Raw genomic sequence first — 57,671 nt, 5'->3', positions numbered from 1 at the left:
CCGTGGCGAACGAAGTGCGAAGAGAGCAGATTCGTGTCGATGCGGACCGGATCGATGAATTGGTCAACCAGGTTGGCGAGAACGTCCTGTTGCAGGCCCGTGTGGATCGACAGGTCAATGGTTTCGAACGGCAGTTGTTCGAGTTGCAGCAGACATTGACTCGTTTGCGCGGTCAGTTACGGCGTCTTGAAATTCAAACCGAGTCGCAGATGAAAGCCGAGTTGATGGCTGAAACGGGCTTGAGTGCCGAGGAATTCGATCCACTCGAATTCGACCGGTTTACGCAGGTTCAGGAGTTGAGCCGCGGCATCATGGAAAGCTTGGGCGATATTTCGAGTATCGAAGAAGCCATGAGCGATATTACCGAGCAGTCTCAATTGCTCTTGCTGCAACAATCCCGTTTGGGGCGCAAACTGCAGGATGGCATGTTGGCTCTGCGGATGGTTCGCTTCAATGACGTCGTTGGGCGTTTGCGCCGGATCGTCCGTCAGGTCGGCGATGAAATGGGGCGCAATGCCGAGTTGATCATCCACAATGGCGAGACCGAGCTTGACCGGGTCACGATCGTAGGGTTGCTGCCTTCGCTGGAACACATGATCCGCAACAGTCTGGCCCATGGTATCGAGTCGCCCGAGGAACGGCGTGTTCTGGGTAAACCGGAAGTCGGGCAAATCGAAATCACCATTGAAAGTGCGGGCGGTAACGTCACGCTGGAGATGAAAGACGACGGTCGCGGGCTCGATCTTGATGCCATCCGTCGCAAGGCGATTGAGCGCAAGCTGATACCGGCGGATATCGATCTTTCCGATGATGAAGCGCGCGCCCTGATTTTCCTGCCGGGCTTCTCGACTGCGGGCAACGTATCCCAGGTGGCAGGCCGCGGCGTGGGCATGGATGTGGTTGCAGGCGCTGTCCGGGAGATGGGCGGTTTTGTCGATTTGCAGTCCGAGTTCGGCAAGTTCACACGGATTCAGCTCAACCTGCCGCTGACTCAGGCCATGACACGCGGGATCCTGGTTTCGGTTGGCGACGACCAGTTCGCCATTCCTTACAAGGGTGTCGTGTCCGTAACCCGGATGACTTCCATTCAGCTGGCCGAACAGTATGCGAGCCCGAAACCGGCAGTAACGCTCAATGGCGAGCAATACCCTCTGTTCTATCTGGGCGAGTTGCTTCGCCATGAACCGTTCAATGCCACTGCACAGGAAGTGGGTGTCCGTCCTGTCTTCCTGTTCAAGCTGGGTGAGCGCCGTTTTGCAATTCAGGTTGATCATCAACTGGGTGGAATCCAGTTGTTCGTGAAATCCCTGGGGCCGCAGCTTGGTCGTATCCCGGGCCTGTCCGGGGCCACGATTTCCGATGATGGCAATGTGATCCTGGTGCTTGAGCTGTTCGAACTGGTGCGTCAGTTCCAGCGTCGGGATGATCGTCATCTTGATCTCACCGCCCAGGTTGGCGCGCGTCGTCGTCCTGTGGTGCTCGTGGTTGATGATTCCCTTACTGTGCGGAAGGTTACCGCGCGCACGCTGGAGCGGAATAATCTGGATGTGATCCTCGCTCGGGATGGCGTCGAGGCGCTGGGCTTCCTGCATGAACAAAAGCCGGATGTGGTTCTGACCGATATCGAAATGCCGCGGATGGATGGTTTCGAACTGTTGGGGGCCATCCGGAACGACGAGCAGACACGTAATGTGCCGGTCATCATGATTTCGTCACGCACCGGGCAGAAGCACCGCAGCCGGGCCGAAGCGCTGGGTGTGAGTGCGTATCTTGGCAAACCTTATAGCGAAGCGGACCTGATCGAACGAATCGAGAGCTTTATTTCGGGGGTTCGTGGTCGGACGGGAATGTTTGGGGCTGCCATGGCAGAAGATCACATGATCCTGAACAATGAGGAGCAGGGATGAGTAATTCAGACGAATCCACGATCGTTGCCGGAGCGGCGGCTACCAACGAGAGTCACGCCAGTGAAGGGGTGGGATCGGTGGCATCAAAAACTGTGCGGATCGTGCGCCTGCCGACACAGGTCAGCGAGATGGAAGTGATTGTGCCCTATGCTTTGGTTGCAGAGATCACCGAGGTCATGCTGCCGGAAGGCGGTACGCATCTGAGTCGACTGGATGCGGCCATGGTCGATTGGCGGGCTCAACGGATACCGCTGGTCAGTCTGGAGGCTATGCTGAACGAACCATTGCCGACGATTGGTCAGCGCGTGCGTTGTGTTGTCCTGTATGGCACGAATCCTGACATTGCCTTGCCTTATTACGCCGTGCTGCTCTCCGGGGTTCCCCGCTCCGAGGAAGTAAACGCACAAAGCTTTTCCGAAGATGTTTCAAGTGAGGGCGGGTTCTGGCATTCGAGTGCGGATCTGGGCGGGCGGCGTGTCGGGATACCCGATATTCGCCTGCTTGAATCGCAGATTGACGAGATGCGTCTGCGGTTCGATCGGGATACGACTTCTGCCTGAGGCGCAGTCCTTTAATCGGCTTTAGCACCCATGAACGACAAGCCCCTATTTCTGGGGGTTTTTCATGAATACCTTTTTAATCTCATTCTGCTTGCGCATTTCGGCGCAAACGATCCTCCATCAATGGGCAGTGTGGAGATTGCTCGACCTGATTGTTAGGGTTTGAGCAACCATCATCACACTCAGACCCAAGCTGACGTAGAGACTGGTGGCTGCCATGTAGTGACCCAGATAGCCCATCACGCGCTGAAGATAGTCGCCAAGCGACAAATCGGCAAAATGCCCGGACCATGCCCAGAAGCTGAGGTTGGAGAGGGCGAAAGCGGCGATAACACCCAAAGTCAGCCAGCCGGTGACAGCCAGAATCGTCGTGAAGGCTGATTCATTCGGGCGCATTGAATGTCGGCTCAGTCGACCGGCACCCCAAAGGGCACCGTAGGCCAGCAGCAACCCCGGATAGGCGGGCGAGAAGCATCCGGTCATGCCCAGACCGTCTGTCCACACGGCAGCGAGATCGATGACGACGGCCAACCCCATCAACGCAACAAGCATCCAGCGGGCGCGCAGATACAAACCTGCGAGGAAGAAGGCCGCCCAGGAAGTGTCGGCGATATGCAGCACCGCGCTGAAGTGGTGGTAGCGCGTGGCAGCCATCGACAAAACAAGAATGACGAACAGAATCAACTGGGCGCTGGGTGTCGGTTTGTCCAGAAAAGTGGCGTGCGACGATGCCTTGAGTTTGCTGTGATGGGGAATGGTTTTCATAATTAATCCTGAACGAAATAGCGCAAGGTCTAAGTAAATGCTGATTTATTCCATCCTTGGAATAAATCAGCTCGCTCATCGCGGTACACGCCCGCGATGGCTCTCACGAATCAAAGACGTACGTCTTTGTTCGTGTTGGGGCATCCTGCCCCAAGCGGGAAGCACTGAATAAATCAGCGCTTCCCTAAGACCTGAACTGTGACGAAATACTGAGCAGCTTCATTCAACTCCTAAACTTGGCCTTGATTATCGCAGTAAATGCTCCACATGGAAAAACGGATTCATATTCTCCGGTTTTATGGAGGGGGTGAATCCGCTTCGACTTGGCCCAATGACGATGGGGGCTCGAAATTACAATCCGTAACGCAGCGTAAATAACACGGTACGTCCCGCCTGATTGTAGTCGTAGGCGGTCTGGTATCGCTTGTCCAGAACGTTACTCAGTTTCGCCTCAATGTGCCAGTTGCGACCATAGGCGTAACTCAAGCGCAGGTCTGCGGTGGCGAAGCCGTTATTGATTTGGCTAAACGTGGATTCATGCGTTGCCGTCTGGCCTCGAACGGTCGCACCCATGCGCCAAGCGCCGAACTTTCGATCCACATCAATCCGTCCGCTCCATTTGGGTTGACGGGGAATGCTTAACCCCGTTTCCCGATCCACGGCAGAAATCCAGGTTGCATTGCTGTTCAATACCCAGTTCTGATCATGCCAGCCCAGTTGCCATTCCGCGCCGATCGATTGCGCCTGGTTAATGTTGTAGGGCACAAAGTTCGTGCTTGCGCTGGAGGCAATCAGGTCGCGGGTACGGGTACGGAAAGCCGTCAGGCTGGATTTCCAACCGTTATTATTCTGCCAGTTGAATCCCAACCGGGCGGTACGTGCGTGTTCCGGCCTAAGATCCGGATTGGCATAACCGCCCGGGTAATAAAGAAAATTGAAACTCGGCACATGAAAGCCGGTGCCATAACCACCGGTCAACGCCAAAGATGGATTGAGTTGCCAGCTTAAATCGACCGAGCCGGTATTGGCCGTGCCGAACTGACTGTTGCTGTCATGGCGCAACGCCGTTTGGATGGATAAATCGGCAATTTGCGTGGCGTATTGGGCAAACAAACCATTGTTATGACGGCTGGTCACATCATAGTTCACGCTGCTGGATACGTGATCGTTCAGGCGGTCCGCACCCAGCGTCAATAACCCCTGACCGATACTAAAATCGTTGGCGAGGCTGAATGAATCCTGCCGGCTGTTGTATTCGGAAACATAACTGCCGTCATAGTATTGGGTCTGGCGTTCGATATTGCGCCCGGCACTGGCGCGCAGCTGCCAGATGCCGATTTTCATCAATGCGCCATCCAGCCCGAAATTCTGTTGCCGGGAACGCTGCTGATTACCCGCAAAGCTGCTGCCGTCGTAATCGGTGAATGCGTTGGTTCCCAGCCAGTGAACGCCGAGGCGTGCGCCGTTGTTGCCGGTGTAGTTGAGGCGGGCATTGGCCGAATTGTTGCGATAACCGTCGTTATCCGGTTGATTGACCGCGTAGGGTGATCCGGTTGTGTCGGTGTAAGCGTTGAACCCGCCAGTACCTTGGTGTGATGCACCGATCGAATAATCGAACGGGCCATTGCCTCCGCTGACATTGGCCGAGGTCTCGAAGGTTTTATTGCTGCCACCGGCGATACTAAACGAAGGTTGGATGCCTTCCTTGCCTTTGCGCGTAAAAATCTGGATTACGCCACCCATGGCATCCGCGCCGTATTGCCCCGAACGTGGGCCCTTGATGATGTCGATATGATCGATCAGGGCGACCGGCAGGTTTTCAAGGTAGGCCGCACCCGCCGTAAGCGAACCGATTCGCACGCCATCGATGAGCACCAGCGTCTGACTGCCGCTCATGCCCCAGATCGAGGCTGTCGTGAGTTTGCCCGGCCCGCCCTGATTGACCAGATTCATCCCCGCCCGGTTTTCAAGCAAAGACAAAACCGAAGTGGCTTGCAGCCGATCGATTTCTGCGCGGGTGATGACCGTTTCAGGCACGCCCGCAAAAGCGACCGGCGCGCCGTGACTGGCGGTAACGTTTACATCCGGTAGGGTAGAGGGCGTACCGGCCAGTGCAGATAAGGGGATGGAACAAGCGGCCAGGCATGCGCTGGCCAGCGTAGTGCGACGTGTCCGGTGACGACTGGACATGGGGAATTCGAACATGATGAAAACTCACGATCTGGGCGCGCCCACCGCACGCCGATGTGGAAAAAGCTTGAGGCCGGTCTCCGGGCTTGTGCTTCATCTCCACGAAACACCTACCGTTGCGGGGGCAGCGCAGGATTCACCTGCTTCCCAGTTTCACCCAATTCCCGAAGGTTGTTTCCCCAACGTCTTTTAACGATGAAAAACAACGTGGTGAGAATTGGACACCTCGTGCACGAGCCGCGCATTTTGAGGCTTGGATTATTTTGGTCAAGAGGCGATCACCTGAATTTTTAATATCATCAAGCCGAATCTGCTGGATAGGTTGAACGAGGGTTAGCGGAGCTCGGTATTTCTCCCCTGAAAAGGATCGGGCAAGCGGTATACTGGTCAGCAAGAATAAGTTTTTAAGTGGATGTCGATATGCCGGTGGAACAGCCTCCCAAGATGTGCGCGGTGCGACCGTTGGCGGCAACTCGCTTGTTCGCCGTCGAAGCGGTGGATCTCGTTTTTGCCAACGGTACCGAGGTGACATTCGAGCGACTGGCGGCAAAGGGGCGAGGCGCTGTTCTGGTGGTGCCGATTCTTGATGACGGAAGGATCGTTCTGATTCGTGAATATGCCTGTGGCACGGAGCGTTATGAGCTTGGGTTGCCCAAGGGGCGGATCGATGGCGACGAGCCGATCCTGGATGCGGCAAACCGCGAACTCATGGAAGAGGCCGGTTTCGGTGCGGCACAATTGACCCTGCTGCGTGAAGTCACATCGTCCCCCGCCTATTCGGCTCAACGGACGCACATCGTGCTTGCGACGGGACTTTTTCCCCAGCGTTTGCCGGGTGACGAGCCCGAACCGTTGGAGGTAGTGACCTGGCCACTGGATGACCTCGACCGGTTGGCTTTTGATGGGCAGTGCAGCGAAGCGCGTTCGATTGCGGCACTGTATCTTGCCCGAGCCCATCTGGCTCAATCTGAGTTAGTCGATTTCAAGAAATCCGTAAAATGAAAATCTTCCCAAAGGCCGACTGACCCATGAATGACTGGCTATCTCTTCGTGAACCCGTACGTACCATCGCTGCACAGGCCGGTGAGGCGATCATGCGCGTTTATGCCGGGGATTTCGACATCATGCACAAGGCCGATGATTCGCCCGTCACCGAGGCTGATCTGTGGGCGCATCGGGTCATCAAGTCGGGCTTGAAGGCACTGACTCCAGAGCTTCCGGTGCTGACCGAAGAGGGCGGCTTGCCGGATTGGTCGGTGCGCCAACATTGGTCGGACTATTGGCTGGTCGATCCGCTGGATGGCACCCGGGAATTCGTGAAACGAAACGGCGAATTTTCCGTCAATATTGCGCTCATTCATCAGAATCAGCCGGTGCTGGGTGTGGTGTACGCCCCGGCTACCGGTGCCGAGTTTGCGGGTGTCCGGGGCGTGGGCAGTTGGCGTTTCACCGCACAGGGGGCGCAACCGCTAAAAGTTCGACCTTTGCCGAATCCAACGATCACACTGGCCTTGAGTCGTTCGCATGGCAGCCGTCGCGAACAGGCGTTGATCGACGCACTGACCGAGCACGTGGGCGAACCGCAGGTAATCCGTTGCGGTAGCGCCTTGAAAACCTGTCTGGTGGCCGAGGGTCTGGCGGACCTGTATCCCCGATTCGGGCCGACTTCTGAATGGGATACCGCCGCCTCGCAGTGTGTGCTTGAAGCGGCGGGTGGACAATTGATCGACCTCAATGGTCAGCCGCTCACCTATAATCGTCGCGCGATGGTACTCAATCCGTCGTTTCTCGCTTATGGTGAAAGCCTGCCGTTGCCCTTGGCGCAATTGGCGCGGATTTCAGCCGAATAAGCAGACCCTGCCGATCATTCAGCATACTTTTGGCGTGTTTTTTTCAGGAAGTTCAGATCATGGTTTTAATGCTCGACAACTACGACTCGTTCACCTTCAATCTGGTCCAGTATCTGGGCGAGTTGGGTGTCGAGGTCTGGGTGGCGCGCAACGACCAAGTCACGGTCGAGGAGATCGCCGCGCGTGCGCCGTCGCATATCGTGATTTCCCCCGGCCCCTGCTCGCCGTCGGAAGCGGGTATCTCGATTGATGTCATCCACGCGTTTGCGGGTAAAATCCCGATCTTCGGTGTTTGCCTGGGCCACCAGGCGATCGGTCAGGCATTTGGCGGGAAAGTGATTCGCGCCAAGGAAGTGATGCACGGCAAGGTTTCCCCGATCTATCACAGCGGCGAAGGCGTCTTCTGTGGCTTGCCGAATCCTTTTGATGCCACGCGCTACCACTCCCTCGTGGTGGAGCAGGCGAGTTTGCCGGACGTGCTCGAAGTGACCGCATGGACGCAATATCCCGACGGTTCATTCGATGAAATCATGGGTTTGCGTCACAAGACCTTCGTCGTTGAAGGCGTTCAGTTCCACCCCGAATCGATTTTGACCGAGCACGGTCACCAACAACTCAAGACCTTCTTGGGCTACCAAAGCGCGGTACGAGAACCCGCAATCGCATGAGTTCGCAGCAGGCGCGGGCAGCGCCGAAGGCTTTTCTGATCGTACCGCTGGTGGCGAGTATGCTCATGATCGCCCCGTTTACCGTGGATGCCTATCTGCCGTCGTTCCCGGCCATCGGCCATGAATTTGGCGTCGATCAGGCGACCATGCAGCTCACGCTGAGTCTGTACCTCTGGTTTTTCGGCGGCATGATGCTGGTGCACGGGCCACTTTCCGATACCTTCGGGCGCAGGCGCATGGTGCTGATTTCCCTGACCGTGTATGCGCTGGCTTCCGTGGGTGCGGCCATGGCGGGGAATATCAATGAATTGATCGCTGCCCGTATCGTCCAAGGCATTGCCGCGGGTGCTGGCGTGGTAATTGGTCGCGCCCTGGTGCGGGATTTGTTCGAAGGCGCCACGGCCCAGCGGGTGATGTCGAACATTACGCTGGTCTTTGCGATTGCCCCGGCGATTGCCCCGATCATCGGTGGCGTGCTGGATACGTGGTTGGGTTGGCGGTCGGTGTTCTGGTTCCTCGCCCTGTTCGCTGGTGTATCGATGGCCGGGGTGTTCGCGTTCATGCCCGAAACGGTCGGCACACACAACCGGCAATCCATCGCGCCGTTATTTATTCTGAAAAGTTATGGCCGCGCATTGAGTCATGCCCCGTTCATGGGGCTGACCCTGGTGTTCGCGCTGCTGTTTTCGGGGATGTTCCTGTACATCGCCGCCGCGCCGATGGTTATGGTCGGGCACCTGCAACAAACACCGACCGATTTCTGGAAGTTTTTCGTGCCGCTGGTAACCGGGCTGATTCTGGGCAGTCGAGTCAGCAATTTTCTGGCCAGTCGATACGCGCCGATGACTACCGTCAGTATCGGCATCGGCCTGGCCGCCGTGGCGGTGGGGTTTAATGTGGTTCAAAGCCTTTGGTTCGCGCAGCATCCGGCTGAAATAAACGCGTGGCGTGTTTGGTGGACGGTCTCACCGATCATGTTCTACGCCATGGGTATGGCGACTGCGATGCCTTCGCTCAACCTGATGGGACTCGATTACATTCCCGCGCAGCGCGGACTGGCTTCTGCCCTGCAGGGATTCACTCAGATGATGCTGGCAGGAATCGTTTCGGGGTTTGCCGTGGCGCATCTGGCCCAGAATCTGCTCTGGTTGGCCTGGGGAATGGCGGCATTGTGGCTTCTGGCTGCGTTGATCTGGATCGCGTGGTATCGCCGGGCACCGCGGCTGGGTTTTGCGAGCGAGACAAGACATGCATGAATACGTTTTGAAGCCGTACTTGGGTGTGTGCTCATGGTTTCTGCGGGCGCGCGCTCCGGTTGCCCGGTTGAGTGCCGACTTGGGCTACGGATCAGATGATAGAATGCGGTTTTGGATTAATCGACAGTACGAGGAAGGCAGCGATGGCCGGCCATAGCAAATGGGCAAACATCAAACACCGCAAGGCGCGTCAGGATAACAAGCGCGGCAAAATCTGGACGAAGATTATTCGTGAAATCACCGCGGCGGCACGTATCGGAAAATCTGCCGATCTCGCCGCCAACCCGCGATTACGCCTGGCCTGGGATAAAGCGCTTTCGGCCAACATGCCCAAGGATACGATGGAGCGTGCGGCCAAGCGGGGCGTAGGTGCCGGCGACGGTGAGCAATATGAAGAGATGCGCTACGAAGGGTATGGTCCGGGTGGCGTGGCCGTGCTGGTGTTCTGCATGACCGACAATCACAACCGCACGGTGTCGGACGTGCGCCATGCATTCAGCAAATTTGGCGGAAACCTGGGGACGGATGGCTCAGTTGCCTATTTGTTCAGCAAACAAGGCATTTTATATTACCCGCCGGGTGTGGATGAGGATGCGCTGATGGAAGCGGCACTCGATGCCGGCGCGGATGATGTGCAAGTCGGTGAAGAAGGCGCGGTCGAGGTCATCACGACGCCGGAAGATTATGTGTCGATCAAGGATGCCCTGACGGCGGCGGGTTTCCCGCCCGAAGAAAGCGAGTTGGCGATGCGGGCGGCGGTCACTGTGCCGGTCGAGGGCGATCAGGCCGTCAAGCTGGTCAAGATGATCGACATGCTAGAGGATCTGGATGACGTTCAGGAAGTGTTCCACAACGCCGAAATTCCTGAAGAGGCGTACGCATAACGTGGCCCGCTTGCGCGTCATGGGCATTGATCCGGGGTCAGTCACCATGGGTGTGGCCGTGATCGATTTCGAGCGGGGACGCGCAACACAGATTCATCTGCAAAGCGTTTCGCTTAAATCCTTTGGTCTGTTCAGCGCGCGACTGGGGGCGATCTACGCCGAAGTCGATCGATTGATTGACGCTCATGCACCGGATGAATTCGCCATCGAGCAGATTTTCATGTATCGCAGCCCTGAATCTTCGCTCAAGCTAGCGCAGGCGCGCGGTGTCGCGATTGCCGCTGCCGTCGGGCACGGCTTGGCCGTGCATGAATACATGCCCGCCGTGGTCAAGCAGGCCGTGGTCGGCACGGGGCGCGCAGACAAACTTCAGGTGCAGCATATGGTCAAGCGTCTGTTGTCCTTGACCGATAACCCGCCCGCCGACGGCGCGGATGCCGCAGCGGTGGCTTTGTGTCATTGCTATCGACGCACCTCATTGGCCGGGATTTCGGCGGATGTCGTCGGGGTCGAAAAAACCGCCATGCAGTTGCTGGCTCAGTCACGTTACCGGAGACGCAGTCGATGATCGGTCGCCTCAAGGGCATTTTGGTTAACAAGCAACCCCCCTGGATCCTGCTGGATGTGCAGGGTGTGGGTTATGAAGTCGAAGTACCGCTTTCCACCCTGTTCGATTTGCCCGCCAACGGGCAGGAAGCCACGCTCCTGATTCACACCGTCGTGCGGGAGGATGCCTTCCTGCTTTACGGGTTCTCGCGCGAAGTCGAGCGCAAGCTGTTTCGGCATTTGCTCAAGGTCACAGGCGTCGGTGCCAAACTGGCGTTGGGTGTACTTTCCGGTATGAATGCCGAAGAATTTGCGGGTGCGATTGCCCGCAATGACATCGCCGCGCTGATTCGATTACCCGGTGTGGGTCGAAAAACCGCCGAGCGCCTGGTCATTGAAATGCGTGATCGTCTGGCCGAAGGGTTTTTCGACGGTGCCACAATGGCGGCCACGGCGGGCAGGATGGGCGATGCCGTACCACTTGCCGGTGCCGATCAGGAAGCCATGAGCGCGCTGGAAGCCCTGGGCTACAAGCCTGTCGAAGCACAACGGATGGTCAAGGCCGTGCCAGATGCCGAGGCGTTGCCCGTTGAACAGATCATCCGGCTGGCACTTAAGCCACTTGCGAGTAAAGCCTGATGACTGATCGCGTCATTACCGCAGAAAGTGTGACTGAAGACGAGGCCATCGAACGCGCCCTGCGTCCCAAGCGGTTGGTCGATTACGTGGGTCAACCAGCGGTAGTCGAGCAGATGGAAATTTTCATACCGGCGGCGCGGCAACGGGGTGAAGCGTTGGATCATGTGCTCATTTTCGGCCCGCCGGGGCTTGGGAAAACCACACTCGCCAATATCATTGCCCACGAGATGGGTGTGGGGCTGAAACAGACGTCCGGCCCGGTACTGGAACGTCCGGGTGATCTGGCGGCGCTGCTCACCAATCTTGAACCGAATGATGTGTTGTTTATTGATGAGATTCACCGGCTTTCCGCCGTGGTGGAAGAAATTCTCTACCCGGCGATGGAAGACCATCAAATCGACATCATGATCGGCGAAGGCCCTGCTGCACGGTCGATCAAGCTGGATTTGCCGCCATTTACGCTGGTGGGTGCCACGACGCGTGCGGGGATGCTGACCGGGCCTTTGCGTGATCGGTTCGGCATTATTCAGCGTTTGGAATTTTATTCAGTGGCGGATTTGACCCGCATTGTTACCCGATCCGCTCACTTGATGGGTGTTACGATCGATGCAGTTGGCGCTCAAGAGATCGCCACGCGGTCACGAGGCACGCCGCGTATCGCGAACCGCCTTTTGCGCCGCGTCCGCGATTTTGCCGAAGTCAAAGGTAATGGTACGGTCGATCAGCCGTTGGCGAATGCAGCGCTCAACTTGTTGCAGGTGGATGCGCGCGGGTTCGATCAGCAGGATCGCCGCCTGCTCGAAGCCTTGATTCACAAGTTCGATGGCGGCCCGGTCGGGCTGGATAACATTGCAGCCGCCATCGGCGAAGCGCGCGATACGATTGAAGACGTGCTGGAACCGTTCCTGATTCAGCAGGGTTTTCTGGTACGCACGGCGCGAGGGCGGATGGCAACGCGCCAGACCTATGCCCACTTCGGTTTCCGCCCACCCAGTGCCTTCGAGTCGCAGCAAGGCACATTGCTGCCGGAGGAGGAACCGCAGTGACCACAACCGATATTTTCTATTGGCCGGTTCGTGTGTACTACGAAGACACCGATACCTGCGTGTTATGGGTGTGGACACGCTAACTGCGAGATGACGATGTGTGGACATTGATGAGTCCGGGAGAAGGGGATTTTGGTGAGTGATAACAAGAAGAGTGTCTTCGAAGTTGAGTTCAAAGTTCGTGACTACGAATGCGACATGGCTCATGTGGTTAATAACGCCGCCTATTTGAACTATCTGGAACATGCACGTCATGAGTTGCTTGAGAGCCTGGGGCTTAAGTTCGGTGAACTTGCGAGAGATGGTATCAACCTTGTTGTTACACGGATCGAAGCCGACTTCAGGAATTCACTGGTCAGTGGAGACTGCTTTGTTGTACGAACTTCTCTGGTGAGAAATGGACGTATCCGTCTGCAGTTCAACCAGAGTATTCATCGGAAGCCAGACGATCGACTCATGCTCACAGCCGTGGTTACGGGGGCGGCACTCAATGCGCGTGGTCGCCCCGAGATGCCGGACGTTGTGGTCAAAGCTCTTGATGGTCTCTCCGGATGAATATTACGATTGACCTGAGCCCTCTGAAACTCTTCCAACTTTCAGCAACTCAATCAACACAGAACACCGATACGCTGGCTAATTTAGCCGTGGAGCAGAACCTGTATCGTTGCACCAGTAAACACGGCCGTCACTAAGCACGAAGTGACTCTTACATCCTATGTCACGCCAGACGGATGGAGATAAAGTTGGGCGGCCAAATTGCGTTAGTGTTAGATGCCAATGGGGTTGATGTACTGTCTGTAATGTAATCGTGATGACATCGCCGCAGCCACAGGGACACTTAAATAAAGACCACTTCGGTTTGCTGCGACTCTCAATGAAATAGAACTGACCAACGTCGATATCTTGGTTCTTTGGGGGCAGGCTTACAGACATGACTGATGGAAAAAGTACCGGCGGCACTAGTGCTTTCGATCGCTTTTTCGAGTGGTCATGGACTGGAAAGAAAAGCCCCTTAATCCATGCCGCGAACTTACTAAGAAAATTCATATCGTTTCCCAAGACTTGGTCGGTTGAGCCTGGATGATTCTTTCAGCAGTAGGAATTTATGCGTACCGCAATATGGGCACTCAGTATCCTTAGCGGTTTCGTGGCTATGAATTCCCATCTTCACAAAGTCCACAAAGAACATATCGCGCCGTACCTCAGGTGGAAATCGGCGAAACGGCTTTATTAGGTCGAATAGCGTTGCTAGCGCATAGTCAGCAGTGGCACTAGTGAACGGTCCTACCCCTGGCGCATCGGTCGCGCCATCCTCAAGATATCGCCCCTTAAGTTCTTCAGCTGTGATGGCTGGATTATCACGGCGAGCATGTTGTGCCCGAATCCAGACCTCTTTTATGACACCCTGACAAAAAAGGCACTGACCAGCCTCAGGTAGGATGGTACTAATGCGCCCATAGTGGTATCGGAGATAAGGATACCCATCCTTCCCTTCATCAACCCTGCCACCAAGCCCGATATCAATGAGCGGCTGTGCATAAACATAGAGCGCAACGTTCAGTAACTCACGCCCTGAAAAATCGTCAGTACAACCAATAATTACATCGCAACTCGCTAGCGCATCAACGGCAATGGGATCAGTATCGACTTCCGACACAACAGCTGCGACCTTAATGGACAGTCCGATGTTCTCAATGAAGGCCTTAAGAGTAGTTGATTTAGCTTGCTCGATGTCAGCGCGCACAAGCCCTCTAACTCGATTGAGATTACTTGCATCAAGTTGGTCCTTGTCAATCAGCACTAACTCCCCGATTCCAGCGCGCGCTCCAAGCGTCGCAAATGGACTGCCAGTACCACCATTCCCGACAACACCAACACGTAAGGACTGCAATATATCCACAAATGGTTGCCCAAATGCAGCAGTCTGCCTCGCCTGAACCTCACAGTGCGTATCGCTGCTTTCCTTGTAACCGTATAGGCTAATTTGCTTGCCAAGTACGAGCGTATGCCTTACTGACTCAGAACTCCTCGGCGCCTTAGCACTACGTGTTCGCGCCACCCACTTTTCTTCCGCCCATAGCATTGCAACGAAAGTAATATCTGGACCATTACGGTTGCTCAATGCCTGAATCAGTGTGTATTCGTTTTTTTCATCGACGTCAGAGAACTCTGCTGGCCCCGCAGGGTGATTGTGAACAAAACCAAAGACAAGCCCCTCGTCCTCACATCTCCGGAAGATCTCGCGTAAAGGCGCGAGATTGAAGGCTATATGTGACGGTGAGCTACCGGTTACCCAAGCATCCTCAAACGGAATAATTTCCTGCGCAAGATAACGGTCGGAGTCGGACACTCCCTCAACCTGGATTCGCAAACGTTTGAATAGTACAACTGCGGCCATTTCATGACCGTGCGGGTGAGACTCAAGAAAACCCTTAAGTGCTTCGTGCTGGGAGCCGAGCAATGTAATCCGAGCCCCCATCATTTCTTTACACCTGGATCCGGGTTGTTAAGAGCCCACTCAATTCGGCGCAGGATCGTTACAACGTTATCCGTTCCGGCTCGCCAAAGCACTGGAGCAGTGGTCCAGTGACGAGACCACCGACAAAATTCTTTTCCATCGAAATGGTGATTATATGGGCTTCCCAACTCCATCACTGCCGGGATAGCTCTACCATCGATGCGCGTCGGTCGAGGGTGAGTCCATAACATATCGATGCCCCCCTGATTGTAGTTCCCCGGGATGATGACAAGAACGTCGCAGCTCTTCTGATGGTAGAGCCCATCTGGCAGCGGATAGCCTGACAGGACTAGAAAGCGTCGTGCCTCGTCCTCGGTAAATACCAGGCCTCGCTCCTTGAGCTCCGCATAATCTGTATCAAGAAGTAATGGCATAGCGACTCACCCTGCCTGAGAGCCAACAGGCTGCGTCGAGAAACGATCAGGCCCCTTCTGTAGAGTGAGATCAACGATAGTGTCGTTTTTTACCTCTTCGTCAGGATGACCCGGATTTTTGTGGAAAATTTCAACATCCTGAGGTACCCCTGCGAGGACGCGCAATTGCTCCCCAGTGATGCTATCCCCATTCCACTCATAGGGCTCATTATCTACGAATAGCGCAGGTCCGTTCGGGTGCGTCTTCGGGTCATGGTCATGGTCATGGTCATGGTGTTGATTGTGTTCAGCTTGCATGGGGGTTCTCCTTTTCGGCATCAGCCTTTCTGTGGACATTGGATTCAAAATGGAACTATAAAAAGTTCGTAGTAGCGAACTTAAATTTAAGCGCTTGAAATCTGAAAGTCAAGCAGATAATGTTCGGCATACCGAACAACCTTAAGAAGAACCCCATGGCAACAACGATTGGATTTAAAATCAACAAGTTAAGAAAGGATAAAAAATTAACGCTGGATGAGTTGGCCACCCTCGCCGATAGCAGCAAGAGCTACATTTGGGAATTGGAGAACAAGGAACCTCCGAGACCATCGGCAGAAAAGTTGGGGAAAATTGCAAAGGCACTTGGGGTGACCATCGACTACTTCATCGGTGATCAGGTCTCTGTGGAGGACGCGACTGATCAGATGTTTTATAGGAAGTACCGAAATATGGATCCGGATATGAAAGAGAAGATTCGTAAGATGATCGATCTTTGGGACGATGAATGACGAAGTTCTACCCGCAAAGAGTCGCAAATGAAATCACGGTAGTCCTTCGCTCAGTTGGAGTAGCTGATTTTCCTATTGATGTACGAGCTGTCGCGATGGAAATCTCAAAGCAGAAATACCCCGATGATCCCATTACAGTCGTCAAAGGGTCCAATTTGCCGGGATTTGAAGGCGCACTGAGCCCTGCGCCACCAGGCAAAATAGGCTGGGGGATCATTTATAACAACGGTGTTACCTCGCTCGGCCGTGTCAATTTCACGCTAGGACATGAATTCGGCCACTACTTGCTGCACCGCAAAGCCTATCCAAACGGCTTTCATTGCAGCACGGAAGATATGGCAACGTGGGAATCTGAGTACGCACAACGCGAGAATGAGGCAAACGTTTTTGCAGCGACATTACTAATGCCGCTAGACGATTTCAGGCTTCAGATTGACGAACGCCTCCGCCCTGACTTTGATGAATTGGGAGCTTGTGCTAACCGATATGGTGTTTCGCTCATGGCTGCAACGCTGCGATGGCTACAGTACACCTCGCGCCGTAGCATGTTGGTGGTTTCCAAAGAGGGTTTTATCCTATGGGCCCGTTCAAGCAGAGCAGCTTTGAGATCTGGGTTGTATTTCAAAACACGAAATAGGCCGCCGATCGCAATTCCAGAAAAGTCCCTAGCCGCGAACACCGGATCAGCGACAACATCACGTGTAAGCTGCCAATTTGACGCTGAAGTCTGGCTTGACCAACCCTGTACAGAACATGCGCTATTGTCAGACCAATACGACTTCACGCTATCGCTGCTGCACTTCCCGGATGGCGAATTTAATGCAGGTGTTTTTGAAGAATCGTTCGGAGAGGATACCGCAGATCGAATAAGAAGCCGCAAACCTGGTCAGTCCTGGTTGGGCTAATTAATAACTGCCAGCGAAAATCAGTCCTTTCCCAACCGTTGGTGGCACCCCGTTTTAGCTGGCACCTTAACGCAATCAAAAAATTGAATAATTTACTATGCCTCGTAGAGGGTCTACCCCGCAGCGCTCAACCCCTCATGGGCCGATGCAAGCGTTTCGAACAGACCATCAATCAGATTATCCCGTCCGGCGAATATTGCTTCCGGACCCATGGTATCCAACGTGCTGAACGGTGCTTCATATAGTGCCCCTGCGTTCATTACACCACGAGAAGTCAGTTGGTCGATAATCAGCTCAACAAAGCGGATTTGCTTCGGTGACAGGCTGCGGTCACTGAGGAATTGGGCGAAGGTGGCTTGGGCGGCTGTGCGGTCCATCCCGACCAGGCTGCGCACGAACCACGCCAGAGAAGGCGCTCCACTGCGTTCCATCAACTTGCCCAACAGGGTTGGCCCATCGTCCTCACCGATTTCCTCCAAAGTTTGTTCCAATCCGGCCAAGTCCGTTTTAGTCAGCGGCTGATTGGTGCGAAGGCGTTTGATCACAAGGTGATCCAAGTGATTGCGCAGGTACTCGCGAACCTTCTTCTCGTACTGCACGCCGGTCATCTTTGGCATGTATACGGCCTGTTCTTCGCGCACGCCCAGCACTTCATCTTTAAAATCGGTGTACACGATGGTGCGTTTCTTCTTGTCGAGGAAGGGCACAAGTCCACGCAACCGCAGTCGCATGTCCTCAAGGGTTGCCAAGTTCAGCCCTTCCCAGAATGCAGGATCCTGAAGCGCGGCCAGATAGCCGAGTTGTTCCTTCACTGCTGGAATACTGGCCTTGTCCTCCAACAGCATGGCGATCTCAACCACCCGTTGGCGCAGCGTCTCCAGCGCGTTGACGTCACCCTCGGCCAGTGCCAGTTGCATACGCAACGCGGTGAGATCAAACAAACGTGACTCAATCTGGTCGGCCTCTAACTCGTAGGGCAAACCGGCCACCTCGCGTTGCAACTGCTCGCGATCGTGCTCGTTCAACGCATTCCAGGCCTTGCGGTCTTGAAAGCGTTCCACTGCCTCCAGATGCATTCGTACGAGGAAATTGTCGTGGTTCATTGCTGCCACTTCGCCGTACAGGCCATCCCTCAGCGCGTGGCTCAGCGCGGTGTCCGGATCCAGTTTCGCATCGGCCTGTACCAGGCCCAGTAGTTGCACTCGCGCACGGAACAAGCGCGTACCCAGTGCTACGCCAGCACTACCGTCGATGCCTTGAGGGTTCTCGTGGAAGAAGTCGAAGTTGAAACAGAAATCGAACACGCGGAAGTCTTCTTTATCCGCACCGGGGCCGTACAAGTCAGGACACAGCCGCGTACCGCGGCCGATCATCTGCCAGAACTTGATGCGCGAGTACACCGGCTTGAAGAACACCAGATTGGTGACCTCTGGCACATCAATGCCAGTGTCGAGCATATCCACCGAGATGGCGATGTGTGGTTCCTTGTCTGCCTGCGAGAAGTCGTCGATCAGGCTTTGCGGGTATTTGGCGCGGTTGTCGATGACGCGTGCGAAGTGCCCCTTATAGTGCGGATAGTGATGGTTGAAGCGTTCCTCGATGAAGGCCGCGTGATCGTGGTTGCGGGCAAAGATAATCGTCTTTGCCAGCCTGTCCCCGCCTTCAACGGAGTGGCCGTGCTGCATCAGGTGTTGCAGTACCTTGTCCACAGTATCCTTGTTGAACAGCCAGTTGTTGATTGCCGTGGCGTTGACGTGCTCGGGTGGCAAGCCCTGTTCTACATCGTCGCCCCAGTCGAGACTCTCCCACTGTGCTTTTTCCTCGTCACTGAGGGCGTCGTAGTCGATGCCCTCGCGCGGGAAGCGCAGATCGACCTGCTGCACTCGTGGTGGTACCAGATAACCGTCGGAAATCGCGGTTTCCAGTTCGTAGGCATCAGTCGGCACCCCGGGTTCCAGCTCGAATAGGTCGTACGTGTTTCGATCGACCTCTTCACGTGGTGTCGCCGTCAGGCCGACCAGCAGCGAGTCGAAGTACTCGAAAATCGCTCCATACTTCTGGTACACCGAACGATGCGCCTCGTCGATGACTACCAGATCAAAATGGCCGATGCCGAAGCGGGCCGTGCCGCCGTCACTCTGGTCTATCAGGTTCAGCATGGTTGGATAGGTGCAGACATACACCCGCCCATCGGTATCCTTTTCGGTAACCAGATTCACAGGACTGGACTCGGGAAGGTGGGTCTTGAACGCGTTGGCCGCCTGGTTGACCAGCGATACGCGGTCGGCCAAAAACAACGCGCGCTTGACCCAGCCGGCGCGTTGCAGGGCATCGACCAGCGCGATAGCCGTGCGTGTCTTACCGGTACCGGTGGCCATCACCAGAAGCGCCTTGCGTCTCGCTGTGGTGAATTGCCCGAAGATGCTGCCGATAGCACGTTTCTGGTAATAGCGCCCGACAATAGCCTCCTTGATCGAGGCTACGTCCAGCCCGGCACGCTGCGTGCGGCGCAAGATCGACCGCTGCAATTCGTCCTTCTTATAGAACCCGGCCACCTTGCGCGGTGGATAGGCCACATCATCCCACAGCCAGGTCTCGTAGCCGTTGGTGTAGAAGATCAGGGGACGCTGACCGTGCATGGCCTCCAGGCAATCCGCATATAGCTTGGCCTGCTGCCGACCTGCAGTTGCGTCTACCGTGGTTTTCTTCGCCTCCACCACAGCCAGCGGTTTGCCGTCGTCGCCCCACAGCACGTAGTCGGCATAACCAACACCCTTCGCGTTGGGCATGCCAGTCACTTCATACTCACGGTCGTGTGGCTTATCCAGCGGCCAGCCGGCACGGCGCAGGTCCACGTCGATCAGGTAATGGCGGGTTTCAGCCTCGCCGTAGTCGTGGGTGTCGGGTGTCGCCTCAGCGCGGGTACGAACTGCGGCGAGCTCAGCACGCAGGACCTGCAGTTCCGCATCAAGTGCGTCTCGTTCCTGTTGGTGCTTGAGCGCCGCCTCGCTCTTGGTGGCAAGTTCGGCTTCCAGCGTTTCCAATTGTTCGCGCGGCACCGTTGCTTCGGCCTTGACCGGGCGCGGCACTCGGGCGTTGTCCCAGGCCGCACCGGCGCGTGAGGTTTCCGGCGCATAGGTGCGCACCAGCCAGTAGCAAATGTGATGAAGTTCCTTCACCACCTGCAGTGCGTCGTACTGTTTCACTGGGCGCTGGTTGTGGACTGCCTGATTGCCTTGCTGCTGGATGACCTTCGCCTTCTGGTACACCGGTTGAGTCAGCAGGTTCTGCAAGGTAGGTTCGTGCAGCAGCGCACCGAGGGAATGGTCGTAGGGCATGCGCAGCGCTGGGTCGTGGCGGTACAGCCAGTGCAGGATCGCTTCCAGCGTGAAGCGGGCATGGAAACAGGCGGCGCGCGGGTCGCCGTAGATGTGGCCTTCGGCCTTCCGTGCGGCATCCGCAATATCGCGGAAGGTTTCTGGCAGGAAGGCGAAGTTGCTCATGGCCTCAGAGTTCTCCGTTGAAGGCTCGGGATTGCAGCGAGTCGAACAGCGTGTCCAGTTCAGTCAGATGGGCGCGTAGTAGGGTTTTCTGGCGTTCGATAGATTCCACTATGGTGGCGAAACAGCGTTGGAGATCGAGAGGGGCATACAACACAGGGAAAGAACGCATTGTCTTTAAAGATACGTTTTTTATTGTACTTCCTGTGGCCTGTCCGATTGCATAGTCCATAAAATATTGACTGTTAATTTGGTGATATAAATATTGAGAATTTATTTGTTCTGTTTTTAGATTGAAGTAGCAGGCACTTTTGCCAAGAACAATATTCTCGCCATCGTAAAATGCTACTTTGCCGATGGTTCCATTAATGGAAACAAGCATCGTTGTATCATTAAGTTCTCTTTTGTGTTTTAAGTATTCCGTTTCGTCAACTCGTTTCGTTGAATTATCTATGTGTATTTTTCCATCACGAAGATTATTGCCATTTACAAAGTAATAATTTCCAGATTCAGAGTATATAGGAGTGCCATGTAGGCCATCGCCGAGTTTTGTTACTAGGTCATCAAGCTTTTTAACCTCCCACCCCTTCGGATTCGTCACCGGATCGCCGAACATGTTCAGGAAGGTGGATTGCAGCAGAGTGTCGAGCTGAGCGAGGGACTCGCGGCGCTTGGCCCGCAAGGCGTCCGCCGCATCCAGAATCGCCGCAATGCGCTTTTGTTCTGCGAGGGGTGGGAGAGGGATTTCCAACGACGCGATATCAGCCTTACAAACCTGAAGAAATGTAGCGCCACGGCCCTTGGATTTTAGTTGATGCGCTGAAAAGCCAACCCAATGCCATAGGTACTGTTGGTTCAGTCTTTTTTCATCTGCACGTAGACCCGCTACACCTCGGCCTAGGCAGTATTGATTATCAGACCAGTTTCGATCTCCAATGGTTGCTCTGATACAAAGGACTATGTCACCAACCTCGGACAATTTAGTCGGTTCATTTGTCCATTTCTCTGGCTCTGGGCTTAATTCCCCGAAATCACTAGCACCCGCAATTAGCGGGTATCCGTTACTTGCAGTGTTGTAACTGGTTCCTTTGGGCGCCTATAGTGGACCCCAAATTTAAGACAGTAGATTAAGCTGTAGTCCGAAGTGAAAAGGAAGCGGGCGATGAGCGGGACGAAACGAAAAGTATTTGGTGCGGAATTCAAGGCCAAGGTTGGTTTAGAAGCAGTTCGTGGGGTGAAGACCATCAACCAGATCGCGCAGGAACACGGCGTGCATCCGGTACAGGTTGGGCAGTGGAAAAAGGAGATTCTGGAGCGGGCTGGCACCTTGTTCGACGGCAAGCGAGGCCCCAAGCCGGTAAACGAATACAGCGATCCCGAACGCCTGTACGGCGAGATTGGCAAACTGAAGATGGAACTGGATTGGCTCAAAAAAAAGTCCGGGTTGAGCCAGTAGCGGTGCGGCGATCCTGGATTGAATCCGAAGCCACACTTCCCGTGGTTCGGCAATGTGAACTGACTGGGGTATCGCGAACCACGGTCTACGCGCAGCGCGTACCCAAACAGGCGAGCGAACAGGACTTGGATCTGCTGCGGCTGATAGACGAGCAGTACACCCGCCGTCCGTTCTACGGCAGCCGCAAGATGGTGACGTTCCTGCAAACGCAAGGCCATCGGGTGAACCGTAAACGCGTGCAGCGACTGATGCGGGTTCTGGGCCTGGCTGGCATGGCCCCGGGTCCGAACACCAGCCGTCCGCAGCCGCAGCACAAGGTATATCCCTACCTGTTGCGCGGCGTGGAAGTGGTGAGACCGAACCAGGTATGGAGCACGGACATCACATACATCAGGCTGGCGCACGGCTTCGTCTACCTGGTTGCGGTGATCGACTGGTACAGCAGAAAAGTATTGAGCTGGAGAATCGGCAACACGATGGACACGGCGTTTTGCGTGGACTGTTTGCAAGAGGCATTGCAGCGGTATGGCAGCCCGGAGCTATTCAATACCGATCAGGGCAGCCAGTTCACTTGCAACGCATTCACCGGCGCACTCCAATCCCGTGGCATTGCCATCAGCATGGACGGACGCGGGCGGGCACTGGACAACATCTTCGTTGAACGATTATGGCGCAGCGTTAAATACGAAGACGTATATTTGAAGGGCTACCGCAACACGATCGAACTGATGCTGGGGCTGACGGAATACTTCGTGTTTTACAACGACGAACGCCCACACCAGTCATTGGGCAATCGCACACCGGCAACGGTGTACGCGACGGCCAGCGGTGGCGGCGCAAGGATAGTGGACAAATTTAGCAAGAATGGGGCAACGCCATGCAGTTGCGAGAAAGACGGACAGACCAGCTTAAATTAGACTGATTTCTGTCTTGACGGATGGGTCCACTGTAGCCTGACCCATTGAAATTGAGCAGACCTCGGATAGTTGAGTCAGCTGAGATGCGTTCATTTGAGTAGCATCTGCAGCTCTTGTTGCCCGTCGATAATCTCCGCCTCCAACTCCGCCAACCGCGCCAGAATCACCTGTGGCGAATCGTATTCAACGGTTTCGTACTCGACTTCCTTGTAGCGGTTGATCGAGAGATCGTAGTCATTTCCGGCAATCTCGGCCTTGGGCACCAGGAAGCTCTGCGCGGTGCGAGGGCGTTCTGTTTCTGCGTTCAGGTTCTGCCAGCGGGCAAGGATGTCCGGTAGGTCACTCTTGTCGGGCTGGGGCGTACGTTTGTCGTCCAGCGAGAAGCCGTCCGCACGCATGTCGTAGAACCAGACATTGTCCGTGCCGCCAGACTCGGTCTTGGTGAAGAACAGGATGGCGGTGCTGACGCCGGCGTAGGGTTTGAACACGCCGGAGGGCATTGAAATGATGGCGTCGAGCTTCTGATCTTCGACCAGTAGCTTACGCAGGGTTTTGTGCGCGTTGCTGGAGCCGAACAGCACGCCATCAGGCACGATGACGGCGGCGCGTCCACCGGTTTGCATGAGACGCAGGAACAGGGCGAGGAACAGTAGTTCGGTCTTCTTGGTCTTGACGATACGCTGCAAGTCCTTGGAGGTGGATTCGTAGTCCAGGCTACCTGCGAAGGGCGGATTGGCGAGGACGAGTGAGTATTTACCGGCATCGTCTCCGGTACTGCCGCTAGCGCCTTCGGCGAGCGAGTCACGGTAGCGGATGTCCGGGTTTTCGACGCCGTGCAGCAGCATGTTCATGCTGCCGATACGCAGCATGGTGGGGTCGAAGTCGTAGCCATGGAAGGTGTGATCGTTGAAGCGGCGGCGAGCAGCCTCGTCACGATAGATCTCATCGCCGTGGTGATTAATCAGATATTCGGAGGCGGCTATGAGAAAGCCCGCCGTGCCGCAGGCCGGATCGCAGATGACATCGCGCGGAGTGGGCGCAGTCATGTCGACCATCAGCTTGATGATGTGACGCGGGGTGCGGAACTGACCGTTCTGTCCGGCGCTGGCGATCTTGCCGAGCATGTATTCGTAGAGGTCGCCCTTGGTGTCGGCATCAGCCATGTCGATGCCGTCGAGCTGATCGACAACGTTAGCCAACACACGCGGCGTGGGCATCATGAACAGGGCATCACGCATGTGGTGGGTGTAGGTGCTGCCACCTTCGCCGTCATGCTCGCCCTTACTGCCCAGCGTCTTGATGAAGGGGAACACGCCGTCGCGCACAGTGTTGAACATCTGCTCCGGAGCCGTCTCCTTGAAACGCGACCAGCGTAGGGCTTCCTGATTTGGCGCGTAGATCGGTTCTTCGATCGGCTGACCGGTGCGAGCTGCCTTACGCTCCTTGAGCGTTTGCAACTCGTCCAAACGCTTGATGAATAATAGATATGTGAGCTGCTCGATGACCGAGAGGGGGTTTGATATGCCGCCAGACCACATGGCGTTCCAAATGCTGTCGATTTTGGATTTGAGTTCGCCTGTGATCATGTATGTCTTCTGGTGGAGTATTTCGGAAGGGTAACTTAGGCACATATCCTGTTCTTGGCAAGCAACCGGTAATTGGATCGTCGCTTCCCTTGATTAGGCATCCTTGGTTTCTGACTTTCCCAAAGTCACATTGAGATCACAACCAAGCACGCTTGCCAGTCGGTATAGGACTAAAAGCGATGGGTTCGCGATGCCGCGCTCCAATTGGGAAACATAAGTGCGATCCACCTCAGCCTGTAAAGCCAGTGCCTCCTGAGACATTCCAGCAGCACGACGAGCAGCCTTGATGTCTTTGGCTAGCTTGATTTGAAGCTGTTCGAAAGTCTTGCTATTCATCTCATCACGATGAATGTAGCGAGATTATCAGTCCACGGAATATAATCTACATTTTAAGCGGTAAAGATAGGTTTTCAGCAAGATGTTCCGAACAAATGCAAGTGCGCAGATTCCATGGCTAAATACCCAAACGATGCTTTGGCAGTGGGTTGAAATGGTCTCAGATCTTCCCCACTTTCTAGTCACGGTTTATCAACCAGAAAGTAAGGAAGACGCAGAGTTTCAGACCACCATGCTGTTCAGCAACATCCGGGACGTGCTTGCCATCGCGGAAGAGAAAAAGAACAAGTTTGAAATCCTGCGTGTTGATTTTCTCAGCTCGGGTTACTTCAACGGCTCCGATGGGTTCACACTGTGCCGGTTGGCAGAGGTTTGGGGCGACAGGCAAACTGGAAGTCAGCGCTTTGTCTTTGCAGATGGCACTCATTTGGAAATGCTGGGATCTTCAGAGTCGGACACCCCTGCCAATTACGAAAAAGTGTTTACAGTGCCCGTTGATTCAGCTGGATCGACATCCAAGGATCAACTGCACTAGGTTTGTTTTGGCGTGCGACATTGGTGCACATGATTGATCAGGAGTGCGAAAATGACTGAAGTCCTTTTTGATGCGTGCAAGATCACCCTGATCTTTGCGGTGGTTTTCGCTCCGTTTCTTTTTCTGGCTAGGTGGAATGGGCCTCGCTACCGCCGGGAAATGGAGGAAGCTAGTCGGATTGCACGCAGAAAACGCGATCTGGAAGAAGCCTTTGGAGCGCCAGTCGACAACTGAAGGTTTTGTGAACGCTTGCCTAACTGGGTTCTATTTGCAGTTCATCAAATCCAGTGGCATCAAGACAGGCATTGATGGCTGTTTGCATTCGTCCCAGTCTTTGCTAGTCTGACTGAGTTCACTGCACAGATTCCGGATTACTGATGTGGTGGCCTATCAAAAACCCGAAAGGGCTATTACGTGACCGGAAAAGCGCTGCGCAACGTCTATCCGGTCCACCTGTCTTATATTCTCCCTAGGCGCATTCATCCTGCCCTTTAATCGTTCGCACGCACCTAGTGCGTATCAGCATGCTCTTGTCTGTGACCTGGCGCCAGGCAATAAGACTGTTGTGAGTGTGAAGATACTCGGGGTGGCTATTTGCCGCTTAACCAAGTCACTCCAGAAATTGAACAGACTGAGTCGCAACGGATGAAGAGACATCAAAACAGTCAGTTAAGCGATTTTGCGAGAGATTCGGAACACACGCAGAATTTAGAACTAGAATGATGGGAGTATGCATGTAGAATGAATGGTTATAAGTAAGATAGGGAATGTTAAATGAAAAGGTGCACTGAGAGACGTCGCCAAAGAGACATAACTAGGATAATACAACAGAGAAGGCTTGGTAAGCGATATTATATAAGAGACTCGCGCAGGAAGAGAAAATATAAGGATGAAGTTACAGGGCAAACAAAAAAATACATAGATTATCTTATAAGTAGAAATTTAAATATCCAAATCAGTGCTAGTGGACGGGCCACAATATATCTACCTGAGATTATGAACCTATCCAAAGAATATGAGAATACAATGCCTTACTTGAACGCAATTAGGGCTTTCTCTAAATTACCGTGGCGCAAGAATTCATACCATCTGGTATCAGTTAATTTTGATCACCTGAAGAAAATTTCATCGTCAGCTGCGTTATTGCTAACGGCCGAGCTATCAAGATGGGATGACTCGATAAGGAATATGCTTAAGCCCAGCATTGATAACTGGAATGATGAGATTCTAGAAAAATTTTACTACTTGGGGTTCTTTGATCTATTTAAGCGATCAGGAATAAAAAGCATCGGCGAAGACGGTAAATCAGATGTGCGTATAGTAAAGTACGTAAAAGGAAATAAAGAAAACAAGGACTATCAGTCACTCAAAAAACAACTGTTTGAAGTTGTCGGTGAAAAAATTAAAAAATGGACTTTTTTGCATAGTGGATTGGATGAGGCCATTACAAATGTAGGGCATCATGCATATCCTGAATCCAGTAGAGTTAAATTAAAAGATAAAAATTGGTACATAACGGGTGCGTTTAATAAGGCGACCAAAGAACTGAAGGTTGTATTTTTTGACCAGGGTATTGGCATACCCAGATCACTACCAACTTCAAAAATATGGGAGCAAGTCTTAAGTTTCATGTCGTTTCTTAATTATGCCAATAAATTAAAGGATGCAACTTTGCTAAGAGCGGCAATGGAAGTGGACCGCACCAGAACGGGCGAGGTTGATAGAGGGAAAGGGTGAGACTTCCATCAATTAATTCTACATTCCAACAATTAACGCTACAAAATGGATGTGGATCGTTTGCTCAAAATGGAAAGTGCGAAAATTGAAAGTGCCTACGCCTCGACTGAGGTTTCCTTAGGCGATCTCGATGAATCCCCCCAAATAGTTTGGTGGCACGGGGCTCTGCTGAAGTCAACGAATGAAGATCACCAACCCAAGATTTGGGTCGTTCTCAGAGAAATAGCACTCGATACTGGTCGCTTCGGCGAGGTGGCTGCAAGAAAAATTCCCGTAACCAGCCTAGGCCACCTACTTGTAGGCGCAGTGAGGCATCGAAAGAAGAAAATTGGTGTGGCGGTTTACGACTACCTTCAGTGCGAGGTTTCTTTCGATGCTGACAAATGGGAGATTGTCCCGCTCGAGAGTCTGCCATTCCGTGGAATGTTTAAAGCTGATGCGACCGTGTTTGACAAACACATCAAGTCAAGCAATCTGGTGAAACTGTCGACACCAGACGGTATATCGATCCTGATACCTTGTCAGACTTTCTTTTCTCGTTTTTACGGCAAATCAGAGGAATTGCGAAGGATCTTATTGACCTATCCGCGAGAACTGATAGATGCGCGTCTGTATGTAAAAGCCCCACCAGAAGTTTTGAATGCTCCTGGGAAACGGGTGGTGCCAATCCACCCAAGATTATCCAACGGCGATGCTGTTTTCCTGGCCCACCTTGATGATCCGGAAGATGACTATGCGCGCCAGATAACCAAAACCGCATACAACACGTACCAAACCGACTGGCGAAATGGGAACCCCGCCTTCCTCTACGCAGGGCCGTGGTATCAAGGTCCTGTTCAATTGAAAACCACGGGAGTATGGGTCTCCAGTCATACCTTTTTAGTTCTAAATATCCATGGGGCTACAGACCCGGACGGGCCGGAGATACTGATCGCTAAGAGCAAGAACCTCAACGAAGGAAGCGGTTCAAAACCACCTCCCAAAGACAATGGCCCTCGACGACGTTTCAAACCAGACACAGAAAGGGATGCCGTTGAACTAGAGGGGGATAGGGCACCGGGTCGTGATGCAGGCACCATCCAGCTCCATAACCCTGATTGGGAAGTGCTCGGCACACCCCGTAAGAAACGCTCTATTTCATTTACAGGGTCGACAAGAAGCTCTGGCCCCAGAAGAGGCAGAATCGACAACACTACGAACGCCACTTCAAGTGCCTCCGCCGGTGATCCGTACGGCAGTGGATCCGGTATCAATCAGGCACAAATTTGCACGATGGAAACCGTCGAATCCAAAGGGGTACTTAGAGACGTGTGGGATGCGTTCATTCATCTATGTGAAACACAAACACCCATAGATGGAGTGCGGGTACTCAATGTCGAGTGTCTCGACTTTGACGGAAACTTTGTCTCTGACACAGATCCAATCTTGATCACATTCCCGCAAGCCAGCGATAAGTTGAGTCTCGATGAACAAGCGATGGCCCGGAAGTGGTTACGCATGGGCAAGGGAAACACTCAGCGGCGTGGTGCCATGCTCATGAAAGTCACCACAACAAGTGGATACTTCTTCTTGTTTGAGAATCAAAGAAGAGTTAAAAAACCCAAAGACGCCGATGAAAACACTGATCCAAATCGTCCTTTATCAAAACGTGATGAGGAATCATTCCGAGCCCTTGTATTTACGTTAGATAGTGATGACGATCTGGGTTTCGCAATTTACAACCTGCTCAATAGGTTGCCTCCAAGAAAGGGCGTGTTCAATCCACCGCTTTGGTCGAATATCGGCATATACAGCCCCGTTGATCACAACAATTGGGGGAAAGAGGAGACACTACCTGGCAGACTTTTTGCCATGAAAGTGGTTCGAGATATGCTGAAGGGAAGTAGATTAGCTCGGATCCCAGCATAGCCAAGTATTGGTGGTGGACCGGAGACACGTTGCGCAACGCATTTCCGGTCACGTACGTAACCCTTTCGGGTTTCTTCCATAGGCCGCCATCCTAGTCTTCCGGAAACTGAGCAGCGGACAAAGCCAGGCTAACAAAATGCGAGGCGAAAACAAACTGCCATGCATCCTTGCCTAGATGCACCTGAACCAGATGAACCGTGTATAACACTTAACTAGGGGTTCAAGCTTTGGCTGCGGCTGGTCGGTGCCAAGGCTCTCCGCCCACGTTTGCACGGACTGGTGATCGATGACGCGATCGGCGTCTACATCAGCCAGCGCTTCTTGGGTCAGTCGGTCGCGTTCTTCTTCCAGGGCGATCCAGGCGGAAAGCGCCTGCTTCATGATCCAGCCGCGCGAGCGTTCAAGCCGTGAAGCCATCTGATCTACTTTGTCGGCCAGCGGAAGCGGTACGTGTGCGGTCAACACTTTGGTTGCTACTGTCATTTTGCACCTCCTATCGGAACTTGATCTTGCCGGCTCCGGCAACACTGTGGTCACGGTGCGGCGGATTACCCTGCACCAGGATGTCACCGGACCCGGCAACCGACAAGTTGGCGCGATCAGCTTACTGGCATCTACGTCACCAGAGCCGACGATTTCGAGGTCCAAGCCAGCTTTCCGCAGATCGAGCAGGGTTATGTCATTTGAAGCGCCATTAGCCACCTGCCGCACAAAGTTTTATTTATCAAAATGTTATGACGGGAAGTCGATGCTCACGTGGACATTGATTATCTTGAAATATGAAAGACGAGCCCTCAGGGAGCGGAGCAACCAGACTCTTGCTCCTTAACAACCGATGATCTTCACTAAATCGAGATCGCTACACAGCCCGTCTCCATATTTCTGACGAACTCTACATTAAATTGAATGGGTTTCAGGGGAGCAGGTCATGCTGACCGCCTCCAGCTCTGACATTCGGACAATTTTGTGAAAAGACTCTGCACACAACTTTGCGTGACGACAAATGATGTCCAATACACTTGTAAAGAAAAATTGCCCGCTTGTAATTTCGCCTACAGCAAATATTTGACTATCTGCAGAAGAGTCACTTCTGATCACTTGATATGTCCTGCGGTCAACTGTGATTCCCCCATCAGGGTGACGTGTAATATCGCCGTTCAGCAACATACTTGTCAGGAGGCTGGAACCCGAGTTTTCAAGATTTTGGGGGAAACCTGTGGCCCAAATGCCAAAAGCATAGCTGTGGGTCTGTTTCCCACTTGGCTCTGTGTGCTCAACCAAAACACGACCATCGCTATCCTTGGTTACGTGATCACAACCGACAATGAATTCTAATTGGCCGGATTCAAGGTAAGAAAGCAGCTTTTCTGCGTTCTCCAAAGGAATCGAAACTCTGGATGATAAGAATGCAGAAAGATACTTCTCCTTAAACTGCTTTCGATCAGACTGGCCAAGCAGATGCCAAAGTTCATGAACTACGGGATTAGTGGCATAAAGAACCGCCTGCCAGGCACGCGGTCTCTCAAAGGCTGAGGTCACTCAATTCGATGTCGATCCAGCAGGCAAAGAGGGGGTGTCCACCAATCACCGTCGGCGGCCCAGCGCGATGGGCCCTGAATCCGGCATGGCGGAGTAACCGTTCAATACCAATGGGCGATACCGTTATGATGTGCTTGGCGCCATAACTTGCTGCCGTTTGCAGCGCATTCTTCAGTAGACTGACGGCAATCGGAGAGGATAGCTGCCCACGGGTAGAAGTGGGGGCGGCAGAAACGTCTACGGCTGCAAAACGCGAAAGCTCCCAAACCTCCGGAGAGGATGGTGGGGTGAGGCCGTTCAGAAGCTCGGGAAATACTTCACCGAGGAGGTACGGCTTGGTGGTTGGTAGCAGACGGGCACATCCGTTGATGTTGCCTTCATCCGTTCGGGCGACTACATACACAGTATCTTGTCGATCAAACTGATCTTGCTCGATACCTTCGGGTGTATCTAGATCCCATCCAAGAAGTCCGACAAACACTTCATGGCGGTAGCTGCTCAGATCATCGTACAAACCAAACGGTAGCGTTGTCTTTTCACCATACGTAATTTGCATAACACCCTCGATATCTTGTCGAAAACGTGGGCGTATTAGGATGGTGTTGTGCTGATCTCGGCAACTGTCAGAACATACAGTTCCGGTATGTGTTTTGTACGGGCAATATCAAGCAAGAAAGACTGACCTGCGTATGGGGGCAATCTTGTTGAAAAGGATTCGACCGTGGGCGTCCGCCTACGCGTACCGAACGGCAATTTGTTTCCGGATTTCGTCTTCCCAACTGCAGTGCTCCAGGCGGAGCGCGATCATCTCGGCAGTTGCATCGTCACCGACATCTCGGCCATTTTCGGCATCAATAATCATGACATTTGAGCGAGGCCAACCTTCACGCTCATAACGAAGCACACCGGTCATCAAGTTCAAACGCCAGTCCCAGCCGATACTCACCACGGGGACAGATGATGAAAGCCACTCGGTGTAACCAGATATTGTAGATTCCATCCCCCCATGCATAGGAAGATGCAGGGAGTCTTCATCTAGACCGGAAAGAAAATGGATCAGAGGCAACTTTAGGAGCACATATCGGGTCATACGCACGTAGCCATCGTGAGAAACCTTCAGAAGGTCCGATGGCCCTTTTCGGTGCGGCTCTATGGCGCTAGAGTATTGCATGGTTCATCACTACGTTGTTCTGAAGCGAGCAACGTTACATGAGATACCGAAGGGTGAATAGTGTCAAAGCTAACAGATTGAATACATAAGTTATTCCACATGGAGGTAACGAGCTTTGAAACTTTGGCAAGGCGACTTCATATCGCAAATGCAATCGATGCAAGGGGAGGCGGAACTATTCGATTTGATCCAGCGTGAGGCACGGGAGCTAGGTTTCGAACACTGTGCGTACGGATTAAAGCTTCCCTTAAACATGACCAAGCCCAAGGTCGTGATGTTCAATAACTACTCTCTGCGCTGGCAACAGCGTTATGTAGACGAGAATTATCTGGCGATTGACCCAATCGTAAATCATGGGGGGAGATCGACGACACCGGTCGTTTGGTCTGACGATGAAATAAGTGGTGATCGTGCGTTTTGGGAGGAGGCCAGGTCTCATGGGTTGCAATATGGCTGGGCGCAGGCTAGTACGAATACGCAGGGTATACGGGGGTTGCTGACACTGACTCGCAGCAACGACCCCCTGTCTGAATCTGAGCTTAAGAAGGTCGGCTATCGCTTAGTGTGGTTGACGCAAGTCGCTCATCAATGCATGGGCGATCTTATTTCATTCAGAATGCTCCCGGAAACCACGATTTTTCTTTCGTCGAGAGAAAAGGACGTACTTAGATGGACAGCAGAAGGAAAAACGGCTGGGGAAGCCGCTCGCATAATGAATCTTTCCGAGAGGACAGTGAATTTTCACATCGCAAATGCCATGCAGAAGCTGAATTGTGTCAACAAGACGGTGGCAGCGGTCAGGGCAGCGGTTCTCGGGATTCTAAACTAATATAACCAACTATTCTATTTTGTCATCTTGGTGTTTGCGATCGGTATCCACAGAAGTGCTCATGGGAATATTCAGATATTTGATCTTCGAACTGGAATAAAACGAGTCTGGTACGTGTTCCAATTTTGGATCGGCATGGAGGGTGTAAGAATTTTTGTGTAACCGGTCCCTTGGCAGGAAACTGCCGCATTGCCAGGAGCGATGATAATGACCGTAAAGAAGCACGATGTACCTGAAGATCTGATAAACAGCCTGATGGTTGAACTACCGCAAGCCGGAAGACTTGATTGGCGAGAACGGGGTGCTCAAGCAGCTCACCAAGATTCTGGTCGAGAAAGCGCTACAAGCCGAGATGGCCGAGCACCTGGGGCACGGCAAGAATCAACCATCGGCATGATCCACTTCTGGCGGATGCTCCTAAGCGCCAGATACAACCACTTTTTTCATGCACTCTCATTCGGGCGTGGATCCCGGTTTGGGATTAATAACTGAGGAATGGGGCGATTCTTGTCCAGGTCCGTCATCGGGACTTGCTTATCAGCAGATAGGTCTAACCGCTCTAGGCTTCGAGTTTACATACCTACTGTCACTTCGCCTCGTCGATGATCTTGAGCAACTCATTTTCGCCAATCAAGTCTTCCGGCTAACGGACTACCGCAATCCAGCGGTCTAACAGCTCTTCTGGCGCATCGTGCTCTTTTCCGGTCACGATCACTACTCTGTAGTGTAAGCGTCCGGCCGCCCCACCTGTAAAACTCGGGCAATTTATGCAGGTGGTTTGAACGGCAACAATTCGTCGATGCGGCTGTTTGGCCAGGTGGGTAGTTTTTCGAGGGTGTCCTTCAACCAGGCAGCCGGTTCAATGTCGTTGAGCCTGGCGGTGGCAAACAGACTCTGAATGGCCGCCGCTCGTTTGCCGGCCCGTTCACTACCGGCGAACAACCAGTTCTTCTTGCCGAGGGCTGTCAAACAGCGTCGAAAATTGACCACCCAACAGCGTCCAATTTTGACCAGGATATCAGGCTGATTTCTTGCGCTGTTTGAAGCGGTAGGAATCGTTGCCGGTTTCGAGGATGTCGCAGTGGTGGGTGATGCGATCGAGCAAGGCTGTGGTCATTTTTGCGTTGCCGAACACGTTGACCCATTCACCAAAGCTGAGGTTGGTGGTGATGATCAGCGATGTCTTCTCATAGAGCTGGCTGATGAGGTGGAAGAGCAAAGCACCAACTGACTCAGGGAATGGCAGGTAACCGAGCTCATCAAGAATCACCGCATCGATCAGGATGAACCGGACGCCCCCGCGCACTTCCTCTCTGGTTCGGGGGGCGATGATCTACAGCTCGATCTCCAGAAACGGAACCGAACACGGCGGCACGAGGTGGTTCTATTCGAATAGGGGCTTTACTCGTCGAGTGCCTTGAATAACCTGGGCCCGAGCCGGGTGAAACCACTGTTCTCATAAAAGAGGACAGCGGCGTCGCCACGAGGGGAGCGCGGTGCGCCGACCTCCAAGCGTTTCCAGTGTTTTTCCTTGGCTACCAACTCTGCGTGGGCGATTAACCTCCTGCCTAAGCCCTCTCCACGAAACTCTGGAGCGATGTAGAGCTCTTCGATAATTCCGAATTCTCCTCCGGCGTAAAGGGCCTGTCCCCTTCCCAGACACAGGACACCAGCTGGTTGCGCAGTCGAGTAGGCGAGTATGGGGAAATAGTTACCCCCGCCCATCATGGCAAGACACAGTTCCGTCGCCTCGTCTTCGGGCATCGGCAGGGGCGCTGCGGCCACTTCCGTAAGCAAACGGGAAACCAGCCGAACAATGATTAGTGCTTCATCAGCCGTTGCCCGAGTGATCCTCCATTGATCGTTCATTTCCGGACAAGCTCCCCGAGTGTGTCATCAAGTATCTCTGCCATGTGATCGATCTCATCTTTCGTTACTGTCAATGAGGGCATGAAGCGGAGCGTTGACGGACGGGGGGCGTTGAGTATCAGGCGGCGGTCGAGTGCAGCCCCAACGACGTTCGGCGCTATCGCCGTAACGGTGTCGAGGGCGAGCAACATTCCGCAGCCACGGATCTCACCAAGTCCGTGCCGCGTTGATATGCTTTCCAGTCGCTTGCGCAGATAGGCTGCCTGAGTGCGAACATTGTCGAGGAAACCAGGTTGGATGAGGGTTTCGAGCACGGCGCCAGCGGCAGCGGTCATCAATGGGTTGCCGTTGAAGGTCCCCCCCTGGTCACCATGTTCGAAAGCACAGACGGGTTCCTTAGCAAGCAGCGCCGAAATCGGCACGCCGCCGCCCAGCCCTTTTCCAAGGGTCATGATGTCGGGTTCGACGCCGCTGTGTTGGTAGGCGAATAGCGAACCGGTGCGGCCCATACCGGTCTGAACCTCATCGAAAATCAGTAGCAGGTTGTGTTCGCGGGTGATATCTCGCAGTCCTTGCAAAAAAGTGGGAGTGGCGGGATACACTCCGGCCTCGCCCTGAACCGGTTCGAGCATCACCGCAACCGTCCGCTCATTGATGGCCTCCTTCACCGCTGCCAAGTCATTCAAGGGGACCTTTGGAAAGCCGGGAACTTTCGGCTCGAACAGTTTTTCCCATTGCGCTTTCCCGGAGGCAGACATGGTTGCTAGGGTCCGGCCATGGAAGCCGTGCTCCATGGTGATGATTTCGTAGGCGCCATCACGGTGACGAGCGCCCCATTTGCGGGCAAGCTTGATCGCTCCCTCGTTGGCCTCTGCACCGCTGTTGCCGAAAAAAATTCGATCGAAGCAGCTGTTTGCAGTGAGCATATCGGCGAGACGAATCATCGGCTCGTTGTAAAAGGCGGGGCTGGCGTTGATCAGTCGCCCCACCTGTTCGGCGACGGCTTCGACCAAAACCCTAGGCGAGTGGCCTAAACAGTTGACCGCCCATCCCTGGATGAAATCGAGGTACTCCTCGCCGCCACGCTCTTTAAGCCATGAGCCGTGTCCTGATATGAACACGAGGTTCGGGCGGCTAGTTATTTCCATCAGAGACGAAAAAGATTCCATATTCGATTACTCGGTTGCTTTTTACGATGTGATTGGGTTGGTAAAGGGGTAACCGATATCGCCAGCTGTTCGAAACATTCAAGGTTTTGCGATTTCAGGGGTCGCTTATTTAGCCATCAAATCCTTACATTTCAGCGACCGAACGTCAACTCTAACCTAGCTGAAACAGTCGTTGTATTGACTTTCCATCTGAACTGATGCGGACATAAATCGGAGGGGCGACTTAAAATCATAATGTGGGCGATGGTCAGTGATTGATTTAGAACTCCGGCCAATATTGCCTAATCGGCGGTATTGGTCCGCTACGTTCTGCAATCGCTACCGCCATCCGGTAGCCTGACAAGGGCGAGTAGAGTTCGAGGTGCCACGACTCGCCGGTGGATATATGCTCTTGGTGTACCAGTTCTATTGTCCCGTGTTCATTTGCCGGAAAGCGGAATCCGAAGCTATTGAGCGGTTGTAGCAGGCCGCAGCCGTAAGCCTTGAGAAGTGCCTCTTTCAGAGTCCACAGGGAGTAGAAATGCTCATAACGCCATTCACCGGAGAGCCTCTGCAACTGCTCGACTTCTTCGGCCGAAAACCAGCGGTCGGCTATCTTCAAAAGCTCCGCCTTCTGCTGGACAAGTTCCAGATCGATTCCACAAGGGCGCGTTCCGGCGATGATACAGGCAGCTAATCCCTTGGTGTGGGTAAGATTGAATTGGGGCAATTCGCCACGTGTTGTGGAAACCAGGGCCGGCTTTCCAAAGGGATTGCGCTGGAACTGGAGACTGGAGGGGGGGATTTCAGTATGGGCAGAGAGGGCGTGGCGCAGCAAGGTGTGGGCGCAGAGGTAGAGGTCGCGGTCCTGTTGAGAATGGAAGGCGTCGTGACGAATGCGTTCGTCGGCAGACAATATCTTCAGCCGATCCTCTCGCCACTGATCGGTCGCCTGGTTCGGTGTAGCGGCGAGCCATATACTAATCTCACCGAGCTCGCCAATGGTTTGTTCTACGCTTGACGCGGTTCTCACGATCATGAGGCAAACTGACCAACCAGTTGGGCGATGGGCTGCGGAGTGTGGCGTGGTATGGCTCGCGCCAATTTATGCAGCAGCTCAATGACTTGAACAGCCTTAGCCTGTGAAATACAAGAAGGATCGCCTATCACCCGTGTTTCTAAAACAGGTGATCCGAATGCAACCAAGGTGAGAGGAAAGCCGGTTGAACCGTACTCCTCTACTCGGCAGTCAGAGAAGGAAGGATGTGTGGTGTTAAGCCGTGTTTCCAGTGATTGATGATCGTAGACGACCAGTGTCTCGAACAGATGGTACCCCGGGGCTATGCCTACCCAGCGATGGATGTCGGTCAACGATGTCTGGACATAAGGGCGTAGTGCCAGGATCTGTTTGCGAAGATCAACGGCTGTTTCGGCGAAAGTGCGATTGCCGTGGCCAGTCCAGCGTAGCGGTAGCGTATTGATGTAGAGGCCGAGACCATCGAATACTTCACCGTTGACGTGGCGGCCGGCGAGCGTAACACCGAATACGATGTCGAGAGAACCGGTGAGTATACTCAGCGTGGTACACCAGAGGCCATAAAGGGTGCTGACGAGGGTGACGCCATGCTGTTCCGACCATTGAACCAGCGCCTGGGTATCCGCAGCGCTCAGTCGCTTCACCACGGCGACCTCAGTCTCCGTGTCGTTCGATCTCGGGAGATCCTTTTGGCACAACGAAGACAGCGGTGTGTATTCGTTGAAAATGCGCTGCCAGTGGCTTTTCGCGGCTTCCCGATCCAGGGTCTCCAACGACGCGATGAACTCCCGGAACGGACGGTATAACGGTACTTTGTGGATTTGGCCCGCGAGAATCTGTCGGTAGGTGCGGAACAGCGCGTCCAGCAACAGGACGTAGGAGCGGCCGTCGAACAGGATGTGATGCAACGTCCAGACCAGTATCGAGCAGTCTTCGCAGATAATGTGCATCAGCCGTGCCAGTGGCGCCACCTCGATGTCAAAGGGAGTGTTTCTGCTTTCGAGGGAGAGGCGTGTGATTTCCTGTTCGCTGTTATCCGGAAGCTCGATAAGCTTGACCCCATGATTCACAGACTCCACCACCTCTTGGAAAGGGCCGCCGACCGTCCGCCAATTCATATAGGTGCGCAAAATTGGCTCGTCTGCCACCAGATGCCCCCACGCTTTTTGCAGCGTCGCGTGGTCGAGCTTCGTTCCGAGACGAAGGACGATCTGTTCGACGTCGACGGGTTCATTGCGACGCATTAGTGTTCGTAAAAGCATGCCGCTCTGTGTTGGAGAGAGGGGATACCGAACTACGGCATTCTTGTCGTCACTCCCGGCCATGGTCCCCTCCCAGCCGTCGCGTCATGAGTACGCGGGCGCCTCCCAAGCCATCGTAATTCTCCACTACAGGTATTCCGTTTTCGTCAGGTTTTCCCGGATCAAAGCGGAATCCGAGGTGTCGATGGAAGGCGAGTGAGTATATATTAGTCGGCGCGGTGACCGCATGTACGCTGGTGCCGCCAAGGGCCTTAACGACAGAAAATAGATGGAGGTAGAGAGCCTGTCCGATCCCTTTGCGCCTAAATTCAGGATCAACGCCGATGAAGTGCGAATAAGCGCGATCAGGGAAGGTCTGGGACATGAATGCCGCGACGAAACCAACAATTTTGCCGTTTTCTTCCCAGACAAAGGTGGTGGGCCGGAAGTGGATGAAAAATAACTTGGGCAGCATCTGATGCATTTCCCTTCCTCCCCACCACTCGTCCAGTCGCTGGATGACATGCGGGTAATCGGCAGGTTCACCATTGCGTATTCCCATAGATCACTCTTCATAATAATGTGGGTAAGGGGTGAGATCGACCAACGTCATCCGGTTATCCTCCCCCGCATCTTTTCTCCATTCGCATTCATTCGCGGCCTTTGCCGTCTAGTGCACTCGCTACTTGTTGCATCGGAGACCGGTTGAACTCTAAGGCGTCCGAGAAGAGCCTGCGTTCGGGAAGTCCCTGCGCAAGGAAGGCTTGTTCCGAGACCCGGATCATGACAGGGGGGCCACTAATGTATACATCGTACCCGCTCATGTCCGGACATGCCCGCACAACGGCGTCATGCACCCATCCGCTTTCGCCTGTCCATTGGTCCTCAGGCAAGGGATCCGAGAGAACTGGGGTGAACTTGAAATTCGGGTGATCCTTTTCCCATTGGCGGGGAAGATCGCTGAGGTAGAGATCACGAAGCGCCCGTACGCCCCAGAATAGGCGAATGGGTCGGGTCTCGCCGATGAAAAAGGCATGTTCCACCATACCCTTGAGGGGAGCGAAGCCGGTACCCCCGCCCATGAGGATGATCGGGCGTTCCGAGTCCTCTCGGAGATAGCAACTGCCCAGTGGGGCCACGATCTGCCAGATCGATTTCTCTTTCAGTTCATGAAAGATGAAATGGGTGTATTCGCTCCCTTCCACGTGGCGAATATGAAGCTCAAGGTACTTGTCATCGTGGGGGGCGTTGGCGATCGAGAAGCTGCGGCGCCTTCCGTCCTTCAGTAAGACATCCAGGTACTGCCCGGCGAAAAACTGCAGACGCTGTGAATCCGGCAGCTCCAAGTACAAACGCATCACATCGTGGGACAGCAGCTCTTTTTTCGCGATCTTACAGGACAGTTGCTTGATTTCGATGTCTTTGCCGTGTTCGACTTCTTGCACTTCGATGCACAAGTCACTGCGTGGCAGTGACTGGCAGACCAGAATTTCGCCCTTTTCCGTCTCTACGAGGGCAGGGAAATCGGTCTCGTAGTTCATCTCTCTTTGGGTCAGCTTGCCCACGCAAGCATCGTAATAGCCGATACGGTGACCGTAGGGCAACGAGTAACCATGGAGGATGACTGCACCCGTCAGGTGGTTCGATATGAATGATAGAGAAATCGAAAGCCGTTCAAACGCTTTGCTGGTATGTCCGCCATCGTAAACTTCGTATTGGTGTGCGACACCGGCGCCGGTCAGTGCCTGATGAAGTTTCTCGACCTGAAGAGCTGCGCCCAGCTCGTCTTTGTCGCCGACGTCCATATAGATGGCTTTAAGGGAGGAGAGATTATCGCTGTAGGCCCTGGGCATGACGGCCATATCGTGAGCCGTCCATCTGTCCCATACCTCATCGAGGAGTCTCCCTGCAGGATATTCGAACGGCAGATCAACGAAGGTCGGGGGCTTTTCTGCATTCGGAGAGAACGCTGCGCTCATGCTGAGGAACATGCTGGTCATTGGTTTCTCGGCGCTGAAGTCCTGGGCAAACTCGGGATTCGGTCCCTTCGTCGCATCGGAGTTTTCTCCGATCACGGCAGGCACAAAAGGCTTGAAGTGTTCGAGCGACACAACACCTGCGTGTGCCGCTACCATGCCGAATACATCGGGACGCTTCATGGCGAGCTTGAACGCGCCATAACCACCCATCGAGTGTCCGACGATCGCCCGGCTATCCCTGTCAGGAAGTGTGCGATAGTGACTATCGATATGATGAACCAGATCTTCGGCAATGTAGTCTTCATAGTTGCCTGCTACAGCTGAGTTTGTGTAGAAACTGCCGCCGTACTTGTTGCCGCCGTCGGGCATGACCACGACCATCTCCCTCAATTTGCCTTGGCTGATCAGGCCGTCGAGCATGCCGGCGATGCCCTTGTCGGGGAAATCAGAACCTGCGGGGAAGAAGTTCCAATAGAGGAGATCGCGGTTCATGAACAGAGTTTCATCACCCAGCCAGCCATGAAGGAGATAGACGACCGGAAACCTGTCACCGTTGTCGTAACCTGGCGGCAGATAAACAGTGACGTTACGCGTGACTGGGTCGCCCAGCAGGTTTCCCTCCAGCGACGCAGAAAAAACGGTGTCCTTGATCACTCTCCCTTCGGGAGTCGGGCCGGGAGATGTCGTCGAAATTACTTTACTTGTCATCACAACCACCATTCAGGTTTTGTATCGGGCTCGTGCCTCGAAAAGATAAACAGGGGACGCCCCTTACCTATATAGGTTTCATTGAACAGGGGAGGCTCGGTAGTGAATCGAAGCACTCGTTCCCCGGGCTTTCTTTTGTTTCGATTCGGGCAAAAGCTGGTCAGTAGATAGACAGCGTTGCGTTGGCGGTGAGCAGAGTCGCTCCAAGCTGTGTCGGCCCTGCCCCCGAGAGCACCAGCCGCTCACCCTCGTCGATGGGAGCGCGGGCGATACTGTCGAGCAGCCCAATCAAACCGTCGCTGCCCAGGCAGTGGCCGATGCGTGGCAGGTTCTCCAGAACGATCTGCTCGGCGGTGAATCCACTATCCATATGAAACATTCGCGCCACCGCGGGTATAAAGTTGCTGGGAAAGACTCGACTCACTTGAGCAGCCCGCCAACCCGCTTCCCGCAACAGTCGTTCAAACAGCACACGATGCGAAGTGATTCTGAGCTTCAGTTCCTCATTGGCTGCAAGCCCGCCCCGCTGCAACGAACGTTCGGCGTGATTGTGCGAGCCGTTGATGATGAATCCCTCGACCGGGCGTTCGCTAATCACACAACTGGCCGCCGCATCACTCATTACCGAGATCCCGCCGCTAACAATCCTCGACGCCGGAGAGGCGAGACGCGCCAGATCGACGGAGACCAGCAGCACGTTGCGGTACTGGGCGGCCTTGATCAGGGATTTTGCGACTGCGACTCCGACGTGAAAATTGGCACACTCCGACAATCGCACTCCGACGGGATAGGCATTCTCCAGCCCCAGCTCGTCAAGAAATGTGACCAGCGCGTCCTGACCACCAACCGTCGTCAACGAATCGGTGGCGAACAGTACGCAGTCGATCTCGTCGGCCGAAAACGTGTCCTGCGCGAGCGTCTGCTGCACCGACTCTCGTGCCAGCGTCAACGGCCCGCCGTCATACTCCAGATAGTTCCGCAGGCCGCCCTGCCGAAGCGCCGTGAGAAGCGACGGCTCATCGCTCAGCTCGGGCAGCGCCTCGATCGGCTTCGGCGAGCCGAGGGCATAGCTGATCGATGAGAGGATTACCGGCTTGTCTGCGGCATTCACCCTCATCAACAGTCACTCCCAAGCAATGCCCGAAGGGTCAACGAACCATTCTCAGCCACCCGTTTGGTCATGGTCGCGAACTGTTCGGCGATGGCCGTTGCTGTCTGCTCATCGAACAGTTCGACGTTGTACTCCAGCCAGCCATGGAATAGATCGACGTCGTCGTAGACCGCCAGCGATAGGTCGAAACGCGCCGTCTGTTTGTCCATGTCCCGGCTGCTCATGCGCAAACCGCGGAATGCCTCGGCGGCAGCGGGAATATTTTCGAAAATGAACAGCAGGTCGAACAACGGATTGCGCGGCGCCTCCATGTCGAGTCCGAGTTCCCGCACCATCTCCTCGTAGGGGACGTCGCCGTTAGCCATGGCGCCGAGGGAAGCTTTCTTCACCTGGGCCAGCAGCTCCTTGAAAGTCAGGTCGGAAGAGAGACGACCGTAGACCGGTACGATGTTGAGGAAGAACCCAAGTACGTTCTCTATCTCCGAGCGCGAGCGGTTGGCATTAAGGGTACCGATACACACCTCCTCGCCGCCGGAGCGGTCGTGTACCAGCAGTTGAGTCAGCGCAACGAGCGCCATGAAGAGGGTCGCCCCTTCGGCTCGCGCCATCGCGGTCAGTTTCTCCTTGGTCGTCTTCGGCAGGGTGAAATTGACCCGCCGCCCCCGCCAGCTGCGCTGCTCCTGCTTCGGCCTGTCAGTGGGAATCTCAGCAGGACTTGCTGCCGACAGCAGAGATCGCCAGTGCTCCAGCTGCTGACGATAGGGCGTCGAACGCAACCAGCCACCCTGCCACACGGCGTAATCGATATATTGGAGCGGCAACGGGCCGAGCTCCGCCTCCTCGCCCTCGACCCTCGCGTTGTACAGCCGTTTCAGCTCACGAAGCAGGACGTCGAACGACCATGCATCGAAAACCAGGTTGTGGATGGTGAAAACCAACCTGTGCCACTTGTCGCCATCGCTGATCAGGGTTGTACGGATCAGCGGTGCGGTGAACAGATCGAAGGGGAGCCACGCGTCCTCCACGGCAAAGCGGTAGACCCATGCGTCTCGCTCTTCCGGCGCAACCTGGGGCGCCTCGATTCGGGTCAGCGGGAGCGTGACGTTATCGACCACCTGTTGCCAGGGCCCGTCGGCGACGAAGCAGGTGCGCAGGGATTCGTGGCGTGCCACCAGCGCTTTCAACGCATCGGCCATCGCATCGGCGTCAAGCGCTCCTTCCAGTGAAAGGACCTGACTAACGACATTTACCGGAATCTCCGGCGCCTGCTGATGCATATCCCACAGACGGCGCTGCCCGACCGATAACGGGAACAGTCCCTCATGAACCGGACGGTCGACAATGGCGATACGGGTCGGATCGAGGTTCAGCCGTTTCACCCTCACGGCCAAAAGCGCCCGCTGTTCAGGGGTGAGTACGGCAAGACGATCTTCGAGTTTCAAAACAGTCATAGCGAAAACTTCCTCAGCGAGATTCAGTCGGAGTAACGGTCTTTAAGCTTCTTCAGTTGGTGCAGACTCTTGAGCACCTTGTCCTCGTCGACGCCGAAGTCGATCAGACAGGCGATCTCGTCGACACCGATGCCGGCCATCCGCTCGACCACCCACGAACAGCTGTCGGGCGTGCCCATGAGCGAGCCCTTGCTGTAGAACTTGTCAAAGGCGAACGAGATCAAGGCTTCCTGATCCTGATTGGAGAAATCCTCGATGCTTTCGCCCGGGGTCAGTGCCTTTTTCTGCGAGTCCACCACCTTGAAGAAGGAACGGAGGTAGCGCGTGAACGGATCGTGGACCGTCGCCCGCACCTCGGCATCGTCCTCGCCGATGTAAGTGTGCAGCAGCAATGTGACCTGGAAATTTCGGCGGTCGTGGCCGTTCTCCTCTAGGGCCTGCTCATAGACCTTGAGCTTCTTCTCCAACTCCTCGGTCGACATGTCGATCAAACCGGTCAGCACGTTGCAACCCAGGCGTCCTGCCCGCTCGAAGGTGTCGACACTCTTGGTGCAGGTGAGCCACATGGGCAGTTCCTGCTGAATCGGCCGGGGATGGAGCTCGATCGATGAGATGTTGCCGACACCGTCCCGCACGTCGATCGCCTCTCCCTCCCAGAGACGACGAATCGTCTCGACCGCCTCAAAGGTGATGTTGCGGCGGTTGTCCCAATTCTGCGGCATGAAGCTGAAGTCGATAGGACTGAAACCGGTCGCCAGAGCCAGACCGGCCCGCCCTCCCGAAAGGTTGTCGACCACCGACCACTCCTCAGCGACACGCACCACGTTGTGAGTCGGCACGACGACCGACCCGGCGCAGATCTGCAACCGCTTGGTCACCATCGCCAATGCCGCGCTGACCACGGAAGGGTTGGGGTAGAGTCCGCCGAAGCGGTGGAAGTGCCGCTCCGGGGTCCAGATCGAGGAGAAGCCGTTTTCGTCGCCGAATTTGGCGGTCTCCATGACCAACCGGTACTTATTGCGTTCGTCACCGGAGAAAAAGATAAATCCGAACTTCATCGTGTCCCTCTCTTGTCGTGCTCACCGTTGCACTTTTCGTGGCCCATGGCGCTTAAACGGCTTCCGCCAATGCGCCGTTCAGTTCATCCAGCGACATCGCGGCAATTTCATCGATCAGGAGCGCCACCTCGTTCCGACCCTCGTCGTCCAGATTGGCCAGCAGCTCGTCGAGCTCATCGCTGCCGCTGCCAAGCCGCGCCTCCACAAGGCGGGCGAGAACCGCGGCAGTGGGCTCGCTGAGGAAATCGGCCAGTGAGACATCCACCTGGAAGGCTTCGCGCAGCTGGGCAAGCAACTGGACGCTGATTAGCGAGTCGCCGCCCAATTCGAAGAAGTCATCATTGACGCCGATACCGTCGATTCCCAGCGTCTTGCTGAACATGTCGACGATAACCTTCTCCACTTCACCCTCTGCCTGGGTGAAGTCGGTGCCGAGACGGGGACGTCCGTGACCACCGGCAGCGGGGCCGCTACGTGCGGCGAGGATGCCCAGGCGAATCCACTGTTCCATGCGATATTCCAGGCTCCAGGTCGAGACGGCGACCTGGGAAACTCCGGGCAGCGAAAGAATATGTCGGATTGCCGCGAGCCCCTGTTCGGGCTGCACGGCCTTGTCGTCCATCGACTTGCCGATACCGGAAACCGCCCGTTTTTCGTCCTGATGGTGTTGCCAGACGTCCCAGTCAACCGAAACCCAGCGCGTCGCGCCGCCGCTCAGATTGGCGCGGAACGCAGCAACGTCCATGTAGTGGTTGGCGGCGCCGTAGGCGAGCAGACGTAATCCGCCGAGCACCGAGGCGAGCGAGGAGACGAGCAGGCAGAACTCCGGCTTGCGCTCCGCCAGCAGCCGCTCGAGAACAATCATGCCGTGGGCCTTCGCATTGAAATGCCACTGGCACTGATCGATCCAGGTATCACGTATGGTCCGGTCCCACTTCTCTCCGGGCAGGCCCGCAGCGTGAATCACGCCGTCTACATGGCCGAAACGGACCTCGGCGGCGTCGAACACCTCGACCATCCGCTCGTAGTCCGCTACGTCGCCGGTGACGACCAGCACCTCCGCGCCGAGCGATTCCAGGCGGCGGGCGTTGCGAATGCGAACGCTGATCACATCGTCCACGTCGTGATCCTCAAGCCAGGCGTCCCACTGCTCGGGTGACGGCATCGCCTTGCGCATCAGCAGTACCAAACGGGCACCATAGTGTTGCGCCAGCATTTCGGAGATGGTCAGGCCGATCTCGCCGAGACCGCCGGTGATGAAGTAGCAGCCGCCCTGCTTCAACGGGGTCGCCGTGTCGCCCAGCGCGCCGGTCAGGCGATCGTAGTCCTGCACCCAACGCCGATCGCCGCGCCACGCTGCCGCCAACTCACGCTCTCCTTTTTGCGAGAACTCCCTGAGCAGCTGCGACACCGCCAGTTCCGGCGCCGGCTTGCCGGCGCGGCGCGACTGCACGTCCACGCCGCGACAATCGATGTTGGGGTACTCCTGGCTGATCACCTTGGTGGCGACGGTAAGGGGTGCAAACTCCGCCCGCAGGGTTTCTTCACCGGTCACTGAGTGCAGGTCGCTACTCATCAGATAGAGGTCGATCTCGCCGACGCCGCTCTCGCCGGTGATCGCCTTGACCAATCCGAGAACGCTGTAGAGCCCCTTGGTCTGGGCCGCCTCGAAACGGTCGATCCCCGACAGGCTCTCCTCGTCGCGATCCAGCGACCAGCAGTGCACGATGCCGTCCGGCATGCTGTCCGCGGCTTTCAGCTCGCCTATCAGTGAACGGTAGTTCTGCTCGCTCTTCGGACGGAGCATGAAATCGCCTTCGGGAAGCCGCTCCAAGCCTGAGCCGGCGAAAACCATGGTTACCTGATCGCCCCGTTCGCGCAGTTTGTCGGCAAGCTGCTTTCCTACACCCTCTTCGTCGACAAAGATGAGCCAGCGGCGCGCATCCGTTTGCGCTACGGCGGGATGGATGGCGGCTATGGATTCGCGCCATACGGGGGTGTAGAACCACTGCTCCAGATCGAGGCGGCGGTCGTTGTGACGCGGCCGACCACTGCTGGTCGCCTCGATGTCCGAGGGCTCGACCCAGTAGTCCACATGTTCAAAGGGATAGGTGGGAAGCGGCACGCGCCGCCGCTGCTCTTCCTGATAGAAGCCGTTCCAGTCGATGGTCTGGCCCGCGCACCAGAGCCGCGCCACGGTATTCAGAAGCGCCGCGTACTCCTTGTCGGCACCCTGCGTACGACCGAGGGAGGTGAGGATCAGCTGGGTCAGATCCTTGTCGGGATGGCGCCGCACGAAGGTGGAGAGGGTTTGACCCGGTCCCACCTCGAGGAAGATTCTGCTCGGATTGGTCAACAGCAACTCTGCGCCGGTCGCGAATTCGACGCGCTGACGAAGATGGGTCGCCCAGTAATCAGGGTCGGTGGCCTGCCCGTCGGTGATCCATCCGCCCGTAACATTGGAAACAAAGGGGATTCGTGGCGGCCTCAGGGTGAAACCGGAGACCAGTTGCGCCAGCGGTTCGCGTGCCGGCTCCATCATCGGCGAGTGGAAGGCATGGGATGTCTGCAAGGTACGGCACACAATGCCATCGTCGGAGAGACGGCGCCGCATCTCTTCGATCGCCTCATCGGTTCCTGACACGGTACAGACGCCCGGCTCATTGACCGCCGCGATCACCGCTCCATTGATCAGGTAGGGTTCGATCGCGGTGGGCGACAGGGGGACAGCCGCCATGCTGCCGCCGGGCAAATCCTGCACCAGCCTGCCGCGTCGGGCAACCAGGGCAAGACCGTCCTCCAGAGAGAAGACACCGGCCAGCGTAGCCGCCACATACTCACCCACGCTGTGGCCGATCATCGACTCAGGCATGATGCCCCAGCTCATCCACAGGCAGGCCAGCGCGTACTCCACCGTAAACAACGCCGGTTGCGCGAGCGAGGTCTGGCGCAGGTCGAAGGCATTGGGATCGGCCCCGCGTTCACGGGCATAGAGGGCGTCGCGCAAGTCAATGCCGAACTGCGGACGAAGAATCTCGGCACATCGGTCAACGGCTTCCCGGAAAACAGGTTCGCGCCGGTAGCACTCCAGCCCCATGTCGGCATACTGCGCGCCCTGGCCCGGGAACAGGAAGACAATGGGATGGGGCTCCGGCTGCCCGGTGCCGGTCACCACCTTGCCCGGATCATTGAGCTCCAGTGTCGCGGCCGTCTGAGCCGCATCGCCGGCCACCACCGCGGAACGATAGTTGAACGTGCGCCGACCCATGGCGTAGGTGTAGGCAATGTCGCTAAAGGCGGGCGACTCCTCCGAACGCAACAACTCCACCGCCCCGGCCACAGCCTTGTCCAGGGCCGCCGGAGATTTGGCAGAGAGGGGCAACAGCACCAGCGGCCTAGACTCCGACGAGGGCGCGGGTTCCGGCGCCTCCTCCAGCACCACGTGGCAGTTGGTTCCCCCCATGCCGAACGAGCTGACCCCTGCGCGTAGCGGACCCTCGCCCCGCCACTGGCCGGTTTCGGTGTTGACGTAGAAGGGGGTCTCGGAGAACTTGCACTCAGGATTCGGCGACGAGTAATTGACGGTGGGCACGAGGGTCCGATGCCGGAGCATCAACACGGTTTTGATGAAACTGGCAATACCGGCAGCCGTACTGAGATGACCGATGTTGCCCTTGACCGAACCGATGGCGCACTGCCCCGGCGAGGATTCGCCGAATGCCCGGGCCAGCGCGGAGACCTCAATCGGATCGCCCATCGCTGTGCCCGTGCCATGTGCCTCCACGTAGGAAATGCTCGCGGGTTCCACGCCCGAGGCGGCTAGCGCTTCCCGAACCACCTGACTCTGACCTTCGACCCCCGGAGCGGAAAAACCGACGCGGTTGGAACCATCATTGTTCACTGACGAGCCTAGCAGCGTTGCCCAGATCTCGTCGCCGTCGCGCAGTGCGTCTTCCATCCGCTTCAGCACCACCGCGCCCATACCGTTGCCGAAAATCGTACCGCTGGCTTTGGCATCGAACGGCCGGCAGTGACCGTCCTGCGACAGAATACCGTCACGCTGATGAAGGTAGCCCGCTTCCTGCGGGAAGCGCAGGGAGACACCGCCGGCCAGGGCAATGTCGCACTCGCCGTTCAGCAGGCTCTGCGCTGCATAATGGACCGCAACAAGCGAACTGGAGCAGGCGGTCTGAACCGAAACGCTGGGACCGGTAAGGTTCAGGTGGTAGGAGGTGCGGGTGGCGAGGTAGTTGGTATCGTTGCCGATGCGCGCGATCATGTCGCCGAGCAGGGCCTGCATATCGCCGGCGAAGAATTTGTCACTGCTGTAAAGGTTGTTAAGCAGATAGGTGCTGGCCAGAGAACTGGCGAATACGCCGATACTGCCCTCGAAGTTCTCCGAGTTATAGCCCGCGTGTTCCAGGGCGCTCCAGGCCCCCTCAAGGAACACCCGTAGCTGCGGGTCCATCTTTTCCGCTTCGCGTGCGGAGAGGTAGAAGAACGAGGCGTCGAAACCAGCAGCATCGTCGAGGACACTCGCCGCCTTCACGTAGGAGGGATTGGCGATCAATACATCGTCGACTCCCGCCTTGCGCAGCTGGTCGTCGTCGAGCGTCTTTACCAGCTCCCGCCCTTCACGCAGATTCTCCCAATAATGGCGAATGTCGCTGGCTCCGGGAAAGCGCCCGGCAATGCCGATCACCGCAATTCGATTGTCCAGGTTCATGTTTTGTTCGTTATGCATTTCAGCCTCACTTCGTACGCTCTTTCCGTAATGCCTCGCCCCGTAGGCGCGCTCTCTGACGCCTCTCCAATCGCATCACACCGCGGGAGTCGGCCCTTGCCAATGATTCGGGCGATCCGCCGGCCCGCTCCTCGCCGGCTAGGTATCGCGCCTGCGCCGACATGGTCGGCAGGCGGTACATGTCGGTCATGCTGATCTCTTTAGAGAACAGCCGGCGCAGCTCTGCGTTGACCAGCGCAACCCGCAACGAATTACCGCCGAGATCGAAAAAGTTGTCCTGGCTCCCGACCCGGGCCAGGCCGAGCACCTCGCACCACACTTCGGCGATTTGCCGTTCGACGTCGTTGACCGGCGCGACGAACTCGTTCTCCAGTCGCGGTCGCTCGCGCGTCGGCGCGGGAAGCGCGGCACGATCAATCTTGCGGTTGACGGTGTAGGGGAGCTCCTCCAGAAAAACGTAAACGGAGGGGATCGTAAAATCGGGAAGCCGCTCGCCGAGAAAAGCGCGCACCTCGGTCACCGAGGCACTCTCGCCTCTTTCTAACACCAGATAAGCGACGAGATAGCGTTCTCCCGGCAGCTCTTCACGCGCCGCGACAACCGCCTCGTCCACCTTCGGAAAACGCTTCAGCGTCGCTTCTACCTCGCCAAGCTCGACGCGAATGCCGCGAATCTTTACCTGGAAGTCGGTGCGTCCAATCAGGGCGACGGCACCGTCCTCCCGGTACCTCCCGAGGTCGCCTGTTCTGTACAGACGAACCCCCGGCTCATCGGGGTCCTCGGAGAAGCGCGTCTGTTTCTCCGCCGCGGCACCCCAGTACCCCGGCGACAGATGGCGGCTCCGGATAACGATTTCCCCCTCGCCCTCCTTCTCGACACGGCGCCCCTGTTCATGGAACAGGAAAATATCGGTTTCGTCCGCGGGAAAACCGAGGGGAAAGACCCGGCCGTCGAGAGCACGATCGGTCGGCAGGAAATTCATCAAGGCACTGCTGCTTTCGGTTGCACCGTAACAGTTCACGAGCAGTGCATCGGGAGAGAAACGTTCACGGAAAGATTCATGGTCGCTGTCGTAGATTGCATCACCTCCCAGCGCCACGATGCGGACAGAGGAGAGACGCCTTTCGGCCGCTGCCAACACCTTGACCACGCCTCGATAAATGGGAAGCGTGGAGTGATAAACAGAAATGGACTGCTCGCTGATCCAGTCGATCAGGCCGCCGATTCCCTCTTCCTTGATATTGATTGGGAAGAGGGCCGCGCCGCTGAGCAGCGCCCCTAGAGTGTCCTGCACCGCGGAATCCCAGCTGTAGGCCGAGATGAGCGTCAGTCGATCGCGCTCGCTCAGGTGCAAGGAGTTGATCCAGTTGCGCATGTGGTGGAGCACATTGCGGTGGGTCTGCATCACACCCTTCGGCTCGCCGGTCGAACCCGAGGTGTAGAGCAAGTAGGCCACTGCATCGGGATCGGCGGCGATATCGGGCGCTGTCCCTTGTGCGGCGAAACACTCCTCGACGAACAGTATCAACGTATCGTCGCTTGCCAGACGTCTCGCCAGCGCTTCATTGCGACGGTTGGTGATCAGGCAGCGCGATTGCGAGTCGCGCAGCATGTAGGCAAGGCGTTCGTCCGGGTATGCTGCATCCAGCGGCACATAGGCCTTCCCTCCCGACAGCGCGCCGAGCACGCCGCAGACCATGTCGGCCCCATGTTCGAAGAGCAGCGCGACGTGTCCGTGGTCGACGCCGAGTTGCGCGACCAGGTCAGCGGCAATCCACTCCGCCCGTAGCGCCAGCTCGCCGTAAGTCAGGATCTCGGTCCGCGTGCGTACCGCCAGCCCATCCCGATTGCGTGCCGCCCTCCTGGCGAAGAGCTGGGGGATGGTCTGGTTCACCTCCTCGTAAAGGAACGGATCGAAGGGGGTTTGCGGTCCCAGCTCGACCAGACGTTGATGAAGCGGGTGTTTCACAGACTCGCCCCTCCCGGATAACTGAACGTGACGCCCAACGGCGCCGACTTTGATTCGAAAGGGCCATAAGCGTCGGCTGATTGGGAAAACGGCAATTGCAGATCGTGTATCAATTCGGGACGAATGCGACCGTCCGTGATCATCGCCACACATTCGCGCAGGTTATCGTCGACGCGTCCCTCCCCGGGTGGGGGGGTGCGTTCCGCCCGCCCGTGGGCATAATCGTCGTCGCGGTACCCGGTACCGCAACGGGCCGCGTAACGGATATCGCTGTTCCCCATGTCGACGCTGAACGCGAGGCTGGCATCGAAGCGTCCGGCGGCAACCAGCGCCGGGCGCACCAGGGGATCGTGAAAAGCGTTGACCAGCCGCAACGCGTCGCTCACGGTCTCCGAGGCCTTTCCCACCATGCAGAGAAAGATCTTGCTCACTCCTTTCCCGTCGGCCGCCTCGCGTACCGCGTCGTAAAGCCCGGTTGCATCCGCAAGGGGCACGCCGATACAGCCCGCGGATTCCGCCGCAGAACAGCGTCGCGGATCGGTGTCGGCCACCAGCACGCTCTCCAGCCGTGAGCGGGCGATCTGGGCAACCAGCTGGCCGACGAGACCGGCACCGATGACCAGCACGCGATCCCGCTCATCCATCAATGCACGATGGACGGCGTGGAGGGAGGTGGCGGCGAGATTGGCGAAGACGGCCCGTTCGAAGGGGAGACTGTCGGGGATCTTCACGCAGTACCGGTAAGGGACGCAGATCACTTCGGCGTGGCGGGCATAACCCCAGCCCATGGCGATGACCCGGTCACCGACTGCAAACTCCCGGACACCTTCGCCGACTGCGTCGACGACGCCGGAGGAGCAGTAACCAATGACCGAACGCTGGTTTGCGGTGGTCCACTGCTTGATGTAGTGAAGCTCGGTGCCGCCGCTCACAAGACTGCATGTTGCACGGATCCTCAGCTGTCCGGGTTGCGGTGCCGGTTCACGCTCCTCCCGCAGCAGCAGCCCAGCGGCACCGTCGACGAACAACCCCTTCATGCAGCACCTCCCGATACGTCGGCCCGGACATCGAAGCCGTAACCACGCATCGTTTCGGCAAAGTGCGGGAAGGAGGTCTCGGTGCATTCCCCCTGTTCCACCACTGTCCTTCCGGCAAGCGATGTACCGAGAGCGGCGGCGGTCATCGCTATGCGGTGATCACCAAAGCTCGGCGCTCGCGAAGCCGTCAGCTCTACGCCGCCCCGTACCGTAAAGCCGTCGGCAGCGGTCGCCACTTCCGCGCCAAATGCACGAAGCATCGCCGCCGTGCTTTCGATTCGATTGCTCTCCTTGAATATCAGCTCCTCGGCACCGCCAAAGCGGGACAATCCCGGAAGCCGGGTTGCCACCGCGGCGGCCAAAGGAATCTCATCAATCATTGCGTGGAACCGATCGGGATTGTCGACCTCCAGGGAATCGGCATCCCAATCCCCTTCCACCGTGAGCGATCCCACCGGCTCGCCAAAGCGATCGACGATCCCCGAGTAGCTCACGGCGATACCGCAGTCGCGCAGCGTTTCGAAAAAACCTGTCCGGGTAGGATTCAGGCAGACGCCGTCTATCCGCAAAGGCTCGACCATGCCGCGAAACAGATGGGCGGCGACGGGATAGGCAACCGCCGACGGGTCGAGCGGCACCTCGTAAAAGGGGAAGGAGGGAGGGGCGGCGGGTGTCAGGGAGACGCCGTTGGAACGCACATCCAGCCGACAACCTAGCGAGCACAGAAGACGTTGCGTGTGGTCCCGTGAGTGAATCGCCTGCCGAACATCCACCGCCACTCCGGCCGCCCAGGCCGCCAGCAACACCGCAGAGCGCGCCTGAGCGCTGCCGACCGTCAGATGCGCGATACCTTCGCGCAGCCGACTCCGGCCGATGCGTACGGGCAGTTGACCCTCCGCGCGCAGATATTCAAGCTCCGCCCCCAGCCCGCGGAGCGGTTCCACCACCCAGTCGACAGGACGAGGACGCAGTGTTTCATCACCGTCGATGACCGCCTCGACACCCAGACCGACAAGCAAACCGAGCAGGAGCCGCGCCGCCGCGCTCGATGGACCGAGATTGAGCACCGGCGCTGTCCTTAGATTGCGATCGATGGTGCCGACCCTCATTTCTCCGTCGTCAATGTCAACAGTGGCGCCCAGCTGCCGTAGTGCCTCGATCAGTGGGAACACTGCGCCACAAAGGTTGATTCCACGAAGGCGTGACTCGCCATCCGTTGCAGCAGCTATCAGCAGCACGCGGTGAGAGATCGACTTGTCACCCGGCAGAGCCTTTGCAACCGATGTGGGCACCGGTTCGGAAGAACAGATCAAAATACTCATTACGAATCCTTTCGTTCCGGCGAAGGTGCCAGATCCGGAATAAACTGTTCGTCGTCCACCACCTCCCGCTCCTCGCGGAATCCAGCGATCGGCCCATCGGACAACGGCAAACCGCTTCCCTCGTAATAGGCACGGCGATTGCGTTTACGCTCCAGGCCGAGATTCAGTCCGGTCAACTCGATCGGCCAGCACTCCATTTCACCCTGGACTACCGCCTCCTCCAGCACCTGTCGGCCCCGCTCCGTACGCACGAATACCCGCCCATGCTTCTCGATTCCGGTTACTCCTTGGCTCGCCTGAAAGATGTTTGGATCACCATCCGAGATGCTGACGTCGGCGAGACCCGACATCCAGTCGCCGCAACTGAGGCAGCGATGGGTCTTGTTGTCTTTGAAGTGGCGCACCGCCTCCCAAAAGGCGATCTCATGCCGCTTACCATGGATGGTGCGCACCACGATCTGTCCCGGATACTCGCCTTCTCGATAATGAATGGAATGGACGGCCGAGAGTTCGGTACCCAGCCGCTCGGTAATCATCGAGGCGGTTCCCTCGGGCTTGGTGCTTGACGAACAACCTATCTCGACGATAAAGGCGACTCGTTCACGCGCCCGTTCGCCAATCGCACTGTCAAGGCCTTGCAGTTTCCGTATCCCCTGCACCTGACAGGCGATCCCTGACATGGCGCCACGGAGTGGACGTTCGTCCAGCAGTACCCCGCGCAATGCACCGAGGTACGGTGCCAGCTGATAGGTCGATTGAGCGTAGTCAGCCAGGCGGTCGAAATCGGTACAGATCGCCGGAGCTGAGCGCCAAGGACGGGCCGGCTCCCGTCCCATCACCAACACCCAATCGAGCGCAAGTTGGCGCGCAGCCTCCCGGAGGAGTGTGGTCGCCGAGCCACCACTGGCAGAGCGTCGATAGGTTTCCGGATCGGTGGAGCGCCCGCCGTAGACACCCTGCATCACGCCGAACCAACGCTCCTCTTTCGTTCGCCCGCGACCAAACAGTCTCATCTCGGCTGCGTTCGTCTCCGGGTGCTTTCCAGGACAAACCAGGAAGCAGTCGCGACAGCTTCCACATGGAGCATCCTCAGCTTCACCCGCGATTGCCGGCAGCAAGCCGTCGAAGGAGATAAGCCCCTGTGGGCATGCCAGTTCGCATACGCCGCAGCTGGCACATAAACCTGGAGAAAGTACCGCTTCTTTCAGCTCGGCAAAGCCCATGTTAGCCTCTCCATGCTGCAACTGCGGCAGCCGTTTCAATGAGCGTGCCCTGCAGGAAGTCGTGCTCCTCGGCATCCATCAACATCGGCGTGACCAGCTTCACCGCCGCTCCCAAGGGACCACCGCGAAACAGCAGCACCCCCCGCGCCACGGCCTCTTCGACAAACCGCGTCGCCCGCGCAGCCGACGGCCTGCCCGCCTCGTCCAAACAATCGAACGCAAGCGCCAGGCCGGCACCGCGTGGACGGACGATGAACGAGTGCTCCTCATCCAGAGAACGCAATCCGTCGAGGAGATCCCGACCAAGCGTTGCCGAGCTCTCCCACAGTCGCTCGGCCACCATCACGTTTGTGACCGCTTCCGCAGCGGCGCAAGCCGGTGGAAAACCGGAGTAGGTGGAGGTCTGAATCCCGGAAGGAAGCGCATTGATCACTTCCGGAGCACCAAGAACGAGAGAAATGGGGAAACCGTTTCCGAGGGATTTTCCGACCAGCGTCAGATCCGGAGTCTCCGCCAGCCGATCGGAATAAAAGAGGGTCCCACAGCGCCCGAAGCCGGTATAAATCTCATCGAATATGGCGAGGGCTCCCACTCTGCGGGCCGCACGGATCACCCCTTCGAGAAAGCGCGCTTCGGGGATCTCGACGCCTTCGGTGATCTGCACCGGCTCCATGATCACCGCCGCCGGAGGATCCCCTGCCGCGTCATCCAGCAATTGATCGAGCTGGCGCAACGCCTCGTCCACCGCTTCGTCGCCTTGATCAGAGTCTGGAAAGTCCGCGATGAACCAGTCGTCGGCGGCAAAGGAGGAGTAACGGCGAAACTCAGGGCGCCAGGTGGCACCGATGGCCCCCGCGCTCTTGCCGTGAAAGGCGTGGCGAAAAGCGACCACCCGTCGTCGTCCGGTGTAGGCACGCGCCACCTTGAGCGACGCCTCGACGGCCTCCGTACCAATCACTGTGAAGAGCACCGCGCAGCGCTGGTAAGGAGATAGCTCGCCTATCCTTTCCACCAGGCGCTCGCGGACGTCGGACTGCAACTTGCAGCCGGTATGGGTCAAGCGTTCAAGCTGTTTGACCACCGCCTCGCACACGGCGGGGTGCTGGTGGCCCAGACTGATCGCGCCGCTGCCGGCCGTTCCATCGAAGTAGCGACGACCGTTACGATCAAAAAGCCAGCAGCCGTCACCCGTGACGAATCGCGGCGCTCCGGGCGAACCCGTTGAAACCGCCTCAGTGTAATTTTCCATTCCCACCCTTCCCTACAGAAATGCCTGAATCGGCCGGACGCCGACGCAGGACAGGTTCTTCTTATTCAGGTCACTCGAGTCCGTACTTCCGGCGATAGGCAGTTGCGATGGCCGGATCGGTTCGGGACTCGCATATCTCAATCAAACTTGCCAGCTCATGCCTCAAGCTCTGCTCCGACGAGCGCAGCACCTCCTCGAGCCTTGCCATGTCAGGAGCGCTCTTGTGCTGGTTGAGCTTGAAGCATCCCTCCCAACGTTCACCACGGATCTCCACCCCCACGACCATCGAGGCCAACCGCTCGATCAACTCCGTCGGCATACTCTCCAGCCGCCAGGGAGACGCCTCCCCGCATGCCGCTTCCTGCTCCGCAATCAACGTCACCATCTGTTCCCATAACGCCTCCTCATCGAGCAGACGGGGCGTGCCGTAGACGTGGACGGCGCTGTAAAGCCAAGTCGGGAGATGGGACTTGGTGGCATACCAGTGCGGCGATATGTAGGAGTAGGGCCCCTGGAAAACCACAAGGACCTCCTCGCCACGCCGAAGCGTCTCGACCATCGGATTGGCCTGGGCAAGATGGGCGCGAATCACTTTTTTTTCGCGTTCGAGAACAAACGGCAGATGGGTTGCCCCCAACGGGGTCGTGCCGGTTACGAGCAGACCGAACGGATAACCCTCAATCAACTCGAAAAGACTCTCTTCGTCAGGCTCGCGATAGAGTTCCGGTACGTACATCCCCTTCTCCTTGTGTTAAATCAGCGGCAGCTGGCCGCCGCAGAGGTTCTCCGCCAGCTTGTCGGAAATTCCTTCACGCGAAGGGGCGTGATAGGAGAGCCCCTTGGTTGCAGCCAGCACCATTGCCACCTCGCCGTCGCGCAGGAAGGCTCCGCCGCCACTCAGCTCCGCGGCCAGGGAAGATGCGCGGCCAATCGCCGCCTGTACCCCGTAACGCACGTAAAGCAACCTTTCGAGCAGCGCCGCTTCATCCTCCTCCCCGTCGTCGATTCCCCGGGCAATGCATTCGAGGGCGGCCATGGAAGTTTCCAGTTCGATACCGAGCGAGGCGCGGGAGTGGCTGCTGCCGAGCGTTTCGACAATAGGGTATTCGGCCAGGCGACTGGCGATGCCGAGATAAGAGGCGCTGATCAGCAGCTCGAACCAGAGAAAAGCGGCGAACGTGAAGGGTGCCGCAGCATCGGTACTACCGAGCTCAAACAGCAGATCGTCAACGATTAACGCTTCCTGGAGAATCACTTCGTCGCTCTCCGTGGCGGCCAGTACCGGGGAATTCCAGAATTTCCGTCGCTCCAGCTGCAACTGATCAACGGGGATCAGAACGTTGTAGAGGCCTCCGTCGTCCGTGCGCACCATCATCGACAGCACACCCATGGACCAGATCAGGGAGCAAGGTTTCTTGCTACCCGTGAGGACCAAGCCCCCCTCAACCTTACGCGCCCGCATGGTGGGTTCGAACAGGCTTTTGCTGCGAAATCCCTCCGCTCCGCAGGAGGCGATGAGCCAGCGCCTCTCGACCATGCGAGAGAGGAATCGACGCCTCTCGCCTTCGAGCAGCACGTCCAGGGTCTTCACCTTGTAGTGGTGCATGGTGCTGGCCACGGCAAGCGAAGGCGCGCGGGCGCCGACAGCCCGTTGCAGGCGCGTCATGACCAGCGCCGAACACCCCTTGCCGCCCGATTCCAAGGGTGCCGCAAGCCCCACCCCGCCCGCAGCCACAAACTGTTCAACCGCCCACCGATCTCGACCTTCAACTTTTTCGAAGGGAGCCGCCGCCAGCGTTTCGTCAAGCCCGGGCAGCATCGCCTCCATGACCCCTCGTTCCCTGGCCAGAAACTTCATGCTTCAACCTCTTTCAAAACGGCTTCGATCTCTGCTGTGATCGTTTCCAGGTTTTCAGAAGACATCACTGTGAAGTGATCTCCAACTAGCTCCCTCACACGAACTTTCTCAGCCATCCCCGCCCATCCCCGTTCAACGTCGGTTATCGGAACCAGGCCGGGAAACTCTTCCGTTTTTTTCTGCTGCGAGGAAAACAGGAGCACCTCGTCGGAGAGCTGTCCGGGGATATGGCGTTGCAGCGCTTCGGTATTGTTTCGGTAGACGGCAAACAGCGCGGCG

General features: G+C 56.2%; 51 protein-coding genes, 4 pseudogenes and 1 riboswitch (1 of these 56 running past the window's edge). Of the genes and pseudogenes, 20 read left to right on the top strand and 35 right to left on the bottom strand.

What is annotated here, in order from left to right:
- Both PHD44_RS02405 and PHD44_RS02400 read left to right on the top strand, forming a co-directional pair.
- Positions 1-1,907: the 3' portion of an Hpt domain-containing protein gene (locus PHD44_RS02405; RefSeq protein ID WP_300187706.1), read on the top strand. Its footprint begins 4,594 nt before the window's first position; the window shows 1,907 of its 6,501 coding nt (coding positions 4,595-6,501); its start codon lies beyond the left edge, outside the window; its stop codon occupies positions 1,905-1,907.
- Positions 1,904-2,467 (top strand): chemotaxis protein CheW, encoded by a 564-nt coding sequence (locus PHD44_RS02400; protein ID WP_300187704.1) that lies wholly within the window; start codon positions 1,904-1,906, stop codon positions 2,465-2,467. The genes PHD44_RS02405 and PHD44_RS02400 overlap by 4 nt, the downstream gene beginning before the upstream one ends.
- Positions 2,468-2,587: 120 nt before the next feature.
- Here the strand turns inward: PHD44_RS02400 and PHD44_RS02395 are convergent, their stop codons facing one another.
- Positions 2,588-3,232 (bottom strand): hypothetical protein, encoded by a 645-nt coding sequence (locus PHD44_RS02395; protein WP_300187702.1) that lies wholly within the window; start codon positions 3,230-3,232, stop codon positions 2,588-2,590.
- A 351-nt stretch (positions 3,233-3,583) separates the two neighbouring features.
- Positions 3,584-5,422 (bottom strand): TonB-dependent receptor, encoded by a 1,839-nt coding sequence (locus tag PHD44_RS02390; RefSeq protein WP_300187699.1) that lies wholly within the window; start codon positions 5,420-5,422, stop codon positions 3,584-3,586.
- Positions 5,423-5,475: 53 nt separating this feature from the next.
- A riboswitch (cobalamin riboswitch) is annotated at positions 5,476-5,619 on the bottom strand.
- Positions 5,620-5,842: 223 nt separating this feature from the next.
- Here PHD44_RS02390 and nudE point away from each other — a divergent pair.
- The 9 genes from nudE to PHD44_RS02345 all read left to right on the top strand — a co-directional run bounded on the left by nudE (position 5,843) and on the right by PHD44_RS02345 (position 12,866).
- Positions 5,843-6,424: an ADP compounds hydrolase NudE gene (nudE, locus tag PHD44_RS02385; protein WP_298219157.1), complete on the top strand. Its 582-nt coding sequence runs from the start codon at positions 5,843-5,845 to the stop codon at positions 6,422-6,424.
- Positions 6,425-6,450: 26 nt separating this feature from the next.
- Positions 6,451-7,272, top strand: a complete 822-nt coding sequence (gene cysQ / locus PHD44_RS02380; protein WP_300187696.1) for a 3'(2'),5'-bisphosphate nucleotidase CysQ — start codon at positions 6,451-6,453, stop codon at positions 7,270-7,272.
- Between the two features lie 59 nt (positions 7,273-7,331).
- Entirely contained in the window at positions 7,332-7,940 is a 609-nt protein-coding gene (locus PHD44_RS02375; protein ID WP_300187693.1) for an aminodeoxychorismate/anthranilate synthase component II, read from the top strand.
- Positions 7,937-9,196, top strand: a complete 1,260-nt coding sequence (locus PHD44_RS02370) for a multidrug effflux MFS transporter (RefSeq protein WP_300187690.1) — start codon at positions 7,937-7,939, stop codon at positions 9,194-9,196. The genes PHD44_RS02375 and PHD44_RS02370 overlap by 4 nt, the downstream gene beginning before the upstream one ends.
- Positions 9,197-9,339: 143 nt before the next feature.
- Entirely contained in the window at positions 9,340-10,080 is a 741-nt protein-coding gene (locus tag PHD44_RS02365; protein ID WP_300187686.1) for a YebC/PmpR family DNA-binding transcriptional regulator, read from the top strand.
- Position 10,081: 1 nt separating this feature from the next.
- Positions 10,082-10,648, top strand: coding sequence for a crossover junction endodeoxyribonuclease RuvC (ruvC, locus tag PHD44_RS02360; protein ID WP_300187684.1), 567 nt, complete (start codon positions 10,082-10,084; stop codon positions 10,646-10,648).
- The gene (gene ruvA, locus PHD44_RS02355) at positions 10,645-11,265 is read left to right on the top strand and encodes a Holliday junction branch migration protein RuvA (protein WP_300187681.1); all 621 of its coding nucleotides are present in this window, start codon (positions 10,645-10,647) and stop codon (positions 11,263-11,265) included. The genes ruvC and ruvA overlap by 4 nt, the downstream gene beginning before the upstream one ends.
- Positions 11,265-12,311 (top strand): Holliday junction branch migration DNA helicase RuvB, encoded by a 1,047-nt coding sequence (gene ruvB / locus PHD44_RS02350; RefSeq protein ID WP_300187678.1) that lies wholly within the window; start codon positions 11,265-11,267, stop codon positions 12,309-12,311. The genes ruvA and ruvB overlap by 1 nt, the downstream gene beginning before the upstream one ends.
- 135 nt (positions 12,312-12,446) lie before the next feature.
- Positions 12,447-12,866: a thioesterase family protein gene (locus PHD44_RS02345; protein ID WP_300187675.1), complete on the top strand. Its 420-nt coding sequence runs from the start codon at positions 12,447-12,449 to the stop codon at positions 12,864-12,866.
- 78 nt (positions 12,867-12,944) lie between these two features.
- Here the strand turns inward: PHD44_RS02345 and PHD44_RS12710 are convergent, their stop codons facing one another.
- The 4 genes from PHD44_RS12710 to PHD44_RS02330 form a co-directional block, all read right to left on the bottom strand.
- Complete coding sequence (locus tag PHD44_RS12710; RefSeq protein WP_367181999.1) at positions 12,945-13,244, bottom strand: DUF6527 family protein; 300 nt, start codon at positions 13,242-13,244, stop codon at positions 12,945-12,947.
- Positions 13,245-13,344: 100 nt separating this feature from the next.
- Positions 13,345-14,661 (bottom strand): ThiF family adenylyltransferase, encoded by a 1,317-nt coding sequence (locus PHD44_RS02340; RefSeq protein WP_300187672.1) that lies wholly within the window; start codon positions 14,659-14,661, stop codon positions 13,345-13,347.
- 128 nt (positions 14,662-14,789) lie between these two features.
- Positions 14,790-15,203, bottom strand: a complete 414-nt coding sequence (locus tag PHD44_RS02335) for an E2/UBC family protein (protein ID WP_300187669.1) — start codon at positions 15,201-15,203, stop codon at positions 14,790-14,792.
- A 6-nt stretch (positions 15,204-15,209) separates the two neighbouring features.
- The gene (locus PHD44_RS02330; protein WP_300187666.1) at positions 15,210-15,500 is read right to left on the bottom strand and encodes a multiubiquitin domain-containing protein; all 291 of its coding nucleotides are present in this window, start codon (positions 15,498-15,500) and stop codon (positions 15,210-15,212) included.
- 155 nt (positions 15,501-15,655) lie between these two features.
- On the opposite strand from PHD44_RS02330, the gene PHD44_RS02325 reads away from it, so the two are divergent.
- Entirely contained in the window at positions 15,656-15,970 is a 315-nt protein-coding gene (locus PHD44_RS02325) for a helix-turn-helix transcriptional regulator (protein ID WP_300187663.1), read from the top strand.
- Complete coding sequence (locus PHD44_RS02320) at positions 15,967-16,875, top strand: ImmA/IrrE family metallo-endopeptidase (RefSeq protein ID WP_300187660.1); 909 nt, start codon at positions 15,967-15,969, stop codon at positions 16,873-16,875. The genes PHD44_RS02325 and PHD44_RS02320 overlap by 4 nt, the downstream gene beginning before the upstream one ends.
- A gap of 113 nt (positions 16,876-16,988) precedes the next feature.
- Here the strand turns inward: PHD44_RS02320 and PHD44_RS02315 are convergent, their stop codons facing one another.
- Positions 16,989-20,378: a DEAD/DEAH box helicase family protein gene (locus tag PHD44_RS02315; protein WP_300187657.1), complete on the bottom strand. Its 3,390-nt coding sequence runs from the start codon at positions 20,376-20,378 to the stop codon at positions 16,989-16,991.
- A 4-nt stretch (positions 20,379-20,382) separates the two neighbouring features.
- Positions 20,383-21,354: a restriction endonuclease subunit S gene (locus PHD44_RS02310; RefSeq protein WP_300187654.1), complete on the bottom strand. Its 972-nt coding sequence runs from the start codon at positions 21,352-21,354 to the stop codon at positions 20,383-20,385.
- A gap of 183 nt (positions 21,355-21,537) precedes the next feature.
- Here PHD44_RS02310 and PHD44_RS02305 point away from each other — a divergent pair.
- Positions 21,538-22,748 (top strand): IS3 family transposase gene (locus PHD44_RS02305; protein WP_300187651.1). Its coding sequence is split into 2 segments (ribosomal slippage): positions 21,538-21,814 and positions 21,814-22,748, totalling 1,212 coding nucleotides; the frame shifts between segments, so codons are not numbered across the junction.
- 89 nt (positions 22,749-22,837) lie between these two features.
- On the opposite strand, the gene PHD44_RS02300 is transcribed toward PHD44_RS02305, so the two are convergent.
- Entirely contained in the window at positions 22,838-24,334 is a 1,497-nt protein-coding gene (locus PHD44_RS02300) for a class I SAM-dependent DNA methyltransferase (RefSeq protein WP_300187649.1), read from the bottom strand.
- Between the two features lie 93 nt (positions 24,335-24,427).
- Positions 24,428-24,670, bottom strand: a complete 243-nt coding sequence (locus PHD44_RS02295) for a helix-turn-helix domain-containing protein (RefSeq protein ID WP_300187646.1) — start codon at positions 24,668-24,670, stop codon at positions 24,428-24,430.
- Between the two features lie 82 nt (positions 24,671-24,752).
- Here PHD44_RS02295 and PHD44_RS02290 point away from each other — a divergent pair, with 82 nt between their 5' ends.
- From PHD44_RS02290 to PHD44_RS02275, 4 genes are all read left to right on the top strand, one after another.
- Positions 24,753-25,205 (top strand): hypothetical protein, encoded by a 453-nt coding sequence (locus PHD44_RS02290; RefSeq protein ID WP_300187643.1) that lies wholly within the window; start codon positions 24,753-24,755, stop codon positions 25,203-25,205.
- Positions 25,206-25,256: 51 nt separating this feature from the next.
- On the top strand, positions 25,257-25,439 hold the full coding sequence (locus PHD44_RS02285) for a hypothetical protein (RefSeq protein ID WP_300187640.1): 183 nt from the start codon (positions 25,257-25,259) through the stop codon (positions 25,437-25,439).
- A gap of 792 nt (positions 25,440-26,231) precedes the next feature.
- A complete protein-coding gene (locus tag PHD44_RS02280) occupies positions 26,232-26,942 on the top strand; it encodes a hypothetical protein (RefSeq protein WP_300187637.1) in 711 nt (236 codons plus the stop codon).
- Positions 26,943-26,987: 45 nt separating this feature from the next.
- Positions 26,988-28,850: a hypothetical protein gene (locus PHD44_RS02275; protein WP_300187634.1), complete on the top strand. Its 1,863-nt coding sequence runs from the start codon at positions 26,988-26,990 to the stop codon at positions 28,848-28,850.
- A gap of 171 nt (positions 28,851-29,021) precedes the next feature.
- Here the strand turns inward: PHD44_RS02275 and PHD44_RS02270 are convergent, their stop codons facing one another.
- The 4 genes from PHD44_RS02270 to PHD44_RS02255 all read right to left on the bottom strand — a co-directional run bounded on the left by PHD44_RS02270 (position 29,022) and on the right by PHD44_RS02255 (position 31,560).
- Positions 29,022-29,333 (bottom strand): CopG family ribbon-helix-helix protein, encoded by a 312-nt coding sequence (locus PHD44_RS02270; protein ID WP_300187631.1) that lies wholly within the window; start codon positions 29,331-29,333, stop codon positions 29,022-29,024.
- A 414-nt stretch (positions 29,334-29,747) separates the two neighbouring features.
- On the bottom strand, positions 29,748-30,389 hold the full coding sequence (locus tag PHD44_RS02265; RefSeq protein WP_300187628.1) for a hypothetical protein: 642 nt from the start codon (positions 30,387-30,389) through the stop codon (positions 29,748-29,750).
- Entirely contained in the window at positions 30,373-30,945 is a 573-nt protein-coding gene (locus PHD44_RS02260) for an acyl-homoserine-lactone synthase (RefSeq protein WP_300187626.1), read from the bottom strand. The genes PHD44_RS02265 and PHD44_RS02260 overlap by 17 nt, the downstream gene beginning before the upstream one ends.
- Positions 30,946-31,122: 177 nt before the next feature.
- Positions 31,123-31,560 (bottom strand): DUF4902 domain-containing protein, encoded by a 438-nt coding sequence (locus tag PHD44_RS02255; protein ID WP_300187623.1) that lies wholly within the window; start codon positions 31,558-31,560, stop codon positions 31,123-31,125.
- Between the two features lie 115 nt (positions 31,561-31,675).
- On the opposite strand from PHD44_RS02255, the gene PHD44_RS02250 reads away from it, so the two are divergent.
- Positions 31,676-32,389 carry an autoinducer binding domain-containing protein gene (locus PHD44_RS02250; RefSeq protein WP_300187620.1) on the top strand — a complete coding sequence of 238 codons (714 nt, stop codon included), beginning with the start codon at positions 31,676-31,678 and terminating at the stop codon, positions 32,387-32,389.
- A gap of 207 nt (positions 32,390-32,596) precedes the next feature.
- A pseudogene (locus tag PHD44_RS02245) lies at positions 32,597-32,783 on the top strand (IS256 family transposase); the annotation flags it as partial.
- A gap of 371 nt (positions 32,784-33,154) precedes the next feature.
- On the opposite strand, the pseudogene PHD44_RS02240 reads toward PHD44_RS02245, so the two are convergent.
- The 21 genes and pseudogenes from PHD44_RS02240 to PHD44_RS02145 form a co-directional block, all read right to left on the bottom strand.
- Positions 33,155-33,364: pseudogene (locus PHD44_RS02240) on the bottom strand (transposase domain-containing protein); the annotation flags it as partial.
- 43 nt (positions 33,365-33,407) lie between these two features.
- A pseudogene (locus PHD44_RS02235) lies at positions 33,408-33,668 on the bottom strand (ATP-binding protein); the annotation flags it as partial.
- 122 nt (positions 33,669-33,790) lie between these two features.
- Positions 33,791-34,258 (bottom strand): GNAT family N-acetyltransferase, encoded by a 468-nt coding sequence (locus PHD44_RS02230; protein WP_300187617.1) that lies wholly within the window; start codon positions 34,256-34,258, stop codon positions 33,791-33,793.
- Positions 34,255-35,427, bottom strand: coding sequence for an acetylornithine transaminase (locus PHD44_RS02225; RefSeq protein WP_300187614.1), 1,173 nt, complete (start codon positions 35,425-35,427; stop codon positions 34,255-34,257). Before PHD44_RS02225 ends, PHD44_RS02230 begins: the two co-directional genes overlap by 4 nt.
- Before the next feature lie 259 nt (positions 35,428-35,686).
- Entirely contained in the window at positions 35,687-36,322 is a 636-nt protein-coding gene (locus PHD44_RS02220; RefSeq protein WP_300187611.1) for a 4'-phosphopantetheinyl transferase superfamily protein, read from the bottom strand.
- 119 nt (positions 36,323-36,441) lie between these two features.
- Positions 36,442-37,767 (bottom strand): condensation domain-containing protein, encoded by a 1,326-nt coding sequence (locus tag PHD44_RS02215; protein WP_300187609.1) that lies wholly within the window; start codon positions 37,765-37,767, stop codon positions 36,442-36,444.
- Complete coding sequence (locus tag PHD44_RS02210; protein ID WP_300187607.1) at positions 37,754-38,245, bottom strand: GNAT family N-acetyltransferase; 492 nt, start codon at positions 38,243-38,245, stop codon at positions 37,754-37,756. The genes PHD44_RS02215 and PHD44_RS02210 overlap by 14 nt, the downstream gene beginning before the upstream one ends.
- A gap of 88 nt (positions 38,246-38,333) precedes the next feature.
- Positions 38,334-40,370 (bottom strand): alpha/beta hydrolase-fold protein, encoded by a 2,037-nt coding sequence (locus PHD44_RS02205; RefSeq protein WP_300187604.1) that lies wholly within the window; start codon positions 40,368-40,370, stop codon positions 38,334-38,336.
- 160 nt (positions 40,371-40,530) lie between these two features.
- Positions 40,531-41,487, bottom strand: a complete 957-nt coding sequence (locus PHD44_RS02200) for a hypothetical protein (RefSeq protein ID WP_300187601.1) — start codon at positions 41,485-41,487, stop codon at positions 40,531-40,533.
- A complete protein-coding gene (locus PHD44_RS02195; RefSeq protein ID WP_300187598.1) occupies positions 41,487-42,932 on the bottom strand; it encodes a condensation domain-containing protein in 1,446 nt (481 codons plus the stop codon). The genes PHD44_RS02200 and PHD44_RS02195 overlap by 1 nt, the downstream gene beginning before the upstream one ends.
- A gap of 23 nt (positions 42,933-42,955) precedes the next feature.
- Positions 42,956-43,990 carry a MupA/Atu3671 family FMN-dependent luciferase-like monooxygenase gene (locus PHD44_RS02190; protein ID WP_300187595.1) on the bottom strand — a complete coding sequence of 345 codons (1,035 nt, stop codon included), beginning with the start codon at positions 43,988-43,990 and terminating at the stop codon, positions 42,956-42,958.
- 52 nt (positions 43,991-44,042) lie between these two features.
- Positions 44,043-48,734, bottom strand: coding sequence for a type I polyketide synthase (locus PHD44_RS02185; RefSeq protein WP_300187593.1), 4,692 nt, complete (start codon positions 48,732-48,734; stop codon positions 44,043-44,045).
- A 7-nt stretch (positions 48,735-48,741) separates the two neighbouring features.
- Positions 48,742-50,703 carry a non-ribosomal peptide synthetase gene (locus tag PHD44_RS02180; RefSeq protein ID WP_300187590.1) on the bottom strand — a complete coding sequence of 654 codons (1,962 nt, stop codon included), beginning with the start codon at positions 50,701-50,703 and terminating at the stop codon, positions 48,742-48,744.
- Positions 50,700-51,740 (bottom strand): alcohol dehydrogenase catalytic domain-containing protein, encoded by a 1,041-nt coding sequence (locus PHD44_RS02175; RefSeq protein WP_300187587.1) that lies wholly within the window; start codon positions 51,738-51,740, stop codon positions 50,700-50,702. The genes PHD44_RS02180 and PHD44_RS02175 overlap by 4 nt, the downstream gene beginning before the upstream one ends.
- Complete coding sequence (locus PHD44_RS02170; RefSeq protein ID WP_300187584.1) at positions 51,737-53,062, bottom strand: hypothetical protein; 1,326 nt, start codon at positions 53,060-53,062, stop codon at positions 51,737-51,739. The genes PHD44_RS02175 and PHD44_RS02170 overlap by 4 nt, the downstream gene beginning before the upstream one ends.
- A complete protein-coding gene (locus tag PHD44_RS02165; protein ID WP_300187581.1) occupies positions 53,062-54,075 on the bottom strand; it encodes a Coenzyme F420 hydrogenase/dehydrogenase, beta subunit C-terminal domain in 1,014 nt (337 codons plus the stop codon). The genes PHD44_RS02170 and PHD44_RS02165 overlap by 1 nt, the downstream gene beginning before the upstream one ends.
- A 39-nt stretch (positions 54,076-54,114) precedes the next feature.
- A pseudogene (locus PHD44_RS12705) lies at positions 54,115-54,285 on the bottom strand (4Fe-4S binding protein); the annotation flags it as partial.
- 1 nt (position 54,286) lies between these two features.
- Positions 54,287-55,534 carry an aspartate aminotransferase family protein gene (locus tag PHD44_RS02160; protein ID WP_300187578.1) on the bottom strand — a complete coding sequence of 416 codons (1,248 nt, stop codon included), beginning with the start codon at positions 55,532-55,534 and terminating at the stop codon, positions 54,287-54,289.
- 70 nt (positions 55,535-55,604) lie between these two features.
- Complete coding sequence (locus tag PHD44_RS02155) at positions 55,605-56,270, bottom strand: FMN-binding negative transcriptional regulator (RefSeq protein ID WP_300187575.1); 666 nt, start codon at positions 56,268-56,270, stop codon at positions 55,605-55,607.
- A gap of 15 nt (positions 56,271-56,285) precedes the next feature.
- Complete coding sequence (locus PHD44_RS02150; RefSeq protein WP_300187572.1) at positions 56,286-57,392, bottom strand: hypothetical protein; 1,107 nt, start codon at positions 57,390-57,392, stop codon at positions 56,286-56,288.
- Positions 57,389-57,671: hypothetical protein (locus PHD44_RS02145; RefSeq protein ID WP_300187569.1), on the bottom strand; the 283-nt coding region annotated here is incomplete at its 5' end. The genes PHD44_RS02150 and PHD44_RS02145, both read right to left, overlap by 4 nt.

It is taken from the genome of Halothiobacillus sp., assembly GCF_028710545.1.
Taxonomy (GTDB): domain Bacteria; phylum Pseudomonadota; class Gammaproteobacteria; order Halothiobacillales; family Halothiobacillaceae; genus Halothiobacillus.
This window is presented reverse-complemented; position numbering and strand designations above follow the sequence as displayed.

What these genes read in the sequence shown, in the direction of transcription:
- PHD44_RS02400 (WP_300187704.1), top strand. Translation starts at nt 1,904, where the DNA reads ATGAGTAATTCAGACGAATCCACGATCGTTGCCGGAGCGGCGGCTACC.
- PHD44_RS02395 (WP_300187702.1), bottom strand. Translation starts at nt 3,232, where the DNA reads ATGAAAACCATTCCCCATCACAGCAAACTCAAGGCATCGTCGCACGCC.
- PHD44_RS02390 (WP_300187699.1), bottom strand. Translation starts at nt 5,422, where the DNA reads ATGTCCAGTCGTCACCGGACACGTCGCACTACGCTGGCCAGCGCATGC.
- nudE (WP_298219157.1), top strand. Translation starts at nt 5,843, where the DNA reads ATGCCGGTGGAACAGCCTCCCAAGATGTGCGCGGTGCGACCGTTGGCG.
- cysQ (WP_300187696.1), top strand. Translation starts at nt 6,451, where the DNA reads ATGAATGACTGGCTATCTCTTCGTGAACCCGTACGTACCATCGCTGCA.
- PHD44_RS02375 (WP_300187693.1), top strand. Translation starts at nt 7,332, where the DNA reads ATGGTTTTAATGCTCGACAACTACGACTCGTTCACCTTCAATCTGGTC.
- PHD44_RS02370 (WP_300187690.1), top strand. Translation starts at nt 7,937, where the DNA reads ATGAGTTCGCAGCAGGCGCGGGCAGCGCCGAAGGCTTTTCTGATCGTA.
- PHD44_RS02365 (WP_300187686.1), top strand. Translation starts at nt 9,340, where the DNA reads ATGGCCGGCCATAGCAAATGGGCAAACATCAAACACCGCAAGGCGCGT.
- ruvA (WP_300187681.1), top strand. Translation starts at nt 10,645, where the DNA reads ATGATCGGTCGCCTCAAGGGCATTTTGGTTAACAAGCAACCCCCCTGG.
- ruvB (WP_300187678.1), top strand. Translation starts at nt 11,265, where the DNA reads ATGACTGATCGCGTCATTACCGCAGAAAGTGTGACTGAAGACGAGGCC.
- PHD44_RS12710 (WP_367181999.1), bottom strand. Translation starts at nt 13,244, where the DNA reads ATGTCTGTAAGCCTGCCCCCAAAGAACCAAGATATCGACGTTGGTCAG.
- PHD44_RS02335 (WP_300187669.1), bottom strand. Translation starts at nt 15,203, where the DNA reads ATGCCATTACTTCTTGATACAGATTATGCGGAGCTCAAGGAGCGAGGC.
- PHD44_RS02330 (WP_300187666.1), bottom strand. Translation starts at nt 15,500, where the DNA reads ATGCAAGCTGAACACAATCAACACCATGACCATGACCATGACCATGAC.
- PHD44_RS02325 (WP_300187663.1), top strand. Translation starts at nt 15,656, where the DNA reads ATGGCAACAACGATTGGATTTAAAATCAACAAGTTAAGAAAGGATAAA.
- PHD44_RS02320 (WP_300187660.1), top strand. Translation starts at nt 15,967, where the DNA reads ATGACGAAGTTCTACCCGCAAAGAGTCGCAAATGAAATCACGGTAGTC.
- PHD44_RS02315 (WP_300187657.1), bottom strand. Translation starts at nt 20,378, where the DNA reads ATGAGCAACTTCGCCTTCCTGCCAGAAACCTTCCGCGATATTGCGGAT.
- PHD44_RS02300 (WP_300187649.1), bottom strand. Translation starts at nt 24,334, where the DNA reads ATGATCACAGGCGAACTCAAATCCAAAATCGACAGCATTTGGAACGCC.
- PHD44_RS02295 (WP_300187646.1), bottom strand. Translation starts at nt 24,670, where the DNA reads ATGAATAGCAAGACTTTCGAACAGCTTCAAATCAAGCTAGCCAAAGAC.
- PHD44_RS02290 (WP_300187643.1), top strand. Translation starts at nt 24,753, where the DNA reads ATGTTCCGAACAAATGCAAGTGCGCAGATTCCATGGCTAAATACCCAA.
- PHD44_RS02285 (WP_300187640.1), top strand. Translation starts at nt 25,257, where the DNA reads ATGACTGAAGTCCTTTTTGATGCGTGCAAGATCACCCTGATCTTTGCG.
- PHD44_RS02280 (WP_300187637.1), top strand. Translation starts at nt 26,232, where the DNA reads ATGCCTTACTTGAACGCAATTAGGGCTTTCTCTAAATTACCGTGGCGC.
- PHD44_RS02275 (WP_300187634.1), top strand. Translation starts at nt 26,988, where the DNA reads ATGGATGTGGATCGTTTGCTCAAAATGGAAAGTGCGAAAATTGAAAGT.
- PHD44_RS02270 (WP_300187631.1), bottom strand. Translation starts at nt 29,333, where the DNA reads ATGACAGTAGCAACCAAAGTGTTGACCGCACACGTACCGCTTCCGCTG.
- PHD44_RS02260 (WP_300187626.1), bottom strand. Translation starts at nt 30,945, where the DNA reads ATGCAAATTACGTATGGTGAAAAGACAACGCTACCGTTTGGTTTGTAC.
- PHD44_RS02255 (WP_300187623.1), bottom strand. Translation starts at nt 31,560, where the DNA reads ATGCAATACTCTAGCGCCATAGAGCCGCACCGAAAAGGGCCATCGGAC.
- PHD44_RS02230 (WP_300187617.1), bottom strand. Translation starts at nt 34,258, where the DNA reads ATGAACGATCAATGGAGGATCACTCGGGCAACGGCTGATGAAGCACTA.
- PHD44_RS02225 (WP_300187614.1), bottom strand. Translation starts at nt 35,427, where the DNA reads ATGGAATCTTTTTCGTCTCTGATGGAAATAACTAGCCGCCCGAACCTC.
- PHD44_RS02215 (WP_300187609.1), bottom strand. Translation starts at nt 37,767, where the DNA reads ATGGCCGGGAGTGACGACAAGAATGCCGTAGTTCGGTATCCCCTCTCT.
- PHD44_RS02210 (WP_300187607.1), bottom strand. Translation starts at nt 38,245, where the DNA reads ATGGGAATACGCAATGGTGAACCTGCCGATTACCCGCATGTCATCCAG.
- PHD44_RS02205 (WP_300187604.1), bottom strand. Translation starts at nt 40,370, where the DNA reads ATGACAAGTAAAGTAATTTCGACGACATCTCCCGGCCCGACTCCCGAA.
- PHD44_RS02200 (WP_300187601.1), bottom strand. Translation starts at nt 41,487, where the DNA reads ATGAGGGTGAATGCCGCAGACAAGCCGGTAATCCTCTCATCGATCAGC.
- PHD44_RS02195 (WP_300187598.1), bottom strand. Translation starts at nt 42,932, where the DNA reads ATGACTGTTTTGAAACTCGAAGATCGTCTTGCCGTACTCACCCCTGAA.
- PHD44_RS02190 (WP_300187595.1), bottom strand. Translation starts at nt 43,990, where the DNA reads ATGAAGTTCGGATTTATCTTTTTCTCCGGTGACGAACGCAATAAGTAC.
- PHD44_RS02185 (WP_300187593.1), bottom strand. Translation starts at nt 48,734, where the DNA reads ATGCATAACGAACAAAACATGAACCTGGACAATCGAATTGCGGTGATC.
- PHD44_RS02175 (WP_300187587.1), bottom strand. Translation starts at nt 51,740, where the DNA reads ATGAAGGGGTTGTTCGTCGACGGTGCCGCTGGGCTGCTGCTGCGGGAG.
- PHD44_RS02170 (WP_300187584.1), bottom strand. Translation starts at nt 53,062, where the DNA reads ATGAGTATTTTGATCTGTTCTTCCGAACCGGTGCCCACATCGGTTGCA.
- PHD44_RS02165 (WP_300187581.1), bottom strand. Translation starts at nt 54,075, where the DNA reads ATGAGACTGTTTGGTCGCGGGCGAACGAAAGAGGAGCGTTGGTTCGGC.
- PHD44_RS02160 (WP_300187578.1), bottom strand. Translation starts at nt 55,534, where the DNA reads ATGGAAAATTACACTGAGGCGGTTTCAACGGGTTCGCCCGGAGCGCCG.
- PHD44_RS02155 (WP_300187575.1), bottom strand. Translation starts at nt 56,270, where the DNA reads ATGTACGTACCGGAACTCTATCGCGAGCCTGACGAAGAGAGTCTTTTC.
- PHD44_RS02150 (WP_300187572.1), bottom strand. Translation starts at nt 57,392, where the DNA reads ATGAAGTTTCTGGCCAGGGAACGAGGGGTCATGGAGGCGATGCTGCCC.